The sequence below is a fragment of the Methanoregula sp. genome (genome assembly GCF_041645475.1).
Lineage (GTDB): Archaea > Halobacteriota > Methanomicrobia > Methanomicrobiales > Methanospirillaceae > Methanoregula.
This window is the reverse complement of sequence record NZ_JBAZQA010000017.1, coordinates 1-57671: the sequence shown is the minus strand read 5'-3', so window position 1 is coordinate 57671 and position 57671 is coordinate 1. Positions and strand designations below refer to the sequence as shown.

The 57671-nt window shown below is 56.0% G+C and carries 50 protein-coding genes (1 of these 50 running past the window's edge); 20 read left to right on the top strand and 30 right to left on the bottom strand.

The features are described from left to right. A protein-coding gene (fdhD, locus tag WC598_RS12630; protein WP_372961863.1) for a formate dehydrogenase accessory sulfurtransferase FdhD crosses the window boundary here: on the bottom strand, nt 1-554 show its 5' portion. It extends 187 nt beyond the left edge of the window; only the first 554 of its 741 coding nucleotides appear in the window; it begins with the start codon at nt 552-554; its stop codon lies beyond the left edge, outside the window. After that, nucleotides 551-895 carry a divalent-cation tolerance protein CutA gene (gene cutA / locus WC598_RS12625; protein ID WP_372961862.1) on the bottom strand — a complete coding sequence of 115 codons (345 nt, stop codon included), beginning with the start codon at nt 893-895 and terminating at the stop codon, nt 551-553. Before cutA ends, fdhD begins: the two co-directional genes overlap by 4 nt. Before the next feature lie 108 nt (nt 896-1003). Between cutA and WC598_RS12620 the strand changes: the two genes are divergently transcribed. The 4 genes from WC598_RS12620 (at nt 1004) to WC598_RS12605 (ending at nt 5308) form a co-directional block, all read left to right on the top strand. Then, nucleotides 1004-2152 carry an LL-diaminopimelate aminotransferase gene (locus WC598_RS12620; protein WP_372961861.1) on the top strand — a complete coding sequence of 383 codons (1149 nt, stop codon included), beginning with the start codon at nt 1004-1006 and terminating at the stop codon, nt 2150-2152. A 116-nt stretch (nt 2153-2268) separates the two neighbouring features. Beyond that, nucleotides 2269-3558: a nucleic acid-binding protein gene (locus tag WC598_RS12615; protein ID WP_372961860.1), complete on the top strand. Its 1290-nt coding sequence runs from the start codon at nt 2269-2271 to the stop codon at nt 3556-3558. An 80-nt stretch (nt 3559-3638) separates the two neighbouring features. Beyond that, nucleotides 3639-4616, top strand: a complete 978-nt coding sequence (gene radA, locus WC598_RS12610; protein ID WP_372961859.1) for a DNA repair and recombination protein RadA — start codon at nt 3639-3641, stop codon at nt 4614-4616. Next, nucleotides 4610-5308: a phosphoglycolate phosphatase gene (locus WC598_RS12605; protein ID WP_372961858.1), complete on the top strand. Its 699-nt coding sequence runs from the start codon at nt 4610-4612 to the stop codon at nt 5306-5308. Before radA ends, WC598_RS12605 begins: the two co-directional genes overlap by 7 nt. On the opposite strand, the gene WC598_RS12600 is transcribed toward WC598_RS12605, so the two are convergent. The 3 genes from WC598_RS12600 to WC598_RS12590 all read right to left on the bottom strand — a co-directional run bounded on the left by WC598_RS12600 (nt 5290) and on the right by WC598_RS12590 (nt 7028). Then, on the bottom strand, nt 5290-5544 hold the full coding sequence (locus WC598_RS12600; protein WP_319377636.1) for a PRC-barrel domain-containing protein: 255 nt from the start codon (nt 5542-5544) through the stop codon (nt 5290-5292). The genes WC598_RS12605 and WC598_RS12600 overlap by 19 nt on opposite strands. 189 nt (nt 5545-5733) lie before the next feature. Continuing rightward, entirely contained in the window at nt 5734-5943 is a 210-nt protein-coding gene (locus WC598_RS12595) for a histone family protein (RefSeq protein ID WP_372961857.1), read from the bottom strand. Between the two features lie 206 nt (nt 5944-6149). Then, nucleotides 6150-7028 carry a CBS domain-containing protein gene (locus WC598_RS12590; RefSeq protein ID WP_372961856.1) on the bottom strand — a complete coding sequence of 293 codons (879 nt, stop codon included), beginning with the start codon at nt 7026-7028 and terminating at the stop codon, nt 6150-6152. A gap of 45 nt (nt 7029-7073) precedes the next feature. On the opposite strand from WC598_RS12590, the gene WC598_RS12585 reads away from it, so the two are divergent. Next, nucleotides 7074-8159: an NOG1 family protein gene (locus WC598_RS12585; protein ID WP_372961855.1), complete on the top strand. Its 1086-nt coding sequence runs from the start codon at nt 7074-7076 to the stop codon at nt 8157-8159. A 307-nt stretch (nt 8160-8466) separates the two neighbouring features. On the opposite strand, the gene WC598_RS12580 is transcribed toward WC598_RS12585, so the two are convergent. Beyond that, nucleotides 8467-9432: a presenilin family intramembrane aspartyl protease PSH gene (locus tag WC598_RS12580; RefSeq protein ID WP_372961854.1), complete on the bottom strand. Its 966-nt coding sequence runs from the start codon at nt 9430-9432 to the stop codon at nt 8467-8469. 57 nt (nt 9433-9489) lie between these two features. Between WC598_RS12580 and WC598_RS12575 the strand changes: the two genes are divergently transcribed. Beyond that, nucleotides 9490-9804, top strand: a complete 315-nt coding sequence (locus tag WC598_RS12575) for a hypothetical protein (protein ID WP_372961853.1) — start codon at nt 9490-9492, stop codon at nt 9802-9804. A gap of 23 nt (nt 9805-9827) precedes the next feature. Further along, nucleotides 9828-10829, top strand: coding sequence for a flap endonuclease-1 (gene fen, locus WC598_RS12570; protein ID WP_372961852.1), 1002 nt, complete (start codon nt 9828-9830; stop codon nt 10827-10829). A gap of 537 nt (nt 10830-11366) precedes the next feature. Here the strand turns inward: fen and WC598_RS12565 are convergent. From WC598_RS12565 to WC598_RS12530, 8 genes are all read right to left on the bottom strand, one after another. Then, nucleotides 11367-11762, bottom strand: coding sequence for a hypothetical protein (locus WC598_RS12565; protein WP_372961851.1), 396 nt, complete (start codon nt 11760-11762; stop codon nt 11367-11369). Nucleotides 11763-11844: 82 nt separating this feature from the next. Next, the gene (locus tag WC598_RS12560) at nt 11845-12948 is read right to left on the bottom strand and encodes a response regulator (protein ID WP_372961850.1); all 1104 of its coding nucleotides are present in this window, start codon (nt 12946-12948) and stop codon (nt 11845-11847) included. A gap of 50 nt (nt 12949-12998) precedes the next feature. Next, nucleotides 12999-13928 carry a response regulator gene (locus WC598_RS12555; protein ID WP_372961849.1) on the bottom strand — a complete coding sequence of 310 codons (930 nt, stop codon included), beginning with the start codon at nt 13926-13928 and terminating at the stop codon, nt 12999-13001. A gap of 67 nt (nt 13929-13995) precedes the next feature. Then, nucleotides 13996-15141, bottom strand: a complete 1146-nt coding sequence (locus tag WC598_RS12550) for a response regulator (protein ID WP_372961848.1) — start codon at nt 15139-15141, stop codon at nt 13996-13998. Nucleotides 15142-15262: 121 nt separating this feature from the next. Next, nucleotides 15263-17296 carry a PAS domain S-box protein gene (locus tag WC598_RS12545; RefSeq protein ID WP_372961847.1) on the bottom strand — a complete coding sequence of 678 codons (2034 nt, stop codon included), beginning with the start codon at nt 17294-17296 and terminating at the stop codon, nt 15263-15265. Nucleotides 17297-17348: 52 nt separating this feature from the next. Next, the gene (locus tag WC598_RS12540) at nt 17349-21146 is read right to left on the bottom strand and encodes a PAS domain S-box protein (RefSeq protein ID WP_372961846.1); all 3798 of its coding nucleotides are present in this window, start codon (nt 21144-21146) and stop codon (nt 17349-17351) included. Next, a complete protein-coding gene (locus WC598_RS12535) occupies nt 21143-25792 on the bottom strand; it encodes a PAS domain S-box protein (RefSeq protein WP_372961845.1) in 4650 nt (1549 codons plus the stop codon). Before WC598_RS12535 ends, WC598_RS12540 begins: the two co-directional genes overlap by 4 nt. Before the next feature lie 30 nt (nt 25793-25822). Beyond that, nucleotides 25823-26278, bottom strand: a complete 456-nt coding sequence (locus WC598_RS12530; RefSeq protein ID WP_372961844.1) for a response regulator — start codon at nt 26276-26278, stop codon at nt 25823-25825. A gap of 579 nt (nt 26279-26857) precedes the next feature. Here WC598_RS12530 and WC598_RS12525 point away from each other — a divergent pair. Next, nucleotides 26858-31018, top strand: a complete 4161-nt coding sequence (locus WC598_RS12525) for a PAS domain S-box protein (RefSeq protein ID WP_372961843.1) — start codon at nt 26858-26860, stop codon at nt 31016-31018. A 139-nt stretch (nt 31019-31157) separates the two neighbouring features. On the opposite strand, the gene WC598_RS12520 is transcribed toward WC598_RS12525, so the two are convergent. Then, complete coding sequence (locus WC598_RS12520) at nt 31158-33797, bottom strand: MASE3 domain-containing protein (RefSeq protein ID WP_372961842.1); 2640 nt, start codon at nt 33795-33797, stop codon at nt 31158-31160. Nucleotides 33798-34002: 205 nt separating this feature from the next. On the opposite strand from WC598_RS12520, the gene WC598_RS12515 reads away from it, so the two are divergent. After that, nucleotides 34003-35214: a YcaO-related McrA-glycine thioamidation protein gene (locus WC598_RS12515; protein WP_372961841.1), complete on the top strand. Its 1212-nt coding sequence runs from the start codon at nt 34003-34005 to the stop codon at nt 35212-35214. Next, complete coding sequence (locus tag WC598_RS12510; RefSeq protein ID WP_372961840.1) at nt 35177-35836, top strand: TfuA-related McrA-glycine thioamidation protein; 660 nt, start codon at nt 35177-35179, stop codon at nt 35834-35836. Before WC598_RS12515 ends, WC598_RS12510 begins: the two co-directional genes overlap by 38 nt. A gap of 71 nt (nt 35837-35907) precedes the next feature. Here the strand turns inward: WC598_RS12510 and WC598_RS12505 are convergent, their stop codons facing one another. The 7 genes from WC598_RS12505 to WC598_RS12475 all read right to left on the bottom strand — a co-directional run bounded on the left by WC598_RS12505 (nt 35908) and on the right by WC598_RS12475 (nt 43148). After that, a complete protein-coding gene (locus WC598_RS12505) occupies nt 35908-37221 on the bottom strand; it encodes an RDD family protein (protein ID WP_372961839.1) in 1314 nt (437 codons plus the stop codon). Between the two features lie 91 nt (nt 37222-37312). Then, on the bottom strand, nt 37313-37909 hold the full coding sequence (locus WC598_RS12500) for a CDP-alcohol phosphatidyltransferase family protein (protein WP_372961838.1): 597 nt from the start codon (nt 37907-37909) through the stop codon (nt 37313-37315). Beyond that, nucleotides 37906-38418 (bottom strand): adenylate kinase family protein, encoded by a 513-nt coding sequence (locus WC598_RS12495; protein WP_372961837.1) that lies wholly within the window; start codon nt 38416-38418, stop codon nt 37906-37908. The genes WC598_RS12500 and WC598_RS12495 overlap by 4 nt, the downstream gene beginning before the upstream one ends. After that, nucleotides 38415-39473 carry a histidinol-phosphate transaminase gene (gene hisC, locus WC598_RS12490; protein ID WP_372961836.1) on the bottom strand — a complete coding sequence of 353 codons (1059 nt, stop codon included), beginning with the start codon at nt 39471-39473 and terminating at the stop codon, nt 38415-38417. The genes WC598_RS12495 and hisC overlap by 4 nt, the downstream gene beginning before the upstream one ends. Next, nucleotides 39457-40587 (bottom strand): aspartate aminotransferase family protein, encoded by a 1131-nt coding sequence (locus tag WC598_RS12485; RefSeq protein ID WP_372961835.1) that lies wholly within the window; start codon nt 40585-40587, stop codon nt 39457-39459. Before WC598_RS12485 ends, hisC begins: the two co-directional genes overlap by 17 nt. Before the next feature lie 49 nt (nt 40588-40636). Continuing rightward, complete coding sequence (gene guaA, locus WC598_RS12480; protein WP_372961834.1) at nt 40637-41554, bottom strand: glutamine-hydrolyzing GMP synthase; 918 nt, start codon at nt 41552-41554, stop codon at nt 40637-40639. 13 nt (nt 41555-41567) lie between these two features. Continuing rightward, on the bottom strand, nt 41568-43148 hold the full coding sequence (locus tag WC598_RS12475) for a CTP synthase (RefSeq protein WP_372961833.1): 1581 nt from the start codon (nt 43146-43148) through the stop codon (nt 41568-41570). Nucleotides 43149-43291: 143 nt separating this feature from the next. Here WC598_RS12475 and WC598_RS12470 point away from each other — a divergent pair, with 143 nt between their 5' ends. Next, complete coding sequence (locus WC598_RS12470; protein WP_372961832.1) at nt 43292-44005, top strand: tetratricopeptide repeat protein; 714 nt, start codon at nt 43292-43294, stop codon at nt 44003-44005. 256 nt (nt 44006-44261) lie between these two features. Here WC598_RS12470 and WC598_RS12465 read toward each other — a convergent pair whose 3' ends face one another. Further along, complete coding sequence (locus tag WC598_RS12465; RefSeq protein ID WP_372961831.1) at nt 44262-44624, bottom strand: PaaI family thioesterase; 363 nt, start codon at nt 44622-44624, stop codon at nt 44262-44264. Nucleotides 44625-44806: 182 nt separating this feature from the next. Beyond that, the gene (locus WC598_RS12460; RefSeq protein WP_372961830.1) at nt 44807-45292 is read right to left on the bottom strand and encodes a hypothetical protein; all 486 of its coding nucleotides are present in this window, start codon (nt 45290-45292) and stop codon (nt 44807-44809) included. Between the two features lie 104 nt (nt 45293-45396). On the opposite strand from WC598_RS12460, the gene WC598_RS12455 reads away from it, so the two are divergent. The 6 genes from WC598_RS12455 to WC598_RS12430 all read left to right on the top strand — a co-directional run bounded on the left by WC598_RS12455 (nt 45397) and on the right by WC598_RS12430 (nt 52497). Further along, the gene (locus WC598_RS12455) at nt 45397-45627 is read left to right on the top strand and encodes a hypothetical protein (protein WP_372961829.1); all 231 of its coding nucleotides are present in this window, start codon (nt 45397-45399) and stop codon (nt 45625-45627) included. 141 nt (nt 45628-45768) lie between these two features. Continuing rightward, nucleotides 45769-46470, top strand: a complete 702-nt coding sequence (locus WC598_RS12450; protein WP_372961828.1) for a dolichyl-phosphate beta-glucosyltransferase — start codon at nt 45769-45771, stop codon at nt 46468-46470. 1 nt (nt 46471) lies between these two features. Beyond that, complete coding sequence (locus WC598_RS12445; RefSeq protein WP_372961827.1) at nt 46472-48292, top strand: tetratricopeptide repeat protein; 1821 nt, start codon at nt 46472-46474, stop codon at nt 48290-48292. Continuing rightward, a complete protein-coding gene (gene brxD / locus WC598_RS12440) occupies nt 48273-49574 on the top strand; it encodes a BREX system ATP-binding protein BrxD (protein ID WP_372961826.1) in 1302 nt (433 codons plus the stop codon). The genes WC598_RS12445 and brxD overlap by 20 nt, the downstream gene beginning before the upstream one ends. A 48-nt stretch (nt 49575-49622) precedes the next feature. Beyond that, nucleotides 49623-50150, top strand: coding sequence for a hypothetical protein (locus WC598_RS12435; protein WP_372961825.1), 528 nt, complete (start codon nt 49623-49625; stop codon nt 50148-50150). A gap of 571 nt (nt 50151-50721) precedes the next feature. Continuing rightward, nucleotides 50722-52497 (top strand): hypothetical protein, encoded by a 1776-nt coding sequence (locus WC598_RS12430; protein WP_372961824.1) that lies wholly within the window; start codon nt 50722-50724, stop codon nt 52495-52497. 17 nt (nt 52498-52514) lie between these two features. On the opposite strand, the gene tsaA is transcribed toward WC598_RS12430, so the two are convergent. Together tsaA and WC598_RS12420 are read right to left on the bottom strand one after the other, a co-directional pair. Next, the gene (gene tsaA, locus WC598_RS12425; RefSeq protein ID WP_372961823.1) at nt 52515-52922 is read right to left on the bottom strand and encodes a tRNA (N6-threonylcarbamoyladenosine(37)-N6)-methyltransferase TrmO; all 408 of its coding nucleotides are present in this window, start codon (nt 52920-52922) and stop codon (nt 52515-52517) included. 68 nt (nt 52923-52990) lie between these two features. Then, nucleotides 52991-53464 (bottom strand): VOC family protein, encoded by a 474-nt coding sequence (locus tag WC598_RS12420; protein WP_372961822.1) that lies wholly within the window; start codon nt 53462-53464, stop codon nt 52991-52993. 150 nt (nt 53465-53614) lie between these two features. On the opposite strand from WC598_RS12420, the gene WC598_RS12415 reads away from it, so the two are divergent. Together WC598_RS12415 and WC598_RS12410 are read left to right on the top strand one after the other, a co-directional pair. Next, nucleotides 53615-54115 (top strand): hypothetical protein, encoded by a 501-nt coding sequence (locus tag WC598_RS12415; protein ID WP_372961821.1) that lies wholly within the window; start codon nt 53615-53617, stop codon nt 54113-54115. 204 nt (nt 54116-54319) lie between these two features. Continuing rightward, entirely contained in the window at nt 54320-54529 is a 210-nt protein-coding gene (locus WC598_RS12410; protein ID WP_372961820.1) for a molybdopterin-binding protein, read from the top strand. Between the two features lie 26 nt (nt 54530-54555). Here WC598_RS12410 and WC598_RS12405 read toward each other — a convergent pair whose 3' ends face one another. The 4 genes from WC598_RS12405 to WC598_RS12390 form a co-directional block, all read right to left on the bottom strand. Next, nucleotides 54556-54840 carry a hypothetical protein gene (locus WC598_RS12405; RefSeq protein WP_372961819.1) on the bottom strand — a complete coding sequence of 95 codons (285 nt, stop codon included), beginning with the start codon at nt 54838-54840 and terminating at the stop codon, nt 54556-54558. A gap of 113 nt (nt 54841-54953) precedes the next feature. Further along, nucleotides 54954-55883 carry a class I SAM-dependent methyltransferase gene (locus tag WC598_RS12400; protein WP_372961818.1) on the bottom strand — a complete coding sequence of 310 codons (930 nt, stop codon included), beginning with the start codon at nt 55881-55883 and terminating at the stop codon, nt 54954-54956. Nucleotides 55884-55898: 15 nt separating this feature from the next. Further along, nucleotides 55899-56462 (bottom strand): FmdE family protein, encoded by a 564-nt coding sequence (locus tag WC598_RS12395; RefSeq protein ID WP_372961817.1) that lies wholly within the window; start codon nt 56460-56462, stop codon nt 55899-55901. A 42-nt stretch (nt 56463-56504) separates the two neighbouring features. Then, the gene (locus WC598_RS12390) at nt 56505-57362 is read right to left on the bottom strand and encodes a class I SAM-dependent methyltransferase (RefSeq protein WP_372961816.1); all 858 of its coding nucleotides are present in this window, start codon (nt 57360-57362) and stop codon (nt 56505-56507) included. A gap of 69 nt (nt 57363-57431) precedes the next feature. Here WC598_RS12390 and WC598_RS12385 point away from each other — a divergent pair, with 69 nt between their 5' ends. Further along, nucleotides 57432-57578 carry a hypothetical protein gene (locus tag WC598_RS12385; RefSeq protein ID WP_372961815.1) on the top strand — a complete coding sequence of 49 codons (147 nt, stop codon included), beginning with the start codon at nt 57432-57434 and terminating at the stop codon, nt 57576-57578. The last annotated feature ends 93 nt before the right edge of the window (nt 57579-57671 follow it).

Here is a 57671-nt window from a genome sequence, read left to right as displayed (position 1 = left end):
GGCTGGCGCCCGGTGCAGCCGAGAACACAGCAGGAGAGGTCAATTTTGTTCAGGACCGCATACCCTACCAGTTTGTCGACCGTATTGTGCCGGCCCACATCGCTGCTCTTTGCCAGGAGTTTTCTGTCCCGGAACAGGACCGAGCAGTGCACGCCTCCGGTCTTTCTCCAGAGTTCCGTCTCGATCTCGCCGGTCACCGCACTCACCTCGTCCGGAGTGAGGGTGATATCCGAAGAGATACGGGGCAGGTCCGAGAGGAAACTGAGCCCTCCCGACGACCCCACTTCCCGTTTCGCCCACTTCAGGTCGCAGCCGGTATCGGAGTAGGCAAGGATACGGTCCCCGTCAACAATCACCTTGTCCACGCAGCGGACTATTCCCTCGCTGACGAGATAGCCTGCCCCCAGTTCCCGGAGCTGATCCCGGCTTGCCACCATCTCGGTAACGGGTCGGTCATTGAGCAGGAGTTCGAACCGGTCCTCGATGACGACGGCATCATCGGTCTCCTGGGCCACTCCCGCGGTGACCCGGATACTGCGGTGCGTGGAGATCATGATCCCTGCGTCTCCTCATGCACCCAGTCAAGATACGGGGCATGGCCGGCAATGACCGGCAGGATAATGATTTCCGGCACTTCGTAGGGATGCAGCTCTTTTATTGCCCGTATCACGGCTTCGGCACGTTCTGTCCTTGTCTTTATGATGAGCAGGTGCTCTTCATCATCACAGAGTTCTCCCTTCCACCGGTAAAGGGAACGCACGGGCGAGATATTTACGCATGCAACAAGATTTCTTCCGATAAGACTGCGGGCCAGTTCAGCAGAATTATGCGGGGGAACCGTAGAGTAAATGACGCATATATCGCGGGCCGGTTCAGCGGCATTCTTCTTCTCCATACGAGAGGTGTTGCCGTTCCCGGCTAATAAGGTTATGATATTCCACCGGTTCGTCCGCACTACCCAATAGTTAATTTCTATAGACGCCAGCGCCAATGGTAAGTACTTATGTACGCATCACGCATGAGCAATCTCCCGCCATACCTTTTTGCACGGATTGACGAGATGAAAGCCGAACAACGGAAATTAGGCGTTGACCTCATCGATCTCGCCGTAGGAGATCCTGACCTTGCAACACCGGACCATATCGTTGACGCCCTCTGCACGGCCGCAAGGGACTCCAAAAACCACCACTATCCGGACTATGCCGGCATGCCGGCCTACCGGAGTGCCGTTGCCGGATGGTACAGGAAGCGGTTCGGTGTCACGCTCGATGCCAGCAAGGAAGTTGTTGCCCTCATGGGCTCCAAGGATGGTATTGCCCATATTGCCGAGGCATTCGTAAACCCGGGTGACTATGTCCTTTCCCCAAGCCCGGGCTACCCGGTTTACCGGACAGGAACGCTCTTTGCCGAGGGGCGTGTCCATGACATGCCGCTCCTGCGGGAAAATAATTTTATCCCCGTACTTGCGGACATCCCGAAGAACGTAGCAAAGGCAGCAAAGATCCTCTACATCAACTACCCGAACAACCCCACCGGTGCCGTTGCCCCGGACGGGTTCTACAAGGAAGTCGTGGACTTTGCCGCCGAGAACGATATCGTTGTTGTCTCCGACAATGCCTACTCCGAGGTCTCGTTCGACGGTTACCGCGCCCCCTCGTTCCTTGAGACCAAAGGCGCAATGGAAGTCGGTATCGAGATGCACTCGCTCAGTAAAACCTACAACATGACCGGCTGGCGTATCGGTATGGCTGTCGGGAATGCCGAGGTCATTGCCGGTCTCGGACGGGTCAAGACCAATGTTGATTCCGGTGTCTTTGACGCGGTGCAGTATGCAGCCATCACGGCCCTCTCCGGCCCGCAGGACTGCGTAAAGGAAGCCTGTAATATCTACCAGGAGCGCCGCAACGTGCTCGTCAAAGGCCTGCAGGGACTCGGGTTCGATGTCCCGCTCCCCAAGGCAACGTTCTATGTCTGGGTGCCGGTAAAAGACTGCATGGCCTTTGCAGGCCGGCTCCTGACCGAGGTCGGTATCGTGGCAACACCGGGAATAGGCTTTGGCGCAAGCGGCGATGGCTATGTCCGGTTTGCGATCACCCGCCCGGTTGCCCGGATCAACGAGGCGATTGAACGGATGCGGAAGATGAATCTGTGAAACTCACAAAAAACCTCCCTATCAAAGGTGGGCACCACCATATCGCGGGCCCTGACTGTATTGTCCTTGCCGCAATCGAACGCCCGGCCTGGCAGCAGTAGGCGGAGACCCATCAAATGCACTTCCACTACGCGCTTGTCGACGATCTCATCTCGAAGGAAGAGTTCGAACGGCGCGTAGATGCCAAGATAGAGGATTGCGGCGATCTCGTGGACGAGCCGACTGCCGCCATGATGGTGGTCGGCGAACTGGGCCGCGAACACGTGAAGATCAAGGGGCTCTCGGCCAAATCCAGTTTATTCTCTTTTTTCGGAAAAGTTGTCGACAAGACCGATCCCAAGGAGTTCGACCGGGCTGACGGGGAGAAAGGCTGGGTTGCCACGATCCTGCTCGGCGACGAGACCGGGACAACCCGGGTCGTGCTCTGGGACCAGAAAGCGGGAGCCGTACTGGATACCGCAATAGGCGAGGTGCTTGAAGTCATCGGCCGCCACCCGGGAAAGAGCACGAAAGAGATCTACGCCCTTGCCCTCAGGAAAGCGAGCTGCGAGATCTCCTGCGCAGTGCCCACGGGATCCGCAAATCTCACCAACGAACCGGTGGAACTGGAGGTCCTGCTGCTGGCAGCAGAGCCGCCCCGGACATTTACGAAACGGGACGGGAGCACCGGCGAGATGGTGGAGGCAATCGTGGGCGATGCCGGGGGGACTGCCCGGCTCGTGGCGTGGTCCCCGGAACTGCTCGCTGAAATCTCTCCGGGCACCACCGTCCATATCACGAATGCAAAACCCAACAACCGGGCGGAGGGGAGGAACTACAGCCTGGACGAGAAGAGCACGGTGACCATTGCCGACCATCCCGTCGCGGTTCCCTTTGCCCCGCTCTCGTCCGTGAGCGATCAGGGCATCTATTCCGTGCAAGGCGAAGTGAAGCAGCTGCAGCAGCCGCGATCGTTTACCACGAAAGCCGGGACGGCTTCCTGGGTCAGGAACGTGCTCATCGGCAACGGCAGCGATGAACTGAAGATCGTGCTCTGGGGAGATAATGCCCTCATCCCGCTGAAGTGCGGGGACCTGGTCGAGGTGTACCATGCAACCGGCAAGCCGGGGAGGTTTGGCGGTATAGAACTCGGGGTTGGCAGGGGGAGTGCCTTCCGGGTACCGGACCGGGTGGCCAGGCCCGTCACGTTCACCGGAACCATCCTTGCCGGCCCGGGCTGCCTGTTCATCGATAATGGCAGGGACCGCTACCTCATTGAAGGATCGTTTGTCCACGGGACGGATGTCACCGTAAAAGGGATCCTCTCCGGCAGCAGGATTGTACCGGAATCCAGCGAACCCGTTGTTATCACGGCCGCAGATCTTCTCGCAAAGATCCAGATATTCCGCCAGAACCTTAACCCGTAACCCTCACTTTCACCCTGCGCAGTCCGGGGGTTTATATCCGAGTCATTAACATCTTGTTGTGCCATAGGAGTGTGTAAGAAATGGCTGAAGGTCCACTAGAGATTGAAGATTTACCGGGTGTAGGCCCGAGCACCGCAGACAAGCTTCGTGAAGCCGGGTACCTCTCGGTTGAGAGTATCGCGACCGCATCGCCTGCTGAACTTTCCGAGGTCTCAGAGATCTCCGAATCGACCGCCAAGAAGATCATCAAGGCTGCCCGCGAGATCGCGGATGTCGGCGGGTTCAAGACCGGCAAGGATATCTTTGAAGCAAGAAAGGATATCCGGAAACTGTCATTCCGGGTTCCCGAACTGGACACCCTCCTCGGAGGGGGGATGGAAACGCAGGCCATCACGGAAATGTACGGTGAATTTGGTTCCGGTAAGAGTCAGATCGTCCACCAGATGGCAGTCAATGTCCAGCTTCCCGTTGAGCTCGGCGGACTCAACGGCAGTGCCATCTACATCGATACCGAGAATACATTCCGCCCCGAGCGTATCGAGCAGATGGTGAACGGTCTGGGGCTCGATGACATGCCGGATGCCCAGGAGTTTTTAAACAATATCCATATCGCCCGGGCACATACTTCGGATCACCAGATGCTCCTCATCGACAATTCCCGCGAGCTGGCAAACGAGCTCAAGACCAGCGACAAGCCGGTCAAGCTCTTCATCATCGACTCCTTAACCGCCCATTTCCGGGCGGAATACGCCGGCAGGGGAACCCTGGCAGCCCGCCAGCAGAAACTCAACCGGCACATGCACGAGCTCTTCAAGCTCATCGATGAGCACAACGCGGTCGGGCTCGTGACCAACCAGGTCATGTCCAACCCGGCGGTCTTCTTCGGCGACCCCACCAAGCCTATCGGGGGCAACATCGTCGGGCATACTGCCACATTCCGGCTCTACCTCAGGAAGAGCAAGGGAGGAAAACGCATTGCACGTCTCGTGGACAGTCCCAACCTTCCCGAAGGCGAAGCACCGTTCATTGTCGAAGAGGCAGGTCTCAAGTCGTGTTGAAAGCGCTCCTGACCGACATTGACGGGACAATCACCAACAGTTCCCGCAGGCTGGATACAGAAGCAGTTGAGCTGATCCGCTCGCTTGCAGACCAGGGGATCATAGTCGTGCTTGCAAGCGGGAATGCGCCCTGTTTCATGGAAGCGCTCTGCAAGATGATAGGAACACAGGGGAGCTTCATCGCCGAGAACGGCGGAGTGTTCCGGGTAGGATACGCGGGAAAGCTCCACGTTCAGGGTGACCAGGCGGAAGTTCTCCGGGCACTTGAGCTCCTCCAGGACCATTACCGGAAAGAGGGAATGGAACTGGAACTCTTCAGTCCCACGTACCGCTTTGCCGACCTTGCCTTTGCCCGGACGGTCCCGGTGGAGGAAGTCAGATCCATCCTCCGGGATCAACCGGTCCAGGTGCTGGACACCGGCTATGCAATCCATCTCCAGTCAAAGGGCATCAACAAGGGAACTGCACTTGTGGCACTTGCACCGGAACTGGGACTTGTGCCCGCGGATTTCTTTGCCATCGGGGATTCGCTCAACGATATCGAGATGCTCAGGACCGCCGGTATCGGGGCAGCTGTGGCAAATGCACACCCGGCAATAAAAGCCGGTGCACAGTATACGGCAGAGAAAGAGTATGGTAAAGGCTTCGTTGAAGCGATAAAAAAATATTATCCTTATTTTCTCGCAAGGTAGCGATCAACAACGATATAGTCCTTGATATCCTTGACAGCCTCGAAGGGGATGAGAAGGAGCTTGTCATCTTCCAGGTTATAACCATCCGTGGCAAACGCCTGGTCCGGGTGGATGATCATCTCGATGACCTGACCTGAATCGAAATCAACCCTGATGTTCTTGAGGGTGCCGATGAGCTTGCCATCATTGCTCATGATCTTTTTTCTGGAAAGGCTGCGGGCAAATACACGAGTCATAAAAAATGGACGATGTACAAATATTTAAACTGTTCCATTGACATTTTACAACGGAATTTGTCCATGTCTCCGACGGGCGCCGGGCAATTCATCCAGACTTAAGGGGAAATATCAGCGATCTGACACGGAATTGAACGGATCTGAACGGGGAGGAAAAAGAGATTTTTACGTTTGCTCAGCAGATCATCATTATTTGAACATCTCGGCGGCCATCCGGATATCGGAGCCCCGCAGGGTCTTCCTTCCGGCATGGTCGGACATCTTTTTTGCTTCCTTTGCAAGGAAAGCCCCGTATTCCTCCATCATCTCTGACAGGGTCAGCGTTGCATCGGCACTGACACGGTCGGCACCGGCCTTCTTGATGATACGTTCAACAGCAGCCTGGGAAAGTTCGGTCATATTACGTGATTCCTCCCATAGAGTATGACTTGGAATATCTAAAGGTATCCGCTTTGGTGCCGGGGGAATTTGTTCACGGTACAGGACTTTAAATACACCCCGGATTAACCCCCAGGTAACCGGTGATACCCCATTCGAACAGCCGGGTGTATCGTATAAAAAACAGTAAAAACCCCGGGGTATGGAGTTTAGGCAAAAAAACGCGTTCAGAGGGAGGGAAATACCCTTATGACATCCGACTGGGTCAGGATACCCACCGGTTTTCCGTTTTCAACAACGATCAGCCGCCCGATCTCCCGCTCCTTGAATCTCCGGATAACCTCGAAGAGCTTAACCTCGGATGATATCTCTTCTACCTTGGAGGTCATGATCTCGGACACCGGTGTCGAGAGGGGAATCCCGTTCTCCACGGCAAAGGCAATATCGCTCATGGTAACGATACCCTCGAGTACCGTATTTTCTATTACCGGAGCGCCGTGGATGTGTTCACGGTTGAAAAGGACAATGGCGTCCCTGATGGAGTCAAGGCACCGGAGGGATTTCAGGGGGCTGGACATATAATTCTTGATCGGCTGCTTGGGAAGCGAGATCATCTCGGACGTTGCAATCAGGAGCGACTGCTTGACCTCGTCCTTGCCATACACTTCCCCGCGGATCAGGAGTTTGTTCACCGGTGTAGGCCCGATGGTTATCTGGTCCCCGATCTCGAAGAGTTTTGCACTGCCGAACAACCGGATTACCGCATGGCAGATATCCGGATGGCAGAGGGTGGTGAAATCGATCTCCTGGACATTGACCCCCTCGACCAGGTCCCCGTTCCTGCTGATGGGGACATCGTAATCCCCTTCGGACAGGTTCAGGTTGAGCTCCTTGTAGGCAAGGGCAGACGGGGTATACCCGCCCTTTGGCCCCGGCACCCCGTCCACGAGGCCTATCGCCTTGAGCGCCTGCATCTGGTTGCGCACCGTCCCCGGGTTACGCTGGATCCTGTCAGCAATCTCCTCGCCTTTGATGGAGTGCGAGTGCTGGTGATAGAGGGTAATCAGGGTAATGAGGATATCGCGTTGGATCAGGGACAGGTCCATAACGATAAACCGTATGACATTCAATAAATATATAGGTAGGCGATTATGGAATTCGAAAAAATGCCGACGGTGCCAACAGCGGACGAGATCCTTGACCGGAGTTTCCGCCGTGCGGCAAAGAAAATGAAAGAGAAGACAAAGAAGGGGCGCGCCAACGAGGAGTTTGTCCGGGCAGTCGGCGCAGCCGTCCATGACCGGCTGGTCTATATCATACGCGGATTCCCTGAGTTTGAAGAGATTTCCCCGTTCTACCGTGAGCTGGCCGATATCCTCTTCGGTGTTGATAATATAAAGCAGTCCCTCGGGGCGGTTGGCTGGGCTGCCAAGCACACGAAGATGATAGGGAACCAGCTTGCCACGCAGTCGCGGTGGGCCGAGGACACCGTTGTCGTGCGCAAGCGGGCCGTTGCCCGGCTTGCGTCCATGGTCCACCAGATCAACAAGGACCTGCTGTTCTTAAACGAAGTCAGGAACGGCCTGCGCCAGCTCCCCAATGTCGAGGAGGCGTTCACTATCGTCATTGCCGGCTACCCGAACGTGGGAAAATCCTCGTTCATTCGCCGGGTCTCATCCGCTGATCCCCAGGTAGCTTCGTACCCCTTCACCACGAAGGGCATTATTGTCGGCCACCGCGATATGGGCAGGGAGCGGATCCAGTTCGTGGACACACCGGGCATCCTTGACCGGCCCGCAGAGGAGCGCAACCAGATCGAGCGCCAGGCACTCTCCGCCATGATGAATGTTGCAAGAGTCGTGCTCTTCATCATCGATCCCTCGGAGCACTGCGGGTACCCGATGGAAGTGCAGCTCCGTCTTTTAGATGAGGTGAAAGGGATGGTGAGTGTCCCGGTCATTGTTGTTGCCAACAAATCAGATCTTCGGGTGGCAGACGGCTACACCACCATGTCCACGCAGACGGGCGAAGGTGTCGATGAAGTCCTCGCTGCCCTGCTCACTCACAAACCTGAATATGTGGAGAAGAAACGAGAGAAGGCCGTGGATATCCGGTCGCCGGTCCCCCTTGAAGACGACGAGGCGGAATCGGATGAAGACGCATTTGACCCCCAGGGTCCCAAGCGCCCGCGGAGAAAGAGAGCCAGGAAACCCCGGACGCGGACAGAACCTCAGTGAAGAGTCCCAAATCCGGACCCCCACCGGTTCCCCGGGCGATCTCCACACCGGAATTACACCTCCGTGTGCATCCAAAAGGGTCTGTATTGACCGGTTTTAAAGCCAGATTTTCCCCCGGATAAGCAAACGGGGGGCCATGCAGCCCCATCTTAAAAATCGTGTCGTATAATTCGCCAGAAAGTGCGACTCTCAAAAAACCGTATTTTCAAATCGGGCTCCGATTGGCAAACGGGGCGTTTTAAGAGGAATTTATTTTCGGGGACTTTTCAGGTCCGGATGACTCAGGAAAAAGGGGATGGAATAGGTATCAGACCCACATCATCAGGGCATAACCTGCAAGGAACCCGAGGATGGTCCCGCCGTTCAGCGGGGGCAGGCCGGCCTGCGGTTTTCCGGACATAACAAAGTGCAGGAGCACGAGGATGCCGGCAATCGAGCCGATGATAGCCCCGAGCGCTGCCAGGTTGATGATCCCGCCGAGCTTTGCCCCCTGGATGAACACGTTTGCTGACACAACGAGGATGGAGGGCATGATCATGTCGCCCATGCCGATGATGAACGCGGCCCGCTCTCCCCCGTCCTGCAGCTTGCCGATCCCTTCCTTCCTGAAGGAATAATCGCGGCGCTTGGGGATGACAAAGAGGATCGGGGTCTTGAGATCGATGACCCCCTCGGCAAGGGTGATCATGTGCTTGGTCTTGTACACCGAGATCGCGTCATAGACCGCAAGCAGGATGAGGAGGATCACGACCGGCAGGACATCCAAGGAGACGCCGAATATAGAGGCAACACCGGCGCCTATCAGGATGCCAAGGGCATCGATCACGTACCATTCCGGGTACTTGTAGAGGAGGAGCGTGGAGAGGACGGCAAGCACAACGATAATGGCGGTTGCCATGAGGGTTTCGGCAGTCATTGAATAGATGACAACACCGGGGATCACGGCATCCCACCAGCCCTGCGCTCCCGCAGCCGTTGCACCTATCGCCGCATAGACAATCGCGGCATAGATGTAGGCAAACGTACAGAGAATGGAGAGCCCGATGATAGCCGCGATCACTTTTTTCATATCATACTTTATCAGGATCAGGAGGAAAGCGGTGAAGACGAGCAGGATGGCAATAAAGATGAGCGGGTTTGCCATCGACGTCGGGTCATCAAAGGCGGTGATCCCCGAAGCCTGTACGGGAAGCGAGATTAAGAGTGACCCGAGCTCCACGGCGATGAGGAGGAGGGGCATTGCAAGAAGGGGGATGATATTTTTTAATTCCACGCTTTTCTCTCCGGTGAATTCGTTAGATTAATTAGTGTGCTCTCATCATCTAAAAGCATGGACCTACGTGAGTATGCATTCGATATCCTGCTCACCATCATCATGGTGGTCTCAACGCTCGTTCTCATCCTCCGTTTCTGGCAGGACCTCACGATCGCGGTTGCGGCATGCTTAATGATGCTCTCGATAGGCGGGCTCTTCCTCTCGCTCCAGGTCAAGATGCGCCGGCTGGAGCAGAGCGTTGTCACCCGTGAGCGGATGCTGAGAACCAATCTTGAAGAGATCTCCACCCGGATGGTGGACAAGTACGACCTTGCGATCTCCCACCTGGACGAGCTCGTGGCAGAGATGGCGAAGCGTGCCTACAAATAAAAAAAGATCCAACCGGTGAGAGCATGGGCGTTGCACTACGGGACATCATTGCGGATTACAAGACACCGGTCACCTGGGAGTCCCTGCCGGGCATTGCGGTCATCGATGCCAACAACGCACTCTACCAGTTCTTGACGATCATCCGGCAGCCGGACGGGACACCGCTGATGGACCGCCAGGGCCGGGTCACCTCCCATCTCTCGGGCATCCTCTTCCGGATGGCGAGCTTCATGGAGAAGGGGATAAAGCCGGTCTTTGTTTTTGACGGAAAGCCGACAGCGCTGAAGCAGGCAACCATTGACGAGCGGCGCAAACTCCGCGACACTGCCGGCGAGAAGTGGAAGGAGGCGGTGGAGCGGGGCGACGAGGAGGAGGCGTACAAGCAGGCCCGCTCCGCCACCCGGGTCGATACCACGATTGTCGAGACCTCCAAAGAGCTCCTCCGGCTGATGGGTATCCCGGTAGTACAGGCGCCCGGGGAGGGGGAAGCGCAGGCATCCTACATGGCAGCGAAAGGCGATGCCCGGTACGTTGTCTCGCAGGACTACGATACCCTGCTCTTCGGTGCCCCGACCCTTGTCCGGAACCTGACGGTCTCGGGCAAGCGGAAGATCCGGGGCCGGCAGATCACGGTGAGCCCGGAGCGGATTGTGCTCGCCGAGACCCTTGCCGGTCTCAAACTCACAAGGGAGCAGCTGATCGAGATTGCAATCCTTGTCGGCAACGACTTCAACCCGGGGATCAGCGGCGTTGGTGCAAAGACCGCCCTTAAGATTGTACTGAAAGGCGAATTTGCTGCAAAACTCAAAGAAAAGGCGCCGGACTTTGATCCTGCCCCGGTTGCAGATATGTTCCTCCATCCCCCGGTAACGGATGAGTATTCGCTTGCTGCCGGCCACCCGGATCCAGAAGGGATCCGCAAACTGCTCTGCGATGGCTACGACTTTTCAGAAGACCGGGTGAACAAGGCCATGGTAGGATTCACGGTCAAGGCCGGGCAGAAGACGCTTGAGAGCTGGTTTTAACCGGATTCCTGGCGGACCGGCCGGATCCTTTCTGGTTTGGATCACCTGCTGTTTGTTGCCGGCGGAATCCCCTCTGTTTTCCCTGAACACCCGATATCTCCACGTGGGATTCCCGTACAGCCCCGTACCGATCATGGGGGGTTACCCCCGGTTACAAAAACCAACAGTGGGGGGGTCTGATCGTTTTAAAAAACAACGAGGGGGGTGGTCCCCGGAAGACCCCCCGCTTCAAATGTGCGTGATACTCCTTTTGTGCACCCGCCTGTGCGGCATTTCGCGTGGAATTGCCGGCGTGAGGCCAGGTTCTTCCCAGTTACCCGAAAATGAGATGGGGGTCCACCGGGCCTGACCGGGCGGGGGGGTCGTTCGCATACCACCCCCCTGCAGGGGGAGGGGGGTCCAATCGGTTTTGAAAAAACGGGGAGGGGGGGTAGGCCGGAGACCCCCCCCTTCCGGACCGGATCCGGATCGGGGAGAGAGACCATCACAGGATGGCCGACATTCCCGGATACCGGGAGTCGGGACAGACGATACTTGTCAGCACGCGGCTTCGCACTCAAAGGCCGACACCGCATTGCTGCCGGATTTTGCAGCGCACTGCTCCACGCAGGACTTGCAGGTTGAGAACTGAGGGTCGGTGATAAGCGTACAGCTTCCCCCGCTCGAATCGCACCGGGCATACTGCCGGCACTTGTCACCGAGCCGGTACTCCATGGTGCAGACCTGCGGGGCATTTGCCCCGCACGCGAGATCGAGGCCATGACAGGTGGTAAACCCGCAGGAAGACGCGTCAGGAGTCACTGCGGGGAGGGACATAGTCGGGACCGGTGGGGTCTTCACGTTACCGGGCGACGGGGTGGTGCAGCCGGCAACGAGAAGGGCCGCAATAAGAAGACCGATTACTGATACAGCAAAGAGGGTTGTTCTTTTCATGAGGGATCACATCTCATGAGATTTCGGGCCCGGCGCTATTTATGGGTTTATCTGACTGCGAAATTTTTCGGCGTTATCGCTGCTATTCGACCCAGCCGTTCAGCACGATCCTGCCCACAAACGGGTTATCGGAGAGATTGCTCATGATCCCTTTGATGATGCAGGATGAGCGGTCATTCCTCTCAAAGGTCAGGCGGATGGGCTTGGACATCCCCGGGTGGACAAGGGTTTCGGAGAAGACCTGCTGTGCCTGCTGGTAGTCGCTGATGCTGACATGATCGAAGAACGATCGTTTCAGGTCCTCGAACTCGGAAAGACCGAGGGCGCGTTTGAAGGACGGGCTCGGATGCGAGAACGTCCCGTCGGGGTTCAGCATCACCACCACTTCCGAGGCATCCTCGATCAGCAGCCGGAAATATTCCGCATTGTTCCTCACCTGCTCGTCTGCCTGTTTCCGTGCAGTAATGTTCCTTATGTTGACGGCGAACTTTTCCGGGCTGCCATTTGCGTGATACACCGGGTAGATCGTGACCTCATACCAGTCGCGGTTCAGCTCCTCCTCGGCCCGGATCTGTTTTTCCCTCTGGGTGTTCAGCTGCCAGCAGGCCATCTTCGGGGTGAGGATCTTCTTTCCCACAAGATTATACGCGCTTGTGCCAAGCAGGTCCTCCGGGGTCATGCCGGCCCGCTCGGCAAACGCCTCATTGACAACAAGGAACTTTCCGTCAGCGCTGAGGAGGTACATGAAATCCCGGGTAGCGTTCACCATAGTCCGGGTTGTTGCCTCGCTCTCTCTCAGGCGCTGCTCCATCCGGTGTTTGAAGAGGGCCATCTCAATGGCTGAATGAAGACCCCGTTCATCGAACGGTTTGAGGATATACCCGTACGGTTCTGCGGTCTTTGCCCGCTCGAGCAGGTCTTTATCGGCAAAGGCGGTCAGGAAGATGACCGGAATACCCCAGGTCTCGTGGATCCGACTGGCGGTCTCGATACCATCCATGGCGCCAAAGATATGGATGTCCATGAGGACAAGATCGGGGAGTGTCTTTGCAATCTGCTCAAGGGCGGATTCACCCGATTTTGCCGTCCCAGAAACCTCATATCCCAGGCTCATGAGGGTTGCCCTGATATCCTCTGCAACGATCGCTTCATCCTCGACAACAAACAGGACGGGGGTTCTGGTCACGGGCAATCACCACAGGGAATGAACGATGGAATGGCAGGATCGTGCGACACTTACCGGTACCCCAGTGCCGCTCCCAGCAGGTTGGCGGTAATGCGCAGCGCTTCGATCTCATCCGGGGAACGGGACCGCTCAGCAATCTCGAAGAACCCGATGAATCCCCAGAGATTGTCACGGATGAAGATGGGGAGCACGACCCCCGAGGCAGCACCGAGGAGGACGAACAGCGGTTTCTCCTCTTCAGTCATCGTGGACCGGGCCACCTGGATCACCTCGCCTTTCATCAGGATCTGGTTCCAGTGGGAGAGGCCCATTGCGGATAACGTGAACTGTTTCAGCTCCGGTTTATACAGGCAGGAGCGGTAGTTCTCGCACCCCCATTCATAGATCAGGCTGACCGTTTCGGGACCGGCGGGTTCCGGGTTGATCCGGAAGATCCCAATGGCTCCGGCATCGAGGGCAAGCCCGATAGGTTCAAGGATATCCCGTATATCGGACGCATTGAATTCGCGGGGGACAACACAATCTCCACGGGAGATCCGGAGCAGCCATTCAACCGCGGAACTGACCGCAAAGAGGATGGTATCGCGTTTCTTCACCTCGCGCTCGATCCGGTGCTTGTAGAGCGCCATCTCGACAACCGAATGGAGTTCCCGCTCATCGTAGGGCTTGATGACATACCCGTACGGTTCGGTCACCTTGGCCCGGTCAAGGAGCGCCTTGTCGGCATAGGCCGTCAGGTAAATGACCGGAATATCATAGAGGGCATGGATCTTTCCTGCGGTCTCAACCCCGTCCATCTGGGTGGCGAGATGGATGTCCATCAGGACGAGATCGGGCCTCAGCTCCTTAACTTTTTCAAGGGCGATCTCACCGGATTTTGCAATGCCGGGCACTTCGTATCCCAGGCTTTTCAAGGTCTCCTTGATATCGTTTGCAACTATCGCCTCGTCTTCCACAATAAAAATCGCAGGCTTCTCCATTATGCACCTAGTATACTACCGTTCTTCTGAATATCCTGATTAATCTTCCCTGTTCGTTCCCTCGCGGTCATCCGAGCCGTTCCCGGAACACAAAGACCCGGCACACGTTCTGACGCTCGAACGCAACGGGGGTACTTTTCAGGAGGGCCTTTATCCGGATCCCGAATTTGTTCACTACCGTAACACTTCCCGACCAGACCTGTTTCTTGTCATTGAGGAACGAGTTGGTATCGAGGGCAAACGGGTCAGCGGGATCTTTTATGGCGCTGATGTGTTTTCCGGAGATGTCCTCATTGGTGAACCGGAACCGTACCTGGAACGCCTTGTTGATGTAGATGATATTGCCGACCATGTCCGTTGCCACGACAAAGTCATCCATGCTGTCAAGCATTGCGGCAAAGAGGGCAAGGGAATGCTTTTCACTCTCGAGCTGGCGGGTCAGGCTGGTGAGATCGAGTTCGCGCTTCTTGATATCCGTGATATCAAAACTCTCAACAGCACACCGGGACACCTGGTTGTTCTGGTCAACAAGCGGTGAGATGGTGTGGGAGAGCCAGGTTCCCTGGAACTCTTCTTCGAATTTGAAGGGGCCATTATCGAAGAAATGCACCTGGACTGCATCGAAGAGGGCCGGGGAGATCTTGCCGGATGCTACGAGATCGGACAGTGGCCTTGCTGAAGGGAAGGGAGAGGGGGGGATGGCCGGGAACGTCTTTTGCAGGGAGAAGGCAGTGTTGATGTAGAGGACGTTTGTGTCCTTGTCGAGGATGAAGACCGGTGCGGGGTTGAGGTCGAGCAGCGAACGGATCAGCGCCTCATTTTCCTTGACACGCTCATCCGCCCGGAACTTGTAGAGGGCCATCTCGATGGTGGACTGGAGCGCCCGCTCATCGTAGGGTTTGAGGATATACCCGTAGGGCTCGGTGAGTTTGGCCCGTTCAAGGAGGGCTTTGTCGGCATAGGCCGTCAGGAATATTACGGGAATCGTATAGTGGGTATGGACCTTGCCGGCAGTGTCGATACCGTCCATGCCGCCGGCAAGGTGGATGTCCATGAGAACAAGATCCGGCCGGGCTTCCTGGATCTTTTCAAGAGCCGTCTCCCCGCTCTTTGCCATGCCGGCAACAACGTAGCCAAGTGCCTGAAGGGTTTCCTTGAGATCACTTGCCACGATAGATTCATCTTCAACAATGAAGAGCGATGCCGGTTGCATTCTCCCTCCCCGTATTGACCAGACAACCAGTTATCGGGAATTCATATAAACATTTGCTCATGGGGGCAAGACGTGCAGGCCCTCCTGAAAAATTGCAGTTTTTTCCTGTGGATTTCATCTTTCATTCCTTCTTACCTTTGTTGTCGGATATCTCCTCATTCATGGCCCGGCCCGTACCGCTTTTCTGGATCTCCAGGAGGAAGGTTGTTCCCTCCCCATTCACGAGCTCAACGGTGCCGTCCAGCTGGTCCACGAGACTGTTCACCAGCCGGAGACCAAGGGACTCGGCTGCCCGCCAGTCAAGACCATGGGGCATACCTACCCCGGTGTCGTGGTAAACGAAGCGGAGCCGGCCGGCTTCCAGCGGAGTACAGGTAAGCGATACCGTCCCGCTCCTCCCTTCAGGGAACGCATACTTGAGCGAGTTGGAGACCAGCTCGTTGATGATGAGCCCGAGCGGTGTCACCGTATCGATGTCCACCATGATCTCGGGCATGGTCACGGACAGGCCTACCTTCTGCTGATCGATAGTATAGAACTGGAAGACCTGTTTGATCAGATAGGTCAGGTATTCTTTCAGGCTGATCTCCGCAATGTCGGGGGAGCGATAGATCCGCTCGTGGACCAGGGACATGGCCCGCACCCGGCTCTGGGTATCCTTGATAGCTTCCAGCACGTGGGGATCATCGATAAACCGGGACTGGAGTTTTAAGAGGCTTGTTATGATCTGGAGGTTGTTCTTGACGCGGTGGTGGATCTCCCGCAGGAGAAGGACCTTCTCCTCAAGGGAACGGCGGGTCTCCTGCTCTGCCAGAGCCCGTGCAGCAATCTCGGCGGTCAGCTGCTCATTGGCTTTCCGGAGGGCATCGGTCCGTTCCAGGACCCGTTTTTCGAGGTCTTCATTGGCATGCCGGATCACTGCTTCGGCCTCCTTGAGGGGTGTGATATCCGTCAGCACATTGATGCTGGCCGGCCCCCCGTCAAAATGGACCAGGCCGCCATGGACAAGAACGGTGCGATACGTGCCGTCATTGGCATTGATCCTGATCTCATAGGGAGGCACATCCTCGCCCTTCATTCTCCGGACAACAGCATCCTGGGTAATTCGGTGGGATTCCGGGGCAATCAGGCTGAAGACCGATCGCCCGATAAGGGACTCCGCATCATATTTCAGGTTCGCTGCCCCCGCAGGGTTGACAAAGAGCAGGATACCGTTGCGGTGGACGATGATATAGTCGGGGAGCTGGTCGATGAGAGTCCGGTACCGCTCCTCGCTCTCTTTGAGCGCCCGGGTGGCAAGCCGGCTGTCCGTGATATCGTGGATGATCGAGTAAAACAGGGGTTTTCCCTGCACCCGGATCGGGCCGGAGTAGATCTCGACATACCGCTTCTCCCCGTCTGAGCGGTAATGGACCGACGGGAAATGCTTGGCATTCTCGTCTTTGGCCCGGACAAGGTTCTGCACCACCTTCTCGCGGGGCAGCCGGTTCAGGTCATAGATTCCCAGGGACAGAAGCCGATCATGCGGATACCCGTAATACCGGACTGCCGCATCGTTCGCCTCAACGATCTGCCCGGTGTCCGGGTCGATTAAGAGCGAGACCGAGTAGTTGTTCGAGAAGAGAGCGCTGTAACGCTCCTCGCTCTCTCTGAGATCTTTTTGTGCCCCGATGATCCGGGTAATATCTTCTACCTTCTCCACGGCACCAACCAGGACACCGGTGTTGTCAATGACGGGAGCAGCGATGCTGTGCACCCATTTTCCTGCACTGCCCATCCGGGGGAAGAAATCGGTTGCCTCATAAACTCCCGCCGTTGTTTCCGACTTGCGGGATTTTTCGGCATACAGTTCCTTAATCTTCTCATATGCCCCGTCTACGATAATGTCAGCAAGACAGGGCCGTTTTTCGGTGTAAAATACCTTCCAGTGCTCAGTAGTCCCGAGAATCTGCCGGGCTGCGATACCGGTTAACTGTTCCAGCGCCAGGTTCCACGAGATTACCCGGTGGTGCTTGTCGATGACAAACATCGGTATGGGGGAGGCCTGGAGGATAGCGGTGAGCTGTTCTACACTCAGGGGAAGAGCGGGATTGGGATCCTGAGTTTCAGGTAATCCGGCTCCACCGGGTTCTTCCCTGGGTTCATCGGGACTCATTCCATACCACCTTCTACAAAACAGAGCAGGGGAATCCTTACGGGGATGCAGTTCATACCGGGCCCCCTTTTTCAGGAGAACGCCGGGCGGTGATCGTAAAGGTCGTGCCATTCGTACGGTCAAGGGTAATCGTTCCGTCAACCTGATCGACAAGGCTCGTTATGAGGCGCATGCCAAGCGAGGTTGTGTTGTGCCAGTCAAAGTCCGCGGGGATCCCGATACCATTGTCCCGGACAACCAGCGTTATGTGATCCAGGGCATCGTTTCCACTGATGCTGATCGTCCCTTCTCTCGCCTGAGGGAAGGCATGCTTGAGGGCATTCGTAATGAGTTCATTCATGAGAAGACCAAGAGGCACAGCAGTAACAATGTCCACCATGATCTTTCCCATGGAAAAATCGAGATGTACCCTCCCTGGATCTGTGCCAAAGGAAGAGTAGAGCTGGGTTGCAAGGAAGCGGGAGTAATCGGAAAAGTCGATGTGGGAGAGGCTTGCGGAGCGGTACAGTTTTTCGTGGACAAGGGACATGGCCCGCACCCGGTTCTGCGTCTCGGCCATGACCTGCCGGACCCGGGGATCCTCGGTCTGGCGCATCTGGAGGTTTGTTAAGCTGATGATGATCTGGAGGTTGTTCTTCACCCGGTGGTGAACTTCCCGCAGGAGCAGGACCTGTTCATCGAGAGCTGCCCGGATCATGGCCTCGTCCTCTTTCTGGCGGGTGATATCATGGGCCGCAACGATGATCCGGGCATCGGCCGCACCATCTTTCCCGCGAAAGAGCGTGGAGTTTACGGAGAGCGGGGTCATATGGCCGTCTGCCCGTTTGAGCTGGACGGTATACCCGATACTACCCTTAACCAGAAGCTGGTCGAGGATATCGCGAGGGGTTGCGTTGTCCACAAGGTAGAGGGAATACGGTGTCCCGATCATCTGTTCCCGGGAGAGACCGGTTAAGGATTCCGCGGCAGCGTTCATGTCAAGGATCCGGCCGGCCCGGTCAAGAACAACCATGAGGTCCGGGTTTGCCTCGATAACCGAACGCGTATAGCTGAGGGCATCCTGCACTTCCTGTTCGGCATACCTGCGCTGGACGATCTCATCGTTCAGCGCCTGCGTCCTCTCCTGGATGAGCTTTTCAAGATTGGCATTGAACCGCTCCAGTTCAGCCTCCGCTTCCTTGAGACGGGATATATCCCGCAGGGATTCTATCGCGCCGGTAACATTACCCTGTGCATCAAGGAGCGGGGAGGCAACCAGCGACAGGGGGATCTTCTGCCCACCCCCGGACGGGAGGAACTCGGTTTCAGCGGTTACGGTAGTTCCATCCCAGGTGATATGGAGATAGTTCTGCCGTGCAGCATCCTTGTCCGGTGTGAGGACCAGATCGATGAGAAGCGGGCGCCGTTTCCTGAAGAGCCAGAGGCTGTACTCGTAATCCCCTTTTCCAATGATCTCTCCGGCCGGAACACCGCTGAGCAGTTCGAGTGCCCGGTTCCATGCGAGAACAACGCCGTCCTTATCAATAACAAACGTTGGATCGGGAAGGAAACTGATGATATCCATGAAGAACTGCCGTGAGTTGCGGAGCGCTTCTTCTGCGGATTTGATATTGGTGACATTCCGGACAACGCCCAGTACCCGATCGGCAGCAAGCCTGACGAACCGGACCTCGAACCAGGACATACCCGCAGGCACAGCATGTTTGTATTCGAACCGCTGGAGGGCCCCGGTCTCCAGCGCTGATGAGATCGCCTCAAGAATGGCCTTTGCGGTATCTTCGTCAAAACCGGCATCCACAACATTTTTCCCAAGGATCTGATCCGGTGATATTGCCAGCAGGTTTTCATCTGCTGCCTGGAAATCGAGATAGGTGCCGTCACGGGAGAAAACAAACAGGATATCCGGGATTGCAGCAACCATGGCAGAATTGCGCTGTTCACTCTCCCGCAGGGCATCTTCCACCCGTTTCCGCAGGGTAATATCCTGCCCCTGGGCTATCGTGGCAATCACGGTTTGGCCATCTTCGGCATAGAGCGTTGCCGAGTTCCAGAGGACAGCCCGTATCCCCCCGGAAACATGGAGAATCGGGATCTCTACCGTCTCCCACCGGATACCGGCAAGGGTAACCTGTATCTGTTCCAGAGAGGATGTCCGGCTCTCTTCAGGGAAAAGGAGCGAGAGCGGCTGCCCAAGGACTTCCTGTTCGGCCCTGCCGGTCAGGTGCTCGAACGCATGGTTGAACCGGGTAATCCGAAACTCCGGATCCCAGACTATGATAGGCGCGTTTGCATAATCGATCAGGTTGCGGAGGTATGCATTGGTCTCACGGAGCGCTTCTTCTGCCTGCCTGCGCTCAGTGATATTCAGGATGATTCCCTCATAGTGAGAAATGTTTCCAGAATCATCTCTGCGGATATGGGTATAATCTGTAATCCAGAAAAGATCATGATTTTTCCCGAAGATCCGGTATTCCTGGGTAAATTCATCGATATGGTGGCGGCTGTTGTATGCCACTTCCTCTCCCACGCGAGCAAGATCTTCCGGATGGATGACCGCCGAATACAGGATGCTGCCGGAGATGAAATCATCCGGGGTATACCCGAACTGGGTAATGTTCTCGCTCACGGACTCGACCGGCCAGTTCTCTTCAGCCCGCCACAGGAAGGAGATTGCCGGGCTCGTGTTGATGATCCGGATCTGTTCGTCCTGGACCCGGAGCAGTTCCCGGATGCGATCCTCGGTGGCTTTCCGGTCAGTGATATCGATAAACGCACCAATGAGACCGCCAACGGACCCGTCCCTGTTGAAGAACGGAGCTTTATAGAATATGACATCATGACGGCTGCCATCTGCATACCGTACCTGGGTCTCATAGCGCTGGGAAACCGGGGTATCGAAAACCTGCCGGTCAGCTGCCGTGTACCGTTCCGCAAGATCCGGGGGGGATAAGTCGAATGCAGTCTTTCCGATGAGCAAATCCTTTCTGATGCCAATGTACTCTTCAAACACGGGATTGCATCCGAGGTATTTCCCGCTGGTGTCCTTGAAGAAGATCGGCATGGGCAGCGTGTCTATCATGGTTGCAAGGAAGCGCGAGCTTTCCGCGGCTTGGGATTCCGCGGTTTTCTGTGCCGAGATATCGCGTCCTATCGCGATATAACCGGTGACAACTCCCGCGTCGTCCCGCAGGCTGCGGGTATTCCAGAGGATTGTCTTTGAGCTCCCGTCAAAACACCGGATCTCCGTCTCAAAATCTTCAAGGAGTGTATCCTGTGCGAGGATCCGCCGTATTTCCACGGTTACGTTGTTCCGGTATCCAGTATCCGGGTAGAGTTGTCTCCAGATCGTTCTTTTCCCCAGAACCCCGGCTTTTTTGTAGCCGCTGATAACCTCGGCAGCATCGTTCCAGACAAGTACGGTGCCATCAGGAGCGAGCGCCGCAATCAAGACACTGGCATTTTCGATCATGCTGTTCTGGAACTGCTGCATCTTCTTTATGTCTGACTGGACCGTAACGAGACGCTCTGACAGGAAGGCAATGACTGCCGCAATACCGACAAAGACCAGGAACCGGTACCATGCCCCGAGTATCACATCCGGCTCTCCGGCATCGAAAGCGATAACCAGCCCGAGATAGATGAGGGAAAGGAGCATTGCAAGACCGCAGCCTTTCCAGCGATAACGATAGGCCAGAAGGACGATGGGGAAATAGTAGATGTGCATGAAGATGGTGGTGATGCCGTGCGTCAGGCACCAGAGGGTTACGAGAATGACTCCTGCCGAGAGCGCAAGGATTATTCCCCGCCACCAGGGTTCAGCCAGCCTGAACGAATGAACTGTGGGGTTCATTCGGGGCCCCTTGATTCCTTCTCATTGATAATGAACGTGAACTGCGTCCCGGAAGTCCGGTCGAGTTCTATGGTCCCGTTCAGCTGGTCTACGAGCGTATTGACGAGCCTCAGACCGAGCGACAAGGTATTTCTCCAGTCCAGCTCCTGCGGAATCCCGATGCCGTCATCCCGGAACAGGACCGTTAAGGCACGACCGTCCCGGGTCACGCGAATAAAGATAGACCCGCTCTTTCCTTCGGGAAACGCATACTTGAGCGAGTTTGAGATCAGTTCATTGATGATGAGCCCGAGGGGAAGCGCGGCATCGATATCCACAGAGATATCCTTAATTTCCACAGAGAGCCGGATCCCCCGGCTTGCGGCGTCATAGGATTTGAAAAGGCCGGCCCCCAGATACGCGAGATAGTCCCGGAGATCGATCCGGGAGATATCTTCTGCCCGGTAGAGTTTCTCGTGAACAAGGGCCATGGCCTTGATCCGGTTCTGGCTCTCCCGTATTGCCGCAAGGGTCTGTTCATCCGTAATGTACCGGGACTGGAGGTTGAGGAGACTTATGATGATCTGCAGATTGTTTTTCACCCGGTGGTGGATCTCTTTCAAGAGCATCACTTTCTCATCGTAGGATGCCTGGAGTTTCTTTTCTGCCGTGATGCGCTGGACATTCTCCGCCGCAAGCGCGGTATTGGCAAGGGAGAGGGCTTCAGTACGGTCTTTTACCCGCTGTTCAAGGACAGTATTGAGCGACCGGATCTCGGATTCCATAAGCCGGCGGTTGGTGATATCGATATTGACACCGGTTAAACGTACAGCATTTCCCGCAGGGTCAGTCTCGGCAATCTTTCCCCGGCCAAGAACCCAGATCCATGCGCCATCTTTTGAGCGGAGCCGGTACTCGATCTCACAGATCGGGTATTTTTCCTGGATCTGCCGTATGAGATCCGGAAGAACCCGGGCACGATCCTCGGGATGGATGAGCGCAGTCCACCCATCGTAGGTGGCAGGGAAATCGCCGGGCTGATAACCGAGCATGGTAGAGAACCGGTCACTGAAGACCGCCTTGCCGGTGATGAGGTTCCAGTCCCAGTAGGCTGCACCGGCACCTTCCAGGGCAAGCCGGAGGCGCTCTTCGCTATCAGTGAGCGCCTGCTCGGCCTCTTTCCGGATCTGGATCGGGCGGGTGGTAATAACAATCCCGTTCACCCCGGGAACCTCCTGTAAGTTGATCCCGACAGAGTCAACCCAGATATACTCCCCATCGGCTTTGCGGATCCGGAATTCGGTCGGCGTTCCGGGATTTTTCTTGTCTATCACGTCCTGTAAATCCGCTTTAACGCGCCCAAGATCCTCCGGGTGAATAAATTCCAGGGGATCCCGGTTTATCATATATTCCCGGGGGTATCCCAGGATACGCTCGGAGGACGGGGATTCGTAAGCAATCCTGCCATCCGGATCAAGGATACGGATGATGTCCGAGGAGTTCTGGATGAGCGCCCGGAACCGGGTCTCGGTTGTACGAAGCCTCTCTTCAGCCAGTTTATTGGCGGTGATGTCGATGATAATGCCGGTGACGGTTGCCGGTGTCCCGTCAGGGTGACGCTTTGTGATACCACCGACATCCCGGAACCAGCGGTAGTCCCCGGCAGCAGTCCGGATACGGTAATCGAGATGATACCGCGATTCCCGCCCCTCCAGATGATCTCTCATCGCCTGCATGGCCGGTTCTAGATCCTCCGGATGCAAAAGGGAGGTGAAATCCGTGTAATGCCGGAACTGCGCCGGGGCATACCCGAGCATAGTTGCCTTGCGGTCATCGAACCGGACCGCACCGTCCGGCAGGTCCATCTCCCACCAGGCCATGCTGCCTATCTCCATGGCAGAATCGAGGCGAAGTTCATAGGATTTCCGGATCTCTTCTGCCTGTTTGCGTTCAGAGATGTCCATGGACTGGACCTGGATTCCCTTCACGTTCCCGTCCGGGCCCGTTATCCGGTTATAGATCGACAGGTACCAGCCTTCCCCTACAGGCAGGCTGATATAATCCTCGTACTCCATCGGGTCAGCGGAGGCAGCAGCGATCCTCATGCGTTCAAGGTACTTTTCCGCATCCGCCCCAAAAAGTTCGCGGATATTTTTACCAATGAACTCCTCTGCGGTTCCTTTGAGACGGTTCAGGCTGATTTCGTTGAGGAAAAGGAGGGTACCGTCAGGGCTCCAGTACCCGACACCGATACCCCCACTGGATAACAGGGCCCGGTACCGCTCCTCACTCTCGCGGAGTTTCTCTTCGATCACCTTTCGCTCCGAAATGTCAATACAGATCCCGCTCATGCGCAGCGGCTCGCCGGCATCGTTGTAGACGGTGTTGCCCGCAGCCCCGATCCAGCGCACCTTCCCTCCCGACAGGATGATCCGGTACTCGCTCCAGAGGGGCGTATGGTCCCGAATCGACTGATCGATCTTTGCCTGTGCCGGTTCACGGTCATCGGGATGAACAGCTTCCATCCAGGTTTCAAACGAGGCCGGGGTACCGGGTATAAGCCCGAAAAGCTCGAAATACTCCGGCGACCAGATCCGCGTTCCTGCCGGAATATCCCAGTCCCAGGTCCCGGCCTTTGCTGCCCGGAGAGCGATCCCGAGCCATTTCCGTGCAGCCCGGAGCGCTATTTCTGCCTGTTTCTTCTCCGTCACATCCTCATAGAGCGCAACGATCTCACCGGAGGGAAGTTTATAGACATAGTTCTCGCGCCAGCCCGCTATCCGGTTGTCCTGATACCGGGAAACGGGATGCGATTCTGCAATCCCGGTCCTTGCAACCCACAGCAGCACATCAAACAACCCAAACTCCCGCACACCGGGAAATACCTGGAGGATGCTCTTTCCAACGATCTCCTCTTTTTTAACCTGTTCTATGGTCTCGACAGCCTTGTTGAGATCGCGGATGATGAAATCCGAGCCATCCGGCATTATTTCATAAATTATGACCCCGGCGTTCATGTTGTTGAAGAGATCCCTGAACCGGATCTCGCTCTCCTGCAGGGCCAGTTCTGCGTTTTTCCGGGCAGTGATATCCTGGCATCCGCCATACAGCCGGTGGTTTTGGGGATTGGCGGGATCAGGAATGCATTCGGCAAAGCATACGAGCCACTTTTCAGTTCCGTCTTTTGCCCGTATTCTGAGTTCACACCGGGAGGATCTGCCGGGGAGAAGACCGGCAATTTCCGCATCGAAGACGGGCTGGTACTCTTCAGCAACGATACCCCGCCAGCAGCCCATAGACAGGATCTCCGTATCGGAGAACCCGGTAATCCGGGTGACTGCACCGGATACCCAGTCTATGGAGAAAGTACCCGTCTCAGGCCGGAGGCAGGAGAAAGCAAAATCGGAGATGAGATCGGACACATGCCGGAACCGGCTCTCGCTCTTCTCAAGAGCCCGTTTGGTCTTTTTCTGATCGGTGATATCACGGGTAAAGATCGCAACCTGTTCGATGGTCACATGATCAGATCCAAAAACCGGATAGACCTCATGGTGAAGGCACATCCCGTTCCGTTCATCCTCAAAACAGGCGGGTTCACCGGTTGCAAAAACACGGTCGATAAACCCTTTTCTTGCCCGGGCAAGATCCGAAGGCAGGAGGTCATAGACCGGGCACCCGAGAACCTCCGGCACGGTTCTCCCGAGGCGGCGGGCTCCGCTCTCGTTGATATTGATGATCCGTCCCTGCCGGTCAAGGAGCGCAATGGTGTCATGGGGAGCATTGAGGAGTATCTCTAAGGTGGCTTCCCGTTTTTTGAGGGTTTCTTCAGCCAGCTTGCGTTCCGTGATATCCCGGATAACTTCGATGGCACCGATACGGTTGCGGTCAGCATCATACAGCGGGGTTGCAGTACCCCAGAGATACGCTCCCTTCCCCTCAAAAAGAACCGGGCTGAACACTTCCGTTGTCAGCCGGTCACAATCACGATGGACATAATCATATTTTTTCTCGATCTCCGGATGTTCACTTCGCAGAAGATCAATGAGGATCGGTCGCCGCTCTCCATAAAAAGGAAGACTGTATGCATAATCGCCTTTTCCCAGCATTTCCCCGGCTGAAACCCCGGTCATCCGTTCAATTGCATCATTCCACGCGATTACCCGGCCCTTATTATCAATTGCCAGCATGGCATCGGGAAGGAAATTAAGGATATCGGCAAGGCGTTTCTGGGATTCCAGGGCAGCTGTTTCAGCCTGTTTCCTCTGCCGGATATTATCCCAGTCCCGCAGCCCATGCCGTACAATATGCGGCAGGTCTTTGAACACTGTTGCGGATTTGACCACGTAATCGATGGCCCCGGATTTCATGATCTCAACAGCGAGTCGTTCATCGCCATAGCTGGTCATGATGATAAGAGGGATAGTCACCCTCCCGTCCGTGCGGGGCAATATGTCGAGACCTTTCCCGTCAGGAAGGATCCAGTCGGAGATGATCAGGTCAGGCGGGTCATGCCCGATGATCTCCCGGGCGTTCCGTATCGTTCCTGCAAGGGACAACCGGAATGGTTCGGGATCCTCCCGGAATGCCCGGAGGATGAGATCCTGGTGGGCAGTATCGTCTTCAAGAAGCAGGATGTGTAACGTGTTGGTTTTCTTCCCGTTGTCCATCGGCCATCCCCGTCCCCGGAAGGCCCGGGCTCACTCCGGCAGAGGTTTTGCATTCCAGCCCAGCCAGTAGAACCCGAGATCTTTCATCAGGTTCGTAAACGTCTTGAAGTCGAGGGGTTTTACCACGTAGCTGTTCGCATGGTAGTCGAAGGATTTGACGATATCGCTTTCGGCATCGGAACTGGTGAGCACGACCACCGGGATGCGGAGGAGCGACGGTGTAGTCTTGATTATCCGGAGAACTTCCAGGCCATCCACCCTCGGAAGCCGGAGATCGAGGAGAACAAGGTTCGGTCGCGGATTTTTCCCGGGGTCCGCAAATACCCCCCGTGAAAAAAGATAGTCAAGTGCCTGTTCGCCATCCGCCACATGGTGGATCCTGTTCGCTACCTGCTGGTCCCTCATTCCCCGCATTACCAGCTCGGCGTGATCTTCATTGTCCTCGACAAGCAGGATATGCAGGGGCTCACCTTTGAGATCAACCATAGAAGTCTTTCTTATATGTTACCATTATTATCGTTATCGGTGCATCCTTCTCCGGCAGGAGGCCGCGTGAACCGGAACGTTGTACCCTGCCCCACATATTCTGATTAAACCTGGTTTTCCCCATACATCGGCAGACGTTGTGAGCCGGGACGGGGAGTACCGGGCCGGACCCCTGCCACACCGTACCCCGGATATTCCTCTTTGAGAAAAAAATCAGCACAAGTTTTATAAATTGTTCTGCATAAGTTCACCGTATGCCACATGCGGGTGATCCAGCGGATGACATGTCCCGGGGTTTACCGGGGAGTCCCACCCACCGTTATTCCCCGTTAATCCCGCAGAAAAACCGCATGGAAACCGGGTCTTCTCTTTCAAGGAGAGAATACCGCGGGCGGCTGATACTCTCCCGCCGGAACAAGGAACAACCCGGGAGGGTGTGAGAGCATTATGGAGGCGGACAGTCCGGTGGCGATCGGTATTGGACGGGTTGCCCGGGTATGTGGAATAATTTTGATGGTAATGGGATCCCTGGGTCTTCTGGGGTGGGGCCTGGGCCTGCGTGTCCTCACCGGAATACGCATGGAGTATATCCCGATGGCTCCCAATACTGCCCTTCTCGTTGGGCTTCTCGGGATTGCCCTGCTCATAACAACTGCCCTTCCCTCACATCGCGCCACCGGTGTGGTTGTCTCTGTTCTTTTAAGTGCCTGCATCCTTGTGGCCGGGCTGACGCTTGCCGGTATTCTGTCTGGAATTGACCTTGGAATCGATTCATTTTTTGTTGTTGCCAACGGAACGTCAGGTCTGGTGCCGGTTGGGCGGATGTCCCCGGTAAGTGCAGGGTGTTTCCTCCTTGGATCCTGTGCCATCCATCTGCTCCGGGTAAAAAAGCGGGATCCCGCAGCACTCCTGGGTACGGTTCTTACGCTGATCAGCGGAATTATCCTGATCGGGTACCTGTATGGCGCCCCCCTTCTTTATGGCGGAACCGTCATTCCGGTTGCACTTACCACGGCTCTGGCATTCGGGGTGCTGGGTGTCGGGCTGGTTACCGCAGCCGGACCTGCGATCTGGCCCCTCTCAGGCATATCAGGAGATTCGACCCGCGCCCGGCTCCTGCGCGGTCTGTTGCCGGTGATGCTTCTCGTAGTATTGTTGGCGCACTGGAGCGAAGCGGTTATTACCGGGAATGTTGACAGCACGGTAGTTCTCGCATCGGCGGTTACCATTCTTGCAACCCTCTTTATCACCTATTTTGCTGTGTCCTTATTATCCCGGTCAATCGGGGATACCATTGACCGGTCAGAACAGGAGCGGAAGACTGCGGAACATGCGCTTGCCGAGAGCGAGCGGAAATACCGGAACCTGTACCATTTCGCACAGGTCGGGCTCTTTGAGACGAGCCTCAAAGATGCAGCAGTGGTTGCCTGCAACCAGCGGTATGCCGATCTCGCCGGGTTCGGCTCTGTCGAAGACACCCTGGGAAAGGATGTCCTCAAACTCTATGTCAATCCGGAAGACCGCACGGAAGTGAGCCGGATTCTCCGGGAAAAAGGATATATCGAGAATCATATCGTCCGGTTCCGGAACCAGAGTACCGGGAAAGTCTTCTGGGGCCAGTTCTCGGCCCGGTATAATTCCGGGCGGGATGTGGCCGAGGGAACCATCATCGATATCACGGCACAGAAAGAGGCAGAGGAGCTGCTGCGGGAGAATACAGCCCGTCTTTCCCTGGCCCTTGGTGTGGGGAATGCCGGTGTATGGGAATGGGATACTGATACGAACGAAGTCCGCTTCGATGCAGGATTCCATGAACTGCTTGGTTACCAGGACGGGGAACTTCCCGGCACGCTGGAGGAATGGCTGCCGTTCCACAACCAGGAGGAGGTCCCGGTCTGGATGGCCAAGGCTGAAGCATATATCCGGGGTGAGACACCGATGTACGAGAGCGAACACCGTATCCGGACCAGGGCTGGGGAATGGGCCTGGGTTTTCACGCGGGGACAATTTGTCAATTCACCGGAAATGGGGTCAAAAAAACTGTTCGTTGGCATTGCGATGAATATCACCGGGCGCAAGCATGCAGATGAGATTTTGCGGGAGAGTGAACAGCGGTTCCGCACCATTCTTGACTGGACCTATGACTGGGAGTACTGGATCAGTCCGAACAGGGATATCAACTATGTCTCCCCATCGGTTCAGCGCATCACCGGATACTCGCCCGCAGAATTTATCGCGGACAAATTCCTCATCGACCGCATCATCCATCCTGAGGACCATGCCCTGTGGCAGGAGCATATCTTACTCCATACCGAACTCCAACATCAGGAAAACCAGGGACAGATTGAGTTCCGCATTATCAGGAAGGATGGCACGATTCGCTGGATCGGTCATATCTGTCGCCCCATCTATGCGGAGAACGGCAGATGGATCGGAACACGGATCTCCAACCGGGATATAACGGATCGCAAGAACACCGAAGAGGTACTCCGCGAGAGCGGGAGACGGTTGCAGGAAGCCCAGGGTCTGGCACACCTGGGTTTCTGGTCCTGGGACATGAAGACGGGACGTGTCGAATGGTCAGATGAGGTATTCAGGATATTTGGTCTTGATCCAAACGTGTTCAATCCGGATATTGACTCAATCCTTGCATTATCACCCTGGCCCGGGGAACAGGAGCGCGACAGGGAGCTGATACAAAAAGCGATAGAATCCCGCGAGCCGGGCACGTATGAACAGCGGTTTCTCCGGCCGGATAAGTCCATTGGCTATTATCACTCAACGTTCCAGGGCAGGTATGATGCCAATGGCAATCTCATCGCCATTGTCGGGACGGTGCTGGACATCACCGGGCGCAAAGAGTCGGAAGAATATCTGAAATCCTCCGAAACCCGCTACCGGCGCCTCTTTGAATCTGCAAAGGACGGGATCCTGATCCTGAACTATGATACCGGGGAGATTATCGATGCCAACCCGTTCATCGCGACCCTGCTCGGGTATCCGACGCCAGACCTTCTCGGAAAACATCTCTGGGATATCGGACTCTTCAAGGATCAGCTCCTGTCAAAAGTTGCCTTTGAAGAGCTGCTGACCAGGGAATACCTCCGGTACGAAGATCTCCCGCTCGAAACCAGAAATGGGCGGAGGATCGACGTTGAATTTGTCAGCAACGTCTATCCGCTTGATTCCCGCACCACCGTCATCCAGTGCAATATACGGGATATCACCGATCGAAGGCTGGCCGAGAAGCAGCTCCGCGAAACCAACGATTACCTCAAAAACCTGATAGATTATGCCAATGCCCCGATTATCGTCTGGGACCCGGAGCTACGGATTACCCGGTTCAACCATGCGTTCGAGCGCCTGACCGGAAGGACCGAGCTGGAAGTCATCGACCGGCATCTCGAAATACTTTTCCCGGAAACGAGCCGGGCTGCATCCCTTGAGCAGATACGAAAAACCCTTGCCGGAGAGCGGTGGGAGATTGTTGAAATTCCAATCCTCCATGTATCGGGAGAGACCCGGGTAGTACTCTGGAATTCGGCAAATATTGTTGATCCGGCAGGAAAGATCATCTCAACGATCGCTCAGGGACAGGACATTACAGAACGAAAAATGGCAGAGGATGCGCTGCGACGGAGCGAGGAGAAATACCGTGTGCTCTTCACGAGGATGATAGAAGGGAGTGCACTCCACGAGATGGTGTATGACCCTTCCGGTAATCCCATAGATTACCGGATTATCGATGCAAACCCGGCGTTTGAGTCCATCATCGGGATCAGCCGCGAGGCCGTTGTCGGAAAAACCAGCCGCGAGGTGTACGAGGTTACCACTCCCCCGTACCTGGATATCTATGCCCGGGTTGCTGCCACCGGCGAGCCGGCATGGTTTGAAGAGTATTTTGTCCCGTTAAAAAAACACTTTGCAATATCGGCCTATTCCCCTGGACCAGGGAAATTTGCCACGATATTTGAAGATGTGACCGATCGCAAACTGGCCGAGGTACTTCGGGAACACTTAATAAAAGAACTCGAACAGAAGAATGCCGAGCTCGAACGTTTCACCTACACCGTCTCGCACGACCTCAAGAGCCCGCTCATTACGATCAAGGGATTTGCCGGGCTCATTGAGGAGGATGTCCGGCAGGGGGACCCGCTCCAGCTGAAAAAAGATCTTCACCGCATCATGGCAGCGGCCGAGACCATGCAGGAACTCCTCGCGGATGTCCTGGAACTGGCCCGGATCGGGAAGATTGTCAATCCGCCGGAAACGATCGCGTTTAACAGGATTGCAGAGGATGCTGTGGATCTCCTTGCCGGGCCGCTTGCCGGGCCGCTTGCCGAGCGGAACATCAAGGTCGAGATCGCACCCGGTCTGCCGGTGGTACGCGTTGATCATGCCCGTATGCGGGAGGTCATGGTAAATCTCCTGGAGAATGCGATCAAATTTACCGCGAGCCGGCCGGATCCGGTGATCCGGATAGGAGCTGACATGTCCGGGACAACACCGGTCTTTTTCGTGCAGGACAACGGCATCGGGATTGAGCCCCGCTATCTCGAACGAATCTTCAACCTGTTCGAACGGCTCGATGTCTCGACGCACGGTACCGGCATCGGCCTGACGATCGTGCGGCGGATCATCGAAGTACACGGAGGGAAGATCTGGGCGGAATCAGATGGGCCCGGAAAAGGCGCAACCTTCCGGTTCACCCTGCCGGATGCGAGGGATGAGAGATCGTAAGCGACTGAAACCACGTTCGACCTGGACGGGGTGCTTATCCACTCAAAAGAGTTCTGATATGCCTTAAAAATGTTGAACGGTCAAAGCCGGCCGGTCCCGCACCAAGAGGCTGGCCCGGGCGGATGCAGACCCGTACCATTCAGGTGCGTTCTCCAGTGAACCGGTACCCTCCCTTTGGTACCGTGATCTCAAACCGTGCCCCCTTGCCGGGTTCACCGGTTTCAGTAATCGTGATACCGGTAATTGCGAGAATCTCGCGGCAAAGGAAAAGACCAAGGCCGGTGTTGTGCCCGAATCCCCGCTCGAAGATTCGCATCCGGTCGTGTGCAGATATACCGGCTCCATCATCCTCAATGGAGAGGATAAGGCCCGGTCCTGATTCTTGCGAGGTAATCCGGATCATGGTCATGGCAGGTCCGCCATACCGGAGGGCATTGTCGATCAGGTTGTAAAACACTTTCTCAAAGAGCGGATCGGCATACACCTCCACCGCGTCCACATCCTCTGAGATCCTGATATCCCGCACGGGCAGCAACGCCAGCGCATTTTTGATCCCTGCTCCCACATTCTGCCAGGTCGGGACGTTCGCTCCCAGATCCTGGTACTCCTTCGTGAAGACGATCTGGCGCTCGATGGCATTTGCCGCCCGCTCTTCCTTGAGAATATACTCCGAAAGCGTTGCCGGATCGTTTAACGTCTCCTTCGAAAGTTCGAGAAATGCCTTTAAGGAGAAGAGCTGGTTGTTGATGTCGTGCCGGGTGATACTGGAGAGAAGGTTCAGCTTGGTGTTGGCCTGCCGCAGGGCATCTTCCGCCAGCTTCCGGTCATGGATATCATAGCAGGATCCGATATACCCTACAAATTCCCCGTTCTGGGAAGAGATTGGTTTCCCGCTGTCGTACAGCCAGCGATAGGTACCGTCGTGATACCGGAGCCGGTACTCCATATCGAAAGGTTTCCGGGCATTGAAATTTTCGAGATAGATCTTCAGGCATCGGTCAAGATCGTCAGGGTGGACACCTTCTGCCCACCCGTCACCGAGCTCCTGCTCAAGGTTCCTCCCGGTAAATGCAAGCCAGTCTTTGTTGAAGTAGTTGCATTTCCCATCCACCCCGGCCCTCCAGATCGGGTTCGGGAAATCGTTGAGAACGCTCAAGTAGAAGTCCCGAGCTTTCCTCACCTCATCTTCCGCGATCTTGCGTTCCGTGATATTGGTCATGATATAATTGAACCCGGCAACCGTGCCGTTTTTACTGAAGATAGGATGCTGTGAGACAATGACGTTCTGGATTCTGCCCTCTTTTGTTACAACCCTGAACTCGCTTGGGCCGTACTCTCCGTCCAGCCGCTTCCTGAAGGCCTCAAGACAGGCTGTATGGTCCCCCTGATAAACAAACTTCGAGAAATTCTTCCCGATAATCTCTTCATTAGTGTAGCCGTACTGCCGCTCGATAGCCGGACTGATATAGGTGAAATTACCCTGCAGGTCAAGTGAGAAGATCACGTCGCTGATATTCTCGACCAGCTCGCGGTACATCTCCCGGCTTTCGCGGAGCGCACCTTCCACGATTTTACGCGTTGTCATATCCTCAAATACCGCAACGAAATACCCCGTTTCCGGGCTGAAGACTGATATTTTCAGCCACATGCCCATGGGTTTGAAATCGATCTCGAATATCTCCGGTTTTCCCGTTGAGGCAACGCGTCCGTATGTGTTAAAAAGTTCAGGCGTTAATGTGCGAATATCCGGTATTACCTCAAGGACACGTTTTCCGGCAATGTTTTTTAGACCGGTCATCCGTTCAAACGCAGTATTCACATCAAGATATGTCCAGTCAACGGGACGGCCCTCCACATCGTAGATCATCCGGCAGTACGCGAACCCCTCCAGCATATTCTCAAAGAGTGTGCGGTACTTCTTCTCGCCCGCCCGCAGGGTCACCTCGTTCTGCTTGAGTTCGCGGAGGAGGAGATGATAAGGCCTTGTCAATGCCACCACAACAAATGCCCGGTAGAACAGATAGACGGAGATGAGCCGGAAGAGGTGCCCGAGCATATTCATGAACCCGAATACACTGGCATACGAAGAAAACGCAAGTTCCCCGAGAACGAGGAACACCTGGGCTGCGATGATGAGTTTCCAGACAACGGGATCAAAATGCTCCCGTTTCATGTACAGGATAACTATCGTGGCAATGAGGATGAGCGAGATGATGTATTCGCTTGTGATCTTGAACAGGGTAAGCCCGGTTCCCTCGACATAACAGGCAGGGAAGTTCTGCCAGACAAAGATACTGGAGAACAGGATTGCACAGGCTGCAGTGCAGATTGCAATGATGATACCGGCATCATATTTCCGGTCTTTCGTTATGGATCTCCCGATAAAGAGGGTTGCTGCAAGGAACGCGATGCTCTGGAAATACCGTGCCGCAATCCAGAGCTGGGTGGGAAGGTCCGAGCTGTTGCCGGGAAAAATGCCCATCCCTTTGTATGCGAGGGTATGGACGAGATCGATACTCCCGAAAAAGAGAAAGGAGATCCCGATGATCAAGAAAAACCCGTCCGTGATCACCCGGCGGGTGTTCCAGACAATGATGAAGATCGAGAAGGCAACCGCGATACCCGCGAGTTCAACAATACCATGGAAGAGGAGGTAATTTGCCGTACTGATGAGATAGAGGGCTACAAGTACTCCGGCAAGCAGGACAACCTGAAGGTAAGAGACCGGGGAGGTGAGGGGGGTCAGATCCTCCGGAACCTTTGAATTGTCATCCGCCATTGCTCCACCCGGCCTGTTCTGGATATGCTTCTCTTGGACGTCATGGGTATATGGTTTTTCCGACAGAAAAATTCCCCTTTAAAGATTCCCGCAGGGATCCACCGGGCAGACCCTTCACGAAATCCTGACCATAAGGAAATACGGCATCCGGAAATAATCACCTATAAACACCGGCAGCGTTCACGTTATACTTAAGAGAGTATCCATGCAGATCCACTCCTGCAAAAAGACCTACTATAACGAGACGCAGCGGGCAGTTCCCCTTGGCGAGACGCTTGCCCGGATCGAACCCAAGGTTCCGGCAGCCGGTATCACCAGGGTTGCTGACATCACGAGCCTCGACCGCATCGGCATTCCGGTCTTCTCCTGCATCCGCCCGACCGCAGAGTCCGGGGCCATCACGGTGTATAACGGGAAAGGGGCAACCGTTGAAGAGTCGCGGATCTCCGCTATCATGGAGGGGATCGAACGGTACTCGTCCGAACTCCACGACCGCAGGACCGTCCTTGCCCCGTTCCAGCAGATGCATGCCCACGGGCAGGTACTCGATCCAAAGGACCTGATCCTTCCCGAGGGGGCGGATACGGATCGCCTCATCGCGTGGACAGAGGGATATGATATAGCCAATGATCACGCGATCTTCGTACCTTCGTTTGCGGTCTTCCACCCCCTCCCCCACAATTACCGGGGGCTCTTCCGCACCAACACCAACGGCCTTGCCTCCGGCAACACGATCGAGGAGGCGATCTTCCATGCCCTCTCGGAAGTGATCGAGCGGGACGCCTGGTCGCTGGTCGAGGCCTGCCGGGATACCGGACCCTGCCTCACGGACATTGACGACCCGGCGCTTGCGGAGATGCTCAAAAAGTTTGCCGATGCACAGGTCGAGGTCAAAGTGCGGGATATCACAAGCGACATCGGGATCCCGACGATTGCCGCGGTATCCGACGATGTGCTCCTGAAAGATCCCTCGCTTCTCACCATAGGGATTGGAACGCACACCAATGCCCGGATCGCAGTCATGCGAGCACTCACCGAGGTTGCGCAGAGCCGGCTCACCCAGATCCACGGGGCCCGCGAGGATACCACCCTTGCCGAGCTCCGGAAGAAGATGGGCTACGAGCGGGCAAAGCGGATCAACGGCTACTGGTACAAGGACAACGGGACCGTCCCGTACCGGGACGTGCCATCGGCAGACAGCGATGATTTCGCAACGGACATCCAGCTCATCATTGAGCGCCTGGCAGATAAGGGCCTGGACCGGGTCATTGTCGTTGACCTGACCCGGGAAGAGATAGGTGTTCCGGTTGTGCGGGTGATCGTGCCGGGCCTTGAAGCATATGCCATGGATCCGGAGCGGAAAGGGGAGCGGGTGAAATATGCAAGGGATCATCGTCTTTCTCGGGCCAAGTCTTGATCTGGCAGCCGCAGAAACAATCCTGGCGGCAGACTTTCGTCCTCCCGCAAAAAGGGGCGACCTCCTCCGGGCAGCAGAGGAGGGAGCCGCAATCATCGGACTGATCGATGGCGTTTTCCACCAGGAGAGCGCCGTTGCCCACCGGGAGATCCTCGCCGCAGTAAAAAAAGGCGTCCGCGTTGTCGGTTCGTCGAGCATGGGAGCCCTCAGGGCAGCAGAGATGGATACGCTCGGGATGGTGGGCATTGGCGAGATCTACCGGATGTATAAAAGGGGGGATCTCATCTCCGATGACGAAGTGGCCCTTGTTTTCGACCCGGTCTCGGGTATGTCGCTCTCGGAACCGCTCATCAATATCCGCTTCACGCTCATCCATGCACAGGAGGAGGGGATCCTTGATGCAGCGGAACACGAAGCATTGCTTGCCGCGGCCCGGGCAATCTTCTACCCGCAGCGGACATACCGCTCGATCGTTACCCGGGCCGGCGATTCAGTGAGCGGCGGTACCGGCGAGCGGTTTCTCACGTGGGTGGAAACCCATGCTGTTGACCAGAAGCGCAGGGATGCGGTTGCTGCGCTCGAATATATCCGGGGAATTACCGGGGCAGAAGAGGCCCCATAGCCGGTTTTTTTTAATTCCTGCGTTCTGCATGTGCACAGGAAAAGGAGAGGGGAAAAGACCCGCCCGCCCCGCTACATATCCTCCAGGATTCCCTGGTAGGTATTGACCAGGTTTCCTGTTGACGAGAGGATACGGCCGGATATGGCAACGCTGGTCATAGGGTCGAGCTCGATCGCCTTGTTGTACGCTTTTACGGCATCCTGGTAGGGCTGGGTTGTCTGGAAGGCATCAACCGGAGCAGCACGCGGAATAGTACCGGGCTTCCCCGTATGAGCTGTGAGATTCCGGTACATGTCCCGCATCTCCTGCATCCCGGTCACGGCGATGAGAAGGTGTGCATCGCCCTTTTTGATCCAGATCCTGGCATTCTTTGGTTCTGCTGCGAGCGCCGACTCGTAACAGGTCAGGGCCTCGGAAAATTTTCCCTGCTGGAGCGCAAGATCCCCTTTGAAGATGACCGGTGTTGTCTCGTTGGGGTGCAGAACTATCATCTCCTCCAGGTACACCTGCGCCTCGTCCACCCGGCCCAGGCGGTCAAGCACATAGAGCTTTTTTATCTGGATCGCGGTATCCTCCGGCTGGAGTTCTATCGCGGTATCATAGACATCAAGGGAGTATTGAGGGTATTTTGAGCCGGATATGGTATCGGCGGCCGAGCTCAGGCCCTGGGCCGCGAAGAACTGCGGGGTCACGGTTTTTGCAGGAAGGGTTCCCAGGTAGGCGATGGGAGCAAGGGTGCAGGCGAGGCATATACAGATTATCAGGCCGGAAGCCCTGATCCGGTTTTTCACGGCAACGGGATTCTGGATGTTCGTTCGCTCGTAGATGTGGCTGTCCGACCGCTTCACAACAACGGTCATGGCCAGGAGATCGTGGATCCCCTGTTTCTTTTTCGTAAAACCGATCAGGAAAAACCCGAGGCCAAAGGGGAGAAGAGAGACATATTTCCCCAGTTCCCGGATCAGGGCCCGGGTGAAGGGGAGCCGTCGCCCGTTGTCGTACACAACCATGACCTTAAAGAGCAGCTTGCCGGGCGTTGCCTGGTACCGGGAACTCAACCAGAAGGGCGAGTACAGGAGCAGGTAGAACGCACCGGAAAGGAAGAGGGTCGCAAGGAGGGGATAGGGCATCCTGTACGTTTCAAGGGTATATTTTATCAGAATTGCAGCAATTCCCACAACAACCAGGTCGGGAATCGTTGCGCAGAATCTCCGCCAGAACCCGGCATACCCGATCCGGCTGCCCGAAACATCGGGAGCCGGTGAGCCGGTTCTCCCGCCCGGGCCGGTGGGGGCATATAAACACCCGGATAACTCTTTACGGCAGACCGGGCAGTGCGTCAGTTCATCAGCAACTTCAGATCTGCACCGCGGGCACCGGGACATGAGATATAAATTATCTGACCCGATGAATAAAAGGTTATGGAATTTAAGGGGATACTACGAAACGGATATCCGGGTCAGAAAGAAAGGAGGATTACTCCACTTTCCGCCACACGTACGCAAACCGCTGGAATGCGGTGATATAGCCGAATATCCCGAACAGGAGAAGCATCCAGCCAAGGAGCGAGAGCCCGAAGAAGCTTAAGGGAACCAGCATATCGATGATCCCGACCACCATGATCATGACCAGGCGATCAGCCCGCCCGAGAATCCCGCCATAATACCGCCCCACGCCAACGGCCTGTGCCTGGGTTCCAAGATAGGAGGCCATCAGGACACCGGTGAGCGCAAAGACCCCGATCTGCCACGAGACAAGCCCCCCGGCAAAGATACCGGTGATGATGAAGATGTCTGCAAAGCGGTCAACCGCATGGTCAAGGAAATCCCCGCGTTTGCTCTGGCATTTCATCTCCCGGGCAACGGCACCATCCATGGCATCACAGAAGGCATTGACGGCTACGGCAAGGACACCCCAGAGCTCCATCCGGAGGTAGAAGAAGATCCCGGCAACGGCTGAGGCCGCGAGCGCCGCGAGCGTGAAGAAGTTCGGGGTGAGCCGGCACCGGATCGCGATGGCAACAAGCGGGTCGAAATACACTTTGGCATGGGAACGGTACTGGTCGAGGGTCATGGCTGGATCTCCAGGTATTCCGACCAGTCGATATGGCCGAAATCCGCCGGTATTGCGCCGTTTACGAACTGCTCGATCCGGTCGGCGCAGTACGCTGCGTTGCGGCCGGTCGTGTCCAGTTCGAAAATGTGGGACGGGTCGTGTTCCTCCACGGTTTCAATGAGACAGGAATCGAGCGCTTCTGCCTCGGCATTCTCCCGTATCTTCTCCTTCCGGTATTTTCTCCGGGCAAGCCGGGTTTTCAGCTCGTCCGGGCGGCAGCGGAGAACCACGATGCGGTCGCAGGGAAGCAGGTGGGCGAAATGCCCCTCGACAAACCCGTCCACGGGTTTGAATTCCTCAACCCAGCGGTCCACATCAATGACCTGGGCATTGCGCTCCTCATCGTCGCCAACAACATACGGGCCTACCGTATCGGTAATGTGGACAACCCGGTGCCCCCGCTCTGCCAGCTCGTCGCTTATCATCGATTTGCCGGTGCCGGGGGTTCCGGTGATGCCGCACATCATAGGGAGTTAATCACCTTCACGAAGAGCTCGTTCTCCCAGTCTTCGCCAACGCTTACCCGGATATAATGGTCCTCAAGACCGGTGAAACTCCGGCAGGAGCGGACAACAACCCCGTGCCGGGCCAGTTCCTCTACCACTTCGTCGCTCTTCTTCGGGGCAACATCGATCATGACAAAGTTTGCATCTGACGGGAGGACCGGAAGTTTTACTTCGGCTGCGAACCGTTTTCTCCACCGGTTCACCTGAGCAAGGTACCGCTCCGCGTGGGCGGTATCGGACAGGGAGGCCGCGGCTGCGGCCATCGAGACGGAATTTACCGTAAACGGCGTGCCTGCCCGCTGGTACCACGGCGGCAGCCAGCGGGGGGTGAAGGCATATCCTATCCGGAGGCCGGCAAGGGAGTACACTTTCGAGAATGTCCGGCCGAGCACAAGGTTCTCGTGCTTTTTCATGAGCGGCAGATAATCGATTCCGGAGAATTCTGTGTAGGCGTTGTCAAGGAAAAGGAGGCCTTCGATCCCGTCAAGGATCTCAACAACCGCATCGATCGAAGTCGCGTTCCCGGTGGGATTGTTCGGCGAACAGAGTACCGTGACCTTGGCAGTCTTCGCGGCTTTGATCAGTTTCTTCGTATCAACGGAGAAATCCGGTTCGCGGGGGACCGTGATGACCTCTGCTCCCTGTCCCATTGCCGCAAGCGTGTAGAACGAGAAGGTGGGCGTGGATATGGCCACCTGCTCTCCCGGTTCCACGAGGGTCCGGATGATAGTCTCGATCACACCATCCATCCCGACACCGGTTACGAAGTGGTAATCCCCGTAATGTGCCCGCAGGGCGTTCATTAAGGTATTTACCTTCTCGTCAGGGTACCGGTTCACGGTCTTTAAGGCGGCTTCTGCTGCCCTGAGCGCCGCGGGTGAGAGGGGTTCGGGATTCTCGTTGCTCGCAAGCCGGGCTATCCGGTCAATGCCGTACTCGCGGGCAATATCCTCTGCTTTCTTCGCAAAGACATAGCCGCTCTTCTTCTTATAGCAGGATCTAACCAAGTGCTCCATTGATAACCTTCACTACAGAATCGATCTCGGCATCGCTGATCGTGAGCGGGGGGACGAGACGGAGATTGCCATCCGCTGCACAGTTGACAAGCACACCTTCCTCGGCGCACTTCTTCTGGACCTCCGGGCATCTGTCACCGAGGGTTACGCCAATCATGAGCCCCCGTACACGGGGGTTGTACGGTGCGAGACCCTGCGCAAACCGTTCACCCTTACGGGATACCTCCGGAAGAACCTTCTCGATAACACCTGCTGTTGCCAGCGCTGCTGCGCAGGCAAGCGGACCTCCGGCAAAGGTGCTGCCGTGCTCGCTCTTTTTGAACTCAAGGCCTTCGCGGGCAACAAGTGCGCCCATCGGAAACCCGCTCGCTATTCCTTTTGCCAGGGTGACGATGTCCGGCTGAACCTTCGTGTGCTGCATGGCAAGCCACTTGCCGGTCCGGCCCATCCCGGTCTGGACTTCGTCTACGATCATGAGTGCCCCCGACTTGTCACAAATCTCGCGGATTCCCTCAAAGAAACTGTCAGGAGGGATGATGACACCGGCCTCACCCTGGATGGGTTCTACGATGACCCCTGCGGTGTCGCTGTCAATGGCCTTTTTAAGCCCTTCAAGATCGCCATACTCGACAAAGGTCTTCACCATACCGAGCGGCTCAAACGGCTCCCGGATTGCAGGTTTGTGGGTTACTGCAAGGGATCCAATGGTACGCCCGTGGAACCCGTGGGTGAACGCAATAAACTTCTTCCGGCCGGTCCTGACCCGGGCCAGCTTGAGGGCTCCGTCCGTTGCCTCGGCACCCGAATTCGAGAAGAAGGCCTTGTGCATACCGGTCACTTCTACGAGTTTCTTTGCTACCTCTCCCTGGTGGGGCACGTAGTAGAGGTTCGAGCAGTGAATCAGCTGGTGTGCCTGGTCGCAGATAGCTTTCACTACGGCAGGGTGGCAGTGGCCGGTGCTGCAGACAGCAATTCCTGCAACGCAGTCTATGTACTCTTTCCCGTCCGCGTCCCAGACTTTCGATCCCTCGCCTTTCACGATCGCGATCTCCCGGGAGAACGCGGGCATGTAATAGCGCTCGTCGAGCGCTTTCATCTGGCTGGTAGTTTGCATTCCAATCACGAAATTGCGTTTTGTTGAGTTTGTATTGCTTGTCCTTCAATTATTCGTATTCAATGGTTGCCGGGGGTTTTGCGGTGATATCGTAGACAACGCGGGCAACGCTCGGTATATCGGCGGTAATTCTCGACCCGATTCTCATCAGGTGGTCGAACGGGATGTTGACCGGGTCGGCCGTCATCCCGTCTCTGGAATTAACAGCTCTCACGGCAACGATCCAGCCATGGATCCGGTTGTCGCCCTTGACACCGGTGCCAAGACCAAGGAGGGCTGCAAAACACTGCCAGGGACCGTACGTCTCAACCAGTTCGTCCTCAACGATCCAGTTCGCCTCACGGATGACTGCAACTTTCTCTCTGGTCACTTCACCGAGCACCCGCACGGCAAGCCCGGGGCCGGGGAACGGCATCCGGTGCTGGATCTCCTTCGGGAGCCCGAGCGCCCCGGCAACTTCCCGAACCTCATCCTTGTAGAGATCGCGGATAGGCTCAATAACCTTCGTGAACTCCATGTGGAGCGGCATGCCCCCGACATTGTGATGGCTCTTGATCCCGCCCTCGCTCTCGATCCGGTCGGGATAGATGGTCCCCTGGAGAAGGCACTTTGCCCCCTGTTTCCTTGCCTCGCGTTCAAAAACGCGGATGAACCGCTCGCCGATAGCCTTGCGCTTGGCTTCGGGATCCGTGATGCCTTTGAGGGCATCAAGGAACTCGTCTCCCGCATCAACGATCTGGAGGTGGATGTTACCAAAGATGGTCCGGATCCGGTCGGTCTCACCTTTCCGCATCAGGCCGGTATCGATGTAGATGGGGATCAGGTTGTCACCGATGGCACGGGCTGCCAGGGCAGCGCAGACGGAACTGTCAACGCCGCCGGATAAGGCCATGACAACTTTGTCCGGACCGGCAGCAGCTTTTATCTCCTCGATTGCCTTTGGAATGAACTTCTCGCATTTGACCATAGAATACTCCTTGTTATTTCGTCCGTTTGTTCGCCCTGCATGCTTCGACAAAACCCAGGTAGGGCGGGGACGGCCGGGTTGGCCGGGACCTGAATTCGGGGTGGAACTGGGTGGCAAAGAAGAACGGGTGGCCGGGGAGTTCAAGGCACTCCATCCGGTTCCGGTTCGTTGCCGAGAAGACCAGGCCTGCCTCTTCAAGGGGTTTGATGTACTTCGGGTTCACTTCATACCGGTGGCGGTGCCGTTCGGTAACCTGGTCCTCACCATAGAGCTTGTGGGCAAGCGTTCCCGGCCGCAGGTCTGCAGTGTAATTCCCAAGGCGCATTGTCCCGCCTAAGTCGCTGACCCCGTCCTGCTCGGGAAGGATGGCGATCACGTGCGAGCCCTCGCCAAACTCCTCGCTCGTGGCATCCCCGATGCCGGCCTTGTACCGGGCATATTCCACCGTAGCCAGCTGGAACCCGAGGCAGAGCCCGAGGAAAGGAACATTGTTCTCGCGGGCAAAGCGGATAGCCTCGATCTTCCCTTCAATACCCCGCTTCCCGAAGCCGCCCGGGATCAGGATACCGTCATAATCCTTAAGGGAACATTTCTCGTACCGTTCCGCGTCCAGCCATACAATCTTGACCTCGGTCGAGAGCGCCCGGCCGGCATGCTTGAGCGACTCCTTGATGCTGATATAGACGTCCTCGATACCATATTTGCTCACAATGGCAACGGTGACCCGGTTCGTGTACTCCTTGTTTACGATCCGGTACCAGGCAGTATCGACCTCGGTCCTGTCAAGCGCGAGGTGTGCGGAGAGCACGTCGGCAATTCCCTCTTTTTCCATCTCCATCGGGACCGCGTAGGTATCCGGTGCAGTTGCTGCCGAGATGACCGCACTCTGGGGAAGATCGCAGAACGCCGAGATCTTCCGCTTGGTGTTGGCCCCCATCGGGCTGTCGCTCCTGCCCACAATGATGTCCGCGTGGAGACCCAGTTCCCGCAGGGCCTTGACCGAGTGCTGGGTGGGCTTGGTCTTGAAGTCCCCCATGGTATCCTCGGGGATCAGGGTGACGTGGATCAGGATAAAGTCGTGCGGGGGGAAATCGCCATGCATCTGGCGGACCGCTTCAAGAAACGGCATGCTCTCGATATCTCCGACGGTACCGCCCACTTCCACCAGGCAGATATCGGCTTTGGTCCCGTCCGGGAACTCCTCTTCGGCAGCCTGCTGGATGCATTTCTTGATCTGGTCGGTGATATGGGGGATGATCTGGACGGTCTCACCAAGGAAATCACCGCGGCGTTCCTTTTCTATGACCGTGCGGTACACTTTTCCGGTGGTGATATTGTGGGATGCCGTGAGTTCGATGTCAAGGAAACGCTCGTAGTTCCCGAGGTCGAGGTCCACTTCGCTCCCGTCTTTTAATACGAAAACCTCGCCATGCTGGGCCGGGTTCATCGTCCCTGCATCAATGTTGAGATACGGGTCGATCTTGACCGCGGTTACCCGGTAGCCCCGGTTTTTCAGAATGCGGCCCACGGATGCAGCGGTGATGCCCTTTCCAAGCCCGCTCATCACACCCCCGGTGATAATAATATACTTCACGTACGATCTCCCCGAATGCACTATATTTTGCTCACAATCCCTAATAGTGTTATCTTACCGGCGTGAATCACCATATCCTGCAGGCGTCCTGGTTTTATGGTTCAAAGCAACCTTAATCTGGGACAACACCAGATCTGTACCGTATGAAATACAGGCGTATTGTTCTCGTCCTGGCAATTCTTGCTATGATTGCCTGTGTCGTCCAGCCGGTGCTGGCTGAAATGGATACCAATACCAGTAATGCTTCGATCTATTACAACCGGGGCTCCCTGGCCGCTTCCGGGGGAGATTTCGAACGGGCACTGGTATACTTCGATATGGCGCTCGCCTCGAATACTTCCCTTGTTGCCAAGTCTGACACGCTCACCTATATCTACAAGGACAAGGCAGCAGTGCTCACTGATCTCGGGCAATATGAGGAGGCAGTAAAAACCGCTGATCAGGGTCTTGCACTGTATAAAAAGGACCCCGGCCTCTGGAATAACAAAGGCTACGCGCTTTACAAACAGAGTAAGTACGACGATGCAATCAGCGCATATACCAATGCTATCAGTGCAGCCGAGGCCCAGAACACTACCTACCTCAAGGGGTATCTCAACAAGGGAATCGCCTTAAACGCGGCAGGACGGCCCTATGATGCGGTTGGTGCCTTCAATAAGGTTCTCGAACTCGACCCGGGCAACACGGATGCAACAGCAGGCCTTGCTGAAGCACAGGCCGCTGCAACGAAACTCACTATCGTGCTTGCGGTAATCGTCATCGTTGCCCTCGGCATTGTGATCTGGTATGTAAAGTTCCGGAAGCCTGCCGACAGCAAAGCTGCGACAGGAAAGAAAGAGAAGAGATCAAAGAAATAATTTTTTTTTACTCTGCTCATAGCAGCGGAATTGTTGTATATACACTCATTGGGGCCTGATAACTGGCGCCCCCGCAAACGTGAACCTCCCTAAATGCCTGTCACTCAGGAAGGGGGGGATACTATTCTTAAAAGATGGCAGGGTTCGGCAGATTCACCCCGGGGGGCCTCTTCATCCTTGGGAGCGAGGGGTCACACCCACGGGAGGAGAATTAAAATGAACAAAAAAAAGATTTTTGCCTATCAATTCTTTTTTGTTAATTTCTCGAGAGGGAAGTAACTGCGAATGCTGCGGTTGTGCGGGAGAGCAGGACATTTTCGCCGTTCTCCATCCGGACTTCCCCTTCGCAGAACGCCACACGGCGCCCTTTCTTGAGAACCGTTCCCTCCGCAACAATGACACCGCTCCGGGTTCCCTTGACAAAACTCGTTGACTCCGAGATGGTGGCAATACCCTCATCCGGTGCGAGCAGGGGGTAAAGAGCCAGGACCATTGCCTCATCCGCAAGCGCAACGAGGAGGCCCCCCTGGAGCCAGCCAACCCCGTTCTGCATGTCGGGCCGGACCGGCATTTTCAGCACAGATTTTCCCGGCCCGGATGTAACAATCTCAATTCCCATACAACAAAAAAAAGGATTGGCGGATCTTCCGTCTTTTCTGATATTGTCCAGATAACTCATAATTTCCTAATCTGTTTCTTAAAATGAGAGGGGATTAAGATTGTTGTTTTTCATGCCGGAACTATCCTGCATTCGTTCTCATTTCTCTAAAAAAAGTGCAGGAGGGGATGAGGCTCTGCTTACTACACGGCGGGAACCATGCTGCCCGGGAACGGGTAGTACTTGTCGATAATGGTGTACTGGCTGCCCGAGGTCATGGTAACGGAAACAATAACACGATCGCTGCCGGTTGTACCCATCAGCGTAATGCTGGTCCCCATCACCGGGTCTTCCCGCGACGCGGTCTCCACAACCCCGTCCGACCGGATGACCGTAACGTCCATCCGGGTGGTCATGCCAAGACCCTTCCCGCCGTTATAGGTGACCGTGAGTGTCGGATCCGTAGAGACAACGTTCCGGTTCACCGTCACACTCACGGATTCATAATCGGGTACCGTCTGGACCGGTCCGGGGGTAGCAGGGTGCGGCAGTGCGGTCGGCGGGGGCAGTGCAGCCGGGGTCTGCTGGGTTGCCGGCGCAGGAGAAGGTACATTTGCAGGATTGGAGGTACAGCCGCACACAAGGATACAGGCCAGGATTACAACAAGGATGAGCAGGATCTGTTTCATGCCAGTATGTCAGACTGATGCCAGAATAAACCTTCTCCACCCCAAATCAGCATTATCGCTTTTACCTCCCCACACTTAATATCCCAAAACGGGCGACAATCCTTATGCAGGATAACGAGACCAAAGAGATGCTGGCGGACCTTGTCTGGCTCAACGCGATCATAGCAACCGAGCTCATCCAGATAACCGAGAACACCTCCTCCATACTCCGGAAAACCGCCCCCCCGGCCAGCTGCCTTGCCGAGCACCACGAACTCCGGAAGACCGCTCTTGCCATGGCAGAGAAGTACCGTCCCGGAAGCGTTCTGGCCCGGCACCTGGGTGAACACCAGTAACGTTATTTTGAAACTCGGCAAACTATACTGGAGATATGTGCCACGTGCGCGTAAGGAGCCCGCACGGTTTTTTGAGCTGCCGGCATCTGAACCGCACGTGGGACAACAGAACTGCAATACACCAAAAAGAATATGCCCGCCATGACACCTTCCCCCGAGATCCCGTACAGTCTCGTTATCCCCGCGTATAATGAAGAGAAACGGATAACCCGGCTCTTCGAAGCAATACCCGGGTTTAACGGGGAGCTCATCGTTGTCTGTGACGGGACGGACCGGACCGCTGACGTTGTCGAATCCATAGCCGGCAAGCGCACTGACCTTAACATCCGCTGCCTCCGCTTCGACCACCGGCTCGGAAAGGGCGGTGGGGTGCTTGCCGGCCTTTCCGCGGCAACGGCTCCCAGGGTTGGGTACTTTGATGCCGACGGTTCAACAAGCATTAAGGAGATGCTGCGCCTCTTTGCCATGCTCGATTCTGCTGAGGCAGCCATTGGTTCGCGCTGGGTACCGGGCTCGAACCTCGTGATCCGGCAGGGACTCCTGCGGAGGCTCGAGAGCCGGGTCTTCAACCTGCTCATCCGGGTTCTCTTCGGCCTCTCGTTCCATGACACGCAGTGCGGGGCAAAAGTCTTCCGCAGGTCAGCCATCGGGCCCCTGCTGCCCCGGATGAAATCCCGGGGATTCGAGTTCGATGTCGAACTCCTCTGGAGAATCCATAATGCCGGCTGCACGATTGCCGAAGTCCCCATCGAATGGCAGAACATGGGGGATTCCCGGGTCCAGAAGCGGGACATGATCCGGATGCTCCGCGGCCTGTTTGCCATCCGGTTCAATCCTGACTGACATGAGTGAACTGCAAAACGACAGAAAGAAAGAGGCGTTCCGGCTCTTCGAGAGCGGGCAGTACCAGGAATCGCTTCTTCTCTGCACAGCACTGCTCGACGGGGAAAAGGATCCGGCCATCGAGATTTTAGCCGCGACAAATCTTTACAACGCCGGCAGGCTCGAAGACGCAGAGGTCTTTTTCCGCGACCTTGCACGGAAGATGCCCGAGTCCTCGTACGTTCACAGTTACCTGGCAAAAGTGCTGGAAGCCCGGGGGGATGAAGGGGCTATTGCCGAGTACTCAACCGCGGTCCACCTCGACCCCTCCAACCAGGATGCCCTGCGGAGTTATGCCGAATACTTGATCGCTCACCGGGATTACCGGGGAGCCTTGCCGGTCCTGCGCCGGCTTCTGCAGGCAGGAACTACCCAGGCCGACCGGAAAAACCTGATGCGGGCGCTCATCGAGACCGGTGAGCCCGGAGAAGCCCTTGCCACCCACGCAGCCCAGAACGATCCGGACCTGTCCCATGAATACCTGGATGCGTTAGTCCGGTCGGGAAACTACCGGGAAGCCTTCGAGTCCGGCCTCCGGCTGTACCGCGAGACGGGGGATTTGGAGATCCGGAGAACCTACCTGGAGGCACTATCCCGGTACGACCTGCCCGCTGCCCTCGACATGTACGCCGGTTATCTCGCAGACGCGAAAGACCCGCCTCATGCCGGGACCATCTGCGATTATATCCTCCTCCTCAAAACGGAGAGCCGGTTCAGTGAGGCGCTTGCCCTCACAAGAAACCTCCTCTCCTCCGATCGCGGGCTTGCAGCCGGCCGGCTGCTCGAATGCGAGATCCTTGCAGAACTTAACGATACACCGCGGGCGCTCGCAGCGTACGAAAACCTTGTCCGGGACGAACTGGCAGCAGGAAACGACCCCGGCGCCAGCTCCCGCATCATCTGCCGGTACCGCAGGTTTCTCAAAGAGGCCCTTTCTCCGGAAGACGCCCGGCAGCGGTTCCTCGATCTCGTCTCAAAGGATGTCAGCGTTGCAGGTCTTCTTGAAACCGCACGCTTCTTTGAAGACCTGAAAAACGAGGATGAGGCCCGCTCGTGGTACTACCGGGCGTACCGGGCGGATTTCCTTGCCGGGGGTCCTGCCTATGCCCGCTTCCTCTCGGCCCACGGGGATGACCGCGAATGCGAGAAAGTGATGCTCTATATCCTCGGAAATGTCAGGAAAGGATCCGATCTCATCCGCACAGCAGCAGTGATCGTTGACGAAGACTGCAGGATGTACCGTTACCGGCGTCTGATGGAACAGCTGATCCAGAAGTTGTCCGACCGGCGCACCACCCTCGATTCGGAAGGGCTGGAACTCTTATCCATTGCCTTTTTCATCATGGCCACCAATGCTCTGGAAGAAGCAGATTATGCGGGGTGCAAGTACTGCTGCCTCTGCGGGATGGATGTCATGCCCCACCATTCCCGCACCATCCAGCTCGAGGATTATCTCCGGCTGATCCGGACGTGCAAGGAACAGTCCGTTGCCGACCGCCCGATCATGCATTCCGCTCTCGCTAAGAAACGGACACAGAAGATCCCGCAGGCCCAGGTCATCACCGACCAGCTGGGGCTTTCGGAGCAGGAGCAGAAGATAGTTGCGTTCCTCCGCTCGCACCGGAAGGCAAGCGAGATGGACCTGCGCACCCTGCTTGGCACGAGGCGTGTGGTTGGCGTGGTCAACCGGATCATCCAGAGGGCAGCTGCCGAGGGCTTGTCACTGATAGAGAAGAAAGGTGTTGGGGAGGACGGGGAGATCTATGAATATACCGGAACCTGAACGGATGGACCGGCGAAGGATGGAGAGCATCAACATCATCAATGCACTCCGGCGCGGGACGGTGCCTGCCGGCGGCCTTGAACGGATAGCGGTAGGGCTTGACGTTGAGGAAGGCGTTATTGCAAAACAGCTCGATTACGTTGCCGAGGGCGGGGGCGATACCAAGTTCATCCGGGGCGAGTACGGGAGTGGCAAGACGTTCCTTGTTGCCCGGGCCCTTGAGATCGCACGGGCGCGGGGCTTTGTCACGTCCCACGTGGTTATCTCCTCATCCACCCCACTCCACCGGCTCAAGGGGATCTACCAGCAGGTCTGCGCAAACTTACGAACAAATGAAGAGGAGCATGCCCTCAAGACGATCGTGGACAACTGGCTCTTTGCCATCGAGGAGAGAATTCTTGCGGTTACGCCGGGGGATGGATCCGATGCAGCACTCGAAGCCGCTACCGAACGGGAGATCGAGGCCGCACTCTCCGCCATCTCCGAGATGAACTCCTCGCTTGCCGCGGCTCTCCGCACCTATTACCGGTCCAACAATAACGGTGATTTCCACCTTGCCCAGGCCGCGCTCGGGTGGCTCTCGGCCGAACCGAATATCGGCCGTGATTTCAAACAGAAAGCGGCGATACGGGGCGACATTGACGATACCATCGCGTTCATCTTCCTGCGGGGGTTAGTCTCGGTCATCCACGGTGCAGGATACCGGGGGCTTGCCCTTGCGGTCGACGAGATGGAGACCACGCAGGGGCTCCAGCGGGCCCAGCGCGAGAAGGGCTACCAGACACTTGTCCAGATCATCGATGCGCTGGACCGGGGCGAGATGCCGCGCTGCTACTTCCTCTTCACGGGAACACCCGCCCTGTACGACGGCTCAAGGGGGATCCGGTCCGTCCCGCCGCTCTACGACCGGATCAGCGTAGTCCAGGATGATAATTTCCGGAACCCGCGCCAGCCCCAGATCATCTTATCGAAGTTCGATACCGGGAAACTGGAGCTCGTTGCCCTCAAGGTGATGGACGTGTACGCCCAGGCCTATTCCGAGCCGGACCGGGAGCGCGTCTCCCACCGCTTCATCCGGGCAATGATCCGTAAGATCACCTCCCGCTTCGGGGGCAGGGTGGATATCATCCCGAGGATCTTCCTAAAAGAGTTCACGGATATCCTCGACAAATGCGAACTCTACGAGGACTACAATCCCGCAAATGCCTATGATTTCGATGCCGATCACCTCAAAGGAGAGCTCACAAAAGAAGAAGAGGCGGTTATGGTGGTCCGGTTCTGATCGGTCCATGATACCCTTTTAGCCCCGTAACGCACAATTTACTAAGATATGAGACGGGTGTGTCTGGCGATCCTTGCATGTGCCCTTTTAGGCATCTGTTTTCCCGTGTCGGGGGCCGTGAACCTGACCATCGCAGCCACCCCGGCCGGGCCGCATATCGGGGACGTGATAGCCCTTAACGGGACCGTGTCCGGTCTCAGCACCATTGCCGTATTTCTCTTTGTCACGGGACCCGGTCTTGACCCGCGGGGCACGACCCTGGACAACCTCAATATCCCCACCGGGAGGGGGCTTGTTACTACCGCACCGGTGCATATGAGCAACGGGACGTGGACCTATTCCTGGGACACGTCAGTTATCCTTGGAACGCTCAGGCCCGGGAATTACACGATCCACGTGGTCACTATGCCGGTCGACGGCCTGCACTTCAACCGTGGCGAACACGCTGCTACCACCATTGCATTCCAGCCGCCGAAAATCCCCGTTACCGAATCCCCGGAATCCCCGGTCCTGCCGGTCGCTGCCCTCGGAATAGCCGGGACATTGTGCTGTACGGTACGGATGATGAGGAAATAAACCGGCTCGTTTGGAATTACCGTGTTTCCGGGCGGTTTTTTTTAAGGATGCTCCATAGGAAGCTGCTGGCAAATCCCGCGTTTTGCAGGTCCGGCATATTTACCCACGGTCAAACACCACACATACAGGCACCCATCAGGTACCGGTCCTGCACCAGGCCGGATTTATGGCCGGAGTGAGTGCACTGCCTGAAGCGGGGGGTCGGATGAGGAAAAATGGTTTTCATCCCAGGAGATAATAATACAAAAATCCTGTCGTAATATCTTCATCGCGCAATCACACAAAAATCGGTAATTGTACAAAAAACAGTGCCCGACCCCCCATTCACCCACACGGTTTTTTGGTAAAAATAACCATTTTCACATCGTAATATGTTGAAGTAGCAGGTTCCGTGTTGATGGGGGGTCGGATGGGGGAAAAGTGTATTTCCCCCAACAGAACCCGGGCATACCTTCCGCACCGTTGAGCTAACCCGGGCAATCCAATGAATAGATATACGAGCGATAAAACAGGATCTATCTAAAAAGAATATCTTGTTCAACAACGAACTAAAATAACGAGCCATAGAACCATGGGAAGCCCTTACCTGAGCAGCGGTGAATCCATAACGATGACAACCCACCGGGTTGGTGTCGATTCCGTTCCGTACGACGTGATGCTCACAACGCATCGCCTCACCCTTATTGACAGCAGGTATTCCCGGTTCGAGCCGCTGATGATCGCATTTGAAGATATCCTCACGGTGAAGAGCGGGACTGCTTCCAGCAGTGAGCCGGTCATCATCCTGACCTATACGGATGCCGATGATATCGGACGGGAGATGAACCTCATCTTCTTGCAGCAGCCCGGCGAGCACCGCAAGCGGGAGCGGGATATCTGGGTAAAGAAGCTCATGGAGTCGATCATTGCCGGGCGGGACGCACCCGGTCTGCCCGCAGAAAACCCGGCTGAAACGGACGGGATGCAACCCCTCGTCCGTCGCTGGGTTGCCCCGGAAGGGATCGCACTCCACACCCCGTACACGCTGAAAGAGACGGCACCTCCTGAGATCACGATCATTCCCGATGATGAGGGCATTCTCTTTGAACGCAAAGCACCCGGAGAGCCGGAAGAGGTTCCTGAAGATGTATATTCAGACCCGGTAGAGGATTACGTGGTGGCGGAGAACATCACCCCCGTCCCTCCCGCAGAAGCGAACATGGCAACTCCACACTATGATTACGGCGAACAGGACGAGGACGATACCCGCGTAACCACTCCCGCCCCGGTGCCGGACCAGGACGCGCTCCAGAAATTCCATACAATTGTCATACCATTTGTTCCTGTAAACGCACCGGTCACGGGTCTCACCTCACCAAAAGAAGAGGCCAAAAAAGAACCGGAGAGGATACCGGCGGCAACAATCCTTGCAGCTGCGCAATCCCTCGCGCCAAAGGAAGAAACCCGGGAAACGCAGGACGAAGTGGCTGTTCCACAGGCGCCGGAAGTTTCCGACACGTCACAAGAAGCCGTCACGGATGGCGGGAACCAGCCCGGAGCCGGGCCTGTTCCGGCACATGGGGACGGGCATCCGATCCCTGAACCGGTGGGTGAGATAGTATCAGGGAAAGAAAAGACTGCTCATCCGGCAATTGAAGAGACCTCCCTTACAGGAGAGCCTGAACCCGTCACGAATCCCTCCGGAAACCTTTCCGCTCACCAGCGGAAGGATTCGGAAACTGCACTCCACGCTGAACCAGGCACCGAAGTCGATCGGGTCTCAAAAGAGAGTACCGGCAGGGAACCGGTTGCACAACAGATTTCCCGCAAACCGGAAGCTCCCGAAAGGGGCAGCGGGGAACGAAGAACGGTTTCGATCATCCTTGGTATCGTGGCATTGCTGGCGATGGCGGGAGCAATTGTCCTAGTCGTCAGTTTCAATCCCCTGAATCTTGTGGGATCACCGGTCACACCAACCACCCCCGTATTGACGGTCCAGCCAACCACTACACCGGCAATGCTGTCCATCCCGGCCCAGGGTGCCGGGTTCCGGGTGATCTACACCGGGGAGTTTGCCGGTGAAGTAGGGAACCCGGGCCGGATGAAAGTCGTATCCGGGAAGGGGGACTCGTTCTTCCCCGTCCAGTACAATGACGGGCTTGTCCAGGCATCCATCCAGAAGCAGGACAACACCGGTAATATCCTGACGGTTGAAGTCTACAACAACGGAAAAATGATCTATTCCCGGAGTGCCAATACCCCGATGGCACAACTCGATGTTCTGGTCGATGTCCGGACCGGTTCTGTTGCCGGCATGACACCCACAGCGGAAAACCCGAATCCCCAGAGTACACCGATGTATTTCTGATAGGGATACCCGAAGCCTCACCGGTTCAGGCCGTCGAGATCCGGAAGCCAGGGCTTGATGTCGATGACCGGCGTCCCGTCAAGGGCATCCAGGCCCCGGACCCGCAGGACGTTTCCTTCCCGCTCGATGAGGTCGACTACGGAGAACGCCACCGGGTTGGGGCGGTCCGGTGACCGGGTGGCAAACACCCCGTGTTCAGCAGATGTGCCGGGTGGCGTTGCACGGAGCACGGCCCGGTCTGCCCGGTCAAACCAGAGAAGGACTATCAGATGGCTTTTCTTCTCAACATCTGCAAGCCCGGGAAGGAACCGGTCCTTGATGATAATTTCTGATACCGTATCGGAGAGCCGGCCCTGCCGGGGTGCATCCTTGCGTTCCCTATAGGGAGATTTGACATAGCCGATGGGGACAAGTTCAATCGTCATGGGGTGCAGTCCTTTGGGGATATTCCCGGTCCGGTGTGATATGCTTTCCTTTCATGATCATTCCTGCATCAGCCAAGGATCCGGCGGACCATCGCTGCCGGCATGAACGATCGTTTCACGATCTCCTCTTCTGAGAGGCCGTCCTTGTTAAGCCTCCTGACCACTGCCTCCATGGGCTCGGCGATCTCGACAACGAACTGGTCCGGGTCATAGATCCGGAACACCCGCTGGCACCAGGGCTGCTCGCGGAGCTCGTGGATGATGAGGGTATCAAGACGCCTGACCGTCTCCCAGGCTTCGCTGATGTCGGAGGTCTCGAAATAAACTTCAACATCGTTTCCCTTCCGGATCTGCACCCCGGGCCCGTGGATAACGTTTATGGCATAGTCTCTCTGCCAGAGAGCAAGGCCGCCTGCAAACCCGACATTTATCCCGATATCCATCAGGATCTCCTGCTTTAAGAGGTTGCGGTAGAATTCCTTTGATTTTTCAACATCGTTCACGAGCAGGACAAATGAGGTGAGTCTGAATTCCGGTGGCATGCTTTTTCCAAAGGAAAGATTGTGAAGTTGAGAGAGATAAAGGGGGAGGGCTGGCATTTTTTTTATGTTCTCCGCGGTTTTCGGATATAACGCACCCGGTGATGATAGTTAATAAAGCACGAATTCCCATGATCGTACAGAGGATTCATCATGAGAACGATCTGCTCCTTCTGCAAAACGGTCATCAGTCCCGGGGCAGCCCCTGACGATCCGATCAGCCACGGGGTCTGCAAATCCTGTTATGAACGGATTCTTACCGAGCACAGGTTCAATACCAGAAAATACTTGGACCTGCTCGATGCCCCGGTCTTTCTTGTCGATGGCGATGCCAATGTCCTTGCAGCAAATTCCCTTGCCGTTGCATATGTGAAGGCACCGTTTGCTCAGGTCCGGGGAAGCCTTTGCGGGAAAGTCCTGGATTGTATCAATTCGTTCCTCCCCAAAGGATGCGGAAAGACGGATTCCTGCCCCGATTGTACTATCAGGAATGCGGTCACCGGGACGTACTCAACAGGTACGCCGGTCTCGGGGAGGCAGGCCGTACTCACCCGGGTAGTCCAGGGCAGGGAAGAGGATCTCCACGTGATCGTATCAACACGAAAGGACGGGGACATTGTCCTGCTCCGGCTGGAGCCGGCACCATCGGTTTAAAACCGGCCCGGTTTCACAGCGTCTCACTTTTCATCCCACAAGGGGGTGCACAGTTCGCGGAATTAAAACGCACTCCGGTTTACCACGCCGGAACTGGGTACTGATTGCAGAATTTCTGCCATATCCCATTGAACCGTACCTGACATTTCCGGAAGGAATGATAATTTGAAATAGATCATGCATGAAGTATGCTTGGTGAAAACCATGAAGATCAGTGCACGAAACCAGATCAAGGGAACGGTAAAGACCATGAAGAAGGGACCGGTCAGCACCGAGGTTGTCATCGCCATTCCCGGTGGAAACGAGATTGTCTCGTCCATCACAACCCATTCTGCAGAAAAGATGAACCTGCGGGAAGGCATGACGGTCTATGCCATCATGAAGGCTTCCGAAGTGATGGTAGGAACCGATTAATACTCCCTTTTTTAAACGCGATCCGGTTAAAACCGGGTCATGAGCAGGGCATCCAGGTATTCAGAGGGATACCCCCCTTTCGCCGGATCGGACCAGACATCGATCGTGTTGCTGCCGATGATGCCATGGATCTCAAGGATGCCATATTTGTGGATGATGTTGACCGGCCCGGCTGCCGTGTCCCGCACGAAGAGCTCCTCGTTTCCTAAAAAGGCTGCAACATCCTCTTTTGTCACCGGTCGGGAAAGCCGGTAAACATGACGTTCCCAGCCGGGGTAGGGAGAGACCGGATCAGATGAGCACGATGTCATGGGCGAACAATCCTCTGGGAAAAACAGCCGGCATCTTTGCAGAGCACCGGCCCGGATATACCATTCGTTTACGGGCAAAAATAAAAGATCTCTGGTAACATTGTTGGTAAAAACTAACGGACACCACCCCCGGAGGATCCGGATAATCCGGTTCGTGAAGGATTCGTTATGGCCCCGGCATCCCATGAGATGTGGGCACTGCAGGACACCCCGTCAAGGACAAACCCGGTGCCGCAGGGCCGGAGCTTGTGTGAAAAATATTCCTTCAGGACAGCTTCCTGCGGGCCGGTCGGGATGTCCAGGCGCTGGCAGTATTCCTGCACGGCCTCGCCAACATCCGGGTAAACGGTTTCTTTCTTTCTCTCTGTCGTCATATCGGCATAGATCCCCATCTCGTATAATGCCTGCCAGAGAATGTCGGCAAGGGGATCGCCAGGGTATTTTCTGCCGTACAAAAGGGGCCAGAGATCATAACTTACCCGGGCCCATGACGGGGGAGTGAGAAACCAGAAGAGGTGGACAAAACCCCGGCAGCAGGCCTGCATCGTTGTTATGGCGTTTCCGATATCCTCCATGGAGAGCGAATAGGAGGCCATCACGATGTCGAACGGGCCCCCCATCTTGCCGGGGATAACATCTTCCCACCGGGTGGGTATCACGGTGATCGCTCCTGCCCCGGATGAGGAAAGGTTCTTTTCCAGCTCCTCCCGCATGGCCCCTGAGGGTTCCACCACCGTGACGTCACAGCCCATTGCAGCCAGGGGAACCGCGTGGGTCCCGGTCCCTCCCCCGATATCAAGGACGCGGGCACCGGGGGGGATCTTCATGGCTTTGAACTGGGCGTCCACTTTCCCCGTCCAGGCCTGCCGGGTACGACTCTTTACATAGAGCTCGGTCACGTTCTTCCGGTTGCTCCAGTACTCACCCGCGCTCGCAACATACGGATCCGCGTCCCTCGCACGTTTCATCTGCTGCCACCGGTCCCGCCAGTACGTGGGGGACGATATATCCAGATCCCTGCAGGAATGAGATGAATCCGTCATCGTAAAAAGAACCCGTTACGGCGCAATTACCGAATAATACGAAGTCGCATGGCAGTTTTTGCACACCGCTTTCCCATCTACCAGGATGTGCCGGTTATCCATGACCTGCTCGCCGCAGATGCTGCATATTGCCTTTCCATGGGGAAATCCCGGGATGTCATCCTCGGGAACATCGATCTTCACGCGCTCGATCTTCAGGATCTCTTCTTCGGGGCACTCACCGAGAACCCTGATAACGTCTTTTTGATCGAGCTTGTCATGTTCCGCTCTCTTTTTCTCGTGGACCGAGACCCGTACTGCGTTCCGTGTCGCGAGATCGACAAAGGTTGCAGCAAATTTCCCAAAGTCCTTGTGCTTGAGGGAACGGTGTCCAAGCGAGCACCCGGTTATTGCCTGCACTGCATCAGAACCACAGCGATCGATCTCAATGTACACAATCAGGTTACGCGGTGGCACGAGCGGGTCCATACCCAGTTCCCGCATGCCGGCTATCGTCAGCCGGGTTCCAAGCACAATGCCCGGGCAGACATGCCCGTGGAACGTTTTTGCCTTGTTGAATAATATCTCGTATTCGCTCATTTTTTCACCAGATTTCAGGATTTTTTGTCACGGTTGTGGGTATCACTGATCTGTTGTCTTCCACCAGATATGCGCACTGCGTGTCCCGCACCCGAGGATAAAGCCATCCCCGTCCTGCCGCAGGACGGAATGGAAATAATTTCTGACGGTCTCTTCATGGGCAGGGGTCGTGCAGTTGAGTCGCTGCCGGAACTCTTCAACTGCCTCATCCACGGTCGCGTACCGTGAAAAGGAGACCTGCGATTCCGGCTGGATGGCTGCGTGGATTCCCATCTCGTACAGGATCTGCCAGAGCCAGTCCGCGGTAGGCTCTCCCGGGAAACACCCCCCGTGGAGGAGGGGCCAGAGATCCGCATTGACTTTTGCCCACGTGGGGGATGTCAGGAACCAGTACAGGTGTACGGTTCCTTTCGAGCAGGCATGCATCCGCCCGAGTGCCTCTTCCATGTCCATCATTGTCAAGGAGAACGAGGCAATGACCGCATCGAACGGGGCGCCGAGCTCTGCCGGCACCACATCCTCCCACCGCTTCGGGATTACGGTGATGTTCTTTATCCTCTCTTTTTTAATCCGTGCTTCCAGCATCTCCCGCATGACAGGGGAGGGTTCGACAACGGTCACATTGCAGCCCCTCTTTGAGAGCGGGATGGCATACGTTCCCGGCCCGGCGCCGATATCGAGAACACGGGAGCCATCCGGAATCTGCATCGCCGCGAGACGGGCCTCCGTGATCCCCTCATGGCCGGTATCCCTTTTTGCGTACACAGAATCAATCTTCTTTTTACTGCCCCAGAACTGGCGGGAGCTGCCGTAATTCGGGATGGCACAGTGTGCCAGTTTCAGCGCTCGCCACTTCTCGCGGAATGTGAGTGCGGGAGTGGAGTCGGGAGGTGTGTTCATATTATTAAATTTACTATTGTAAGATATCAACAATTTGTTTTTAATTGATGACATTTCTTGAAACGGGGAATGGTCAAACGATTAATATCAACATATTTCGAGGATGGCACCGTGAAGTCAGTCAAGAAGGGCCCGGTCAGTACCGAAGTCGTGATCACCATAGCCGGGGGCAGTGAGATGGTATCCTACATTTCGCAGGACTCCCTAACGAAATAATAATTTCTAAAAGCGGGACCCATGATGTTGAGGATGTCCAGAGTTTCGTCCTCCAGATTCACGATAAACCGTTTGCTTTGAGAATTCACGGAT

Bases quoted from the DNA above. Each gene is read 5' to 3' on its own strand.
- WC598_RS12530 (WP_372961844.1), bottom strand. From the start codon at position 26,278: ATGGTTGATCTCAAAGGTGAGCCCCTGCATATCCTGCTTGTCGAGGAC.
- WC598_RS12510 (WP_372961840.1), top strand. From the start codon at position 35,177: ATGCAAGGGATCATCGTCTTTCTCGGGCCAAGTCTTGATCTGGCAGCC.
- WC598_RS12405 (WP_372961819.1), bottom strand. From the start codon at position 54,840: ATGACATCGTGCTCATCTGATCCGGTCTCTCCCTACCCCGGCTGGGAA.
- WC598_RS12460 (WP_372961830.1), bottom strand. From the start codon at position 45,292: ATGAAACAGATCCTGCTCATCCTTGTTGTAATCCTGGCCTGTATCCTT.
- WC598_RS12410 (WP_372961820.1), top strand. From the start codon at position 54,320: ATGAAGATCAGTGCACGAAACCAGATCAAGGGAACGGTAAAGACCATG.
- WC598_RS12485 (WP_372961835.1), bottom strand. From the start codon at position 40,587: ATGCAAACTACCAGCCAGATGAAAGCGCTCGACGAGCGCTATTACATG.
- WC598_RS12390 (WP_372961816.1), bottom strand. From the start codon at position 57,362: ATGAACACACCTCCCGACTCCACTCCCGCACTCACATTCCGCGAGAAG.
- WC598_RS12525 (WP_372961843.1), top strand. From the start codon at position 26,858: ATGGAGTATATCCCGATGGCTCCCAATACTGCCCTTCTCGTTGGGCTT.
- WC598_RS12595 (WP_372961857.1), bottom strand. From the start codon at position 5,943: ATGACCGAACTTTCCCAGGCTGCTGTTGAACGTATCATCAAGAAGGCC.
- WC598_RS12450 (WP_372961828.1), top strand. From the start codon at position 45,769: ATGACACCTTCCCCCGAGATCCCGTACAGTCTCGTTATCCCCGCGTAT.
- WC598_RS12435 (WP_372961825.1), top strand. From the start codon at position 49,623: ATGAGACGGGTGTGTCTGGCGATCCTTGCATGTGCCCTTTTAGGCATC.
- radA (WP_372961859.1), top strand. From the start codon at position 3,639: ATGGCTGAAGGTCCACTAGAGATTGAAGATTTACCGGGTGTAGGCCCG.
- fen (WP_372961852.1), top strand. From the start codon at position 9,828: ATGGGCGTTGCACTACGGGACATCATTGCGGATTACAAGACACCGGTC.
- WC598_RS12445 (WP_372961827.1), top strand. From the start codon at position 46,472: ATGAGTGAACTGCAAAACGACAGAAAGAAAGAGGCGTTCCGGCTCTTC.
- WC598_RS12395 (WP_372961817.1), bottom strand. From the start codon at position 56,462: ATGAGCGAATACGAGATATTATTCAACAAGGCAAAAACGTTCCACGGG.
- cutA (WP_372961862.1), bottom strand. From the start codon at position 895: ATGGAGAAGAAGAATGCCGCTGAACCGGCCCGCGATATATGCGTCATT.
- WC598_RS12555 (WP_372961849.1), bottom strand. From the start codon at position 13,928: ATGGAGAAGCCTGCGATTTTTATTGTGGAAGACGAGGCGATAGTTGCA.
- WC598_RS12505 (WP_372961839.1), bottom strand. From the start codon at position 37,221: ATGTCCCGGTGCCCGCGGTGCAGATCTGAAGTTGCTGATGAACTGACG.
- WC598_RS12455 (WP_372961829.1), top strand. From the start codon at position 45,397: ATGCAGGATAACGAGACCAAAGAGATGCTGGCGGACCTTGTCTGGCTC.
- tsaA (WP_372961823.1), bottom strand. From the start codon at position 52,922: ATGACGATTGAACTTGTCCCCATCGGCTATGTCAAATCTCCCTATAGG.
- hisC (WP_372961836.1), bottom strand. From the start codon at position 39,473: ATGGAGCACTTGGTTAGATCCTGCTATAAGAAGAAGAGCGGCTATGTC.
- WC598_RS12500 (WP_372961838.1), bottom strand. From the start codon at position 37,909: ATGACCCTCGACCAGTACCGTTCCCATGCCAAAGTGTATTTCGACCCG.
- WC598_RS12540 (WP_372961846.1), bottom strand. From the start codon at position 21,146: ATGAACCCCACAGTTCATTCGTTCAGGCTGGCTGAACCCTGGTGGCGG.
- WC598_RS12430 (WP_372961824.1), top strand. From the start codon at position 50,722: ATGGGAAGCCCTTACCTGAGCAGCGGTGAATCCATAACGATGACAACC.
- WC598_RS12495 (WP_372961837.1), bottom strand. From the start codon at position 38,418: ATGATGTGCGGCATCACCGGAACCCCCGGCACCGGCAAATCGATGATA.
- WC598_RS12515 (WP_372961841.1), top strand. From the start codon at position 34,003: ATGCAGATCCACTCCTGCAAAAAGACCTACTATAACGAGACGCAGCGG.
- WC598_RS12600 (WP_319377636.1), bottom strand. From the start codon at position 5,544: ATGACTCGTGTATTTGCCCGCAGCCTTTCCAGAAAAAAGATCATGAGC.
- WC598_RS12520 (WP_372961842.1), bottom strand. From the start codon at position 33,797: ATGGCGGATGACAATTCAAAGGTTCCGGAGGATCTGACCCCCCTCACC.
- WC598_RS12385 (WP_372961815.1), top strand. From the start codon at position 57,432: ATGGTCAAACGATTAATATCAACATATTTCGAGGATGGCACCGTGAAG.
- WC598_RS12565 (WP_372961851.1), bottom strand. From the start codon at position 11,762: ATGAAAAGAACAACCCTCTTTGCTGTATCAGTAATCGGTCTTCTTATT.
- WC598_RS12575 (WP_372961853.1), top strand. From the start codon at position 9,490: ATGGACCTACGTGAGTATGCATTCGATATCCTGCTCACCATCATCATG.
- WC598_RS12550 (WP_372961848.1), bottom strand. From the start codon at position 15,141: ATGCAACCGGCATCGCTCTTCATTGTTGAAGATGAATCTATCGTGGCA.
- WC598_RS12545 (WP_372961847.1), bottom strand. From the start codon at position 17,296: ATGAGTCCCGATGAACCCAGGGAAGAACCCGGTGGAGCCGGATTACCT.
- WC598_RS12615 (WP_372961860.1), top strand. From the start codon at position 2,269: ATGCACTTCCACTACGCGCTTGTCGACGATCTCATCTCGAAGGAAGAG.
- WC598_RS12620 (WP_372961861.1), top strand. From the start codon at position 1,004: ATGTACGCATCACGCATGAGCAATCTCCCGCCATACCTTTTTGCACGG.
- WC598_RS12420 (WP_372961822.1), bottom strand. From the start codon at position 53,464: ATGCCACCGGAATTCAGACTCACCTCATTTGTCCTGCTCGTGAACGAT.
- WC598_RS12590 (WP_372961856.1), bottom strand. From the start codon at position 7,028: ATGGACCTGTCCCTGATCCAACGCGATATCCTCATTACCCTGATTACC.
- WC598_RS12400 (WP_372961818.1), bottom strand. From the start codon at position 55,883: ATGACGGATTCATCTCATTCCTGCAGGGATCTGGATATATCGTCCCCC.
- WC598_RS12470 (WP_372961832.1), top strand. From the start codon at position 43,292: ATGAAATACAGGCGTATTGTTCTCGTCCTGGCAATTCTTGCTATGATT.
- brxD (WP_372961826.1), top strand. From the start codon at position 48,273: ATGAATATACCGGAACCTGAACGGATGGACCGGCGAAGGATGGAGAGC.
- WC598_RS12535 (WP_372961845.1), bottom strand. From the start codon at position 25,792: ATGGACAACGGGAAGAAAACCAACACGTTACACATCCTGCTTCTTGAA.
- WC598_RS12585 (WP_372961855.1), top strand. From the start codon at position 7,074: ATGGAATTCGAAAAAATGCCGACGGTGCCAACAGCGGACGAGATCCTT.
- WC598_RS12415 (WP_372961821.1), top strand. From the start codon at position 53,615: ATGAGAACGATCTGCTCCTTCTGCAAAACGGTCATCAGTCCCGGGGCA.
- guaA (WP_372961834.1), bottom strand. From the start codon at position 41,554: ATGGTCAAATGCGAGAAGTTCATTCCAAAGGCAATCGAGGAGATAAAA.
- WC598_RS12465 (WP_372961831.1), bottom strand. From the start codon at position 44,624: ATGGGAATTGAGATTGTTACATCCGGGCCGGGAAAATCTGTGCTGAAA.